This is a genomic window from Mycobacterium sp. E1386, from assembly GCF_001672745.1.
Lineage (GTDB): Bacteria > Actinomycetota > Actinomycetes > Mycobacteriales > Mycobacteriaceae > Mycobacterium.
The window spans coordinates 1-49,048 of sequence record NZ_LZKH01000171.1 but is presented as its reverse complement, the minus strand read 5'-3'; the positions used below and the strand labels follow the sequence as shown (position 1 = coordinate 49,048).

The following is a 49,048-nucleotide window of genomic DNA, read 5'->3' as shown; positions in this document are numbered from 1 at the left end:
CCGCCCACAACACCTACGCCGACGACGGCGCCATGATCGACAAGGGCGTCGCCTTCGCCTCCAGCCACCTCGACGCGAGTGGGCCGGCGAACGCGCCAGCGGTCAGGCCCTTCGGGGGCTGAGCGACCGCTCGGCTAGCGGCTCGTGTAGCCAGAGAATGACTTTCGTCTCTGGTGCACGGCGGCCGGTCGGGTGTCAGCTTGGTGGATGGTGCTCGATAACCGCTCGGTAGGGCGCGCGCTGGGTCGCGGCCTGGTAGGCGTAATGCTGGTGGCGCTGGTCTGGCTGGTGTTGGTGCCCAGAGTCTTCCGGCGACACCGCGACCTCATGCTCAAGGTCGGCCCGTTCCGGGGATTTCTGAGGAGGTACAACGACGCGACCCGCAAGATCTCCGGAACGAAGCGGTCGTCATGGGCACTGCTGACCCACGTTGGGCGCCGCAGCGGGCGCGTCTATCAGACGTCGCTCGGCGCGATCCCGTATCGCGACGGCTTTCTTTTGCCGTTGGGGTACGGCCCGCACACCGACTGGTACCGCAACCTGATGGCCGCGGGAGCATGCACGCTGGCCTACAAGGGCCAGGCCTATTGGCTCGAGCGCCCCGAGCTCGTCTCCTGCCCGGATGTGATGCGCGCCTGGCCGGCGAGGTCCCGAATCCTGCTGCAACTGGCCGGGATCCACGACTTCGTGTGGCTGCACCTAAGCCGCGAGCAGCGAGCGGAGTCCGCTCCCCTGGCTTCTCAGGTGGACCACGCGGCCAACTGAGGGCGGACCCCTAGGTCGGTTTGGCGTTCAGGTACGCGACGATCCCCTGCGTGACGGCGGCGGCGTATCTCGCCCGGCCGTCGGGGCTTTGCATCCGTGCGGCGTCGTCGGCGTTCTTCATGTTGCCGAGTTCGACGAGAATCGCCGGGTACTGGGCGAGGTTGAGCCCCGCAAGGTCGTCCCGGCCGTACAGTCCGCCCGAGCCGATGTAGTTGGCCGGCTGAAAACCGGCCTGCACCAAGGCGTCCCGCATCGTGTTGGCCAGCTGGACGGCGGGACCGGCCTGCACCTCGTTCAAGGGCGGGCTCGAGTAGTTCACGTGGAAGCCGCTGCCGGACGCGGGTCCGCCGTCCGCGTGGATGCTCACGATCGCGTCGGGGCGCATCGCGTTGGCCGCCGCCGCGCGCTGGTCCACGCAGGGGCCGACCGAACTGTCGTCGCCGCGCGACAGTTGGGTGCGCACGCCCATCCCGTTGAGCGACTCGTTGATCAGCGCCACCACCGCCCAGGTGAACGCATGCTCGGGATAGCCGTCGTTGGTGGCGGCACCGGACGTCTGGCAGGCCTTGGTGCCGCCGCGGCCGTTCGGCACCTGCTGGTTGATCGACGCGTCGTTCACGGCGTTGTGGCCCGGGTCGAGGAAGACGGCCGATCCGGAGACACCGGCGGCGGCGCGCGGGGCGGTGACCAGCCCGGCGCCGAGCAGCACCGGTGCGAATCTCAGCACGTCGCGCCGCGAAACGGATCCCGGACTCACCGCGCGATGGTAACAATCACACGTCGGTCAACGCCCGGGCCGCGGCGCGGAACATGGTCTGCTTGATCGCGCCGAGCGTGCCGGGGTCCTTGCCGCCCAGCGGGCGCAGCAGGTCGGTCGCCGCCGCGGTCACCTCGCCCTCGGCGGCGGTCGCATCGACGATGCCGAATTCGGCGGCCTCTTCCCCACCGAACCGCCGCCCGGTCGTCATCGAGGCCACCGCGGCGCGCGGCGTGAGCTTGGCCTGGATCAGCGCGGCCATGCCGTCGGTGAATGGAATCCGGATGTCGACCTCGGGGAAGCAGAAGAACCCTCGGTCGGCGCGCATCACCCGCACGTCGTGGGCCATGGCGAGCATGGCGCCGGCGCCGAAGGCGTGTCCGGTCACCGCGGCGGCGGTCGGCATCGGGAAGGTGAGGACGCGGGCCAGCAGGGCCTGCACCCGCCCGACGTACGCCTGGGTCTGCTCGGCGTGGGCGCCCAGCCAGTCCAGATCCAGCCCGTTGGTGTAGAACTTGCCCCCGGCGGCGGTCACCAGTCCCTGGGCGCCGGCCTGCTGGATTTCGTCGAGCTGCTCGTTGATCGCGTCGAGAAACTCTGGGGAGAACCGATTCTCGTCCTCGCCGAGATGGAGCACCGCGATCTTGTCGTCCCAGCTGAATGTCGGTGTCATGTCGTGTCCCTTTCCCTGGATTTGCGCCGGGGCTCCCCGACGTCGAGCACGGCGCGGACCGCGGCGCGCAGCCGCTCCCGGGCCTCGGCATCTTGGATCCTGTTGCGACGCAAGAGGATCGCGGTCGGCAGATCGACGATGCAGGTGGTGATGAGGTCGACGGCCGCCGCGTCCTTGCGGTCCCACAGACGGCGGGCCAGCCGGATCATCGACTCCACCAGCAGCCGGTCCAGGTCGCGCAGCTGCGTCGCGAGGTCGGGCGGCGTCTGCGGGCCCAGCAGCTCGTCGCGGCGCACGGTGAGCAGCAGCTGTGACGACTCCGGGTAGCTTTCGGCGAAGACGGCGGGCGCCTCGGCCGCCGCCACCACGGCGGCAACACCATCCCCCTCGGGGGCGGCGTCGATCAATTCGCCTTGCGCGCTGAGGAATCGGTGTCCGGCCCGCAGCCAGGCGCGTCCGACGAGTCCCGCCCGCGAACCGAACGTGTGGTACAGGGCGCCGTTGGAGACGCCGATCGCGTCGCTGACCGCTCGTATCGTGACCGACGCCGGGCCGGACCGCACCGCCAACCGCTCGACGGCGTCCAGGATCTGGTCCTGGTCGTGAACCCTGGGGCGCGGCATTCCCACATAGTAACAGAGCAGTCGCTCTGTTACTGACCGCGGCCAGTTCACGCGATCGCAGCAACCTCTTAACGCGAACCCGTTTGACGGCGAGGCCCGGTCGGGAACCCCCTGCTCATGGGTAAGGTCACTCAGGTCAACGAAGAGATGCTGTTGGCGGACATCGAGCGGCAACTGATCGACGAGTTCCCGCAGATCCCGTCGGAGGTCGTCGACGCCGTCATCCGCGAAGAGCGTGCCCGGTTCACGCACAGCCGCGTCCGCGAATTCGTTCCGTTGTTCGTGGAGAAGCACACCCGTGAGCAACTGCGCGCACGGTCCAACTAAGGAAGCCTCTATCGGCAGGATGTCGGCTTTCCGCCCCAAACGAGCGGGCCTGCGCCTACGCTCAGCAAATGATCAGGCAGGTGCTCGTCATCGGCGCGGTGGTCGCGGCATTTGCCGCGACGCCGGTGCCCGCACGCGCCGACACCCTGAACTTTCAATCCCCGTCCGGGAACATCTACTGCGTCCTCGACAGCCCCGGTGTCGCGTGCGACATCAGCGACTTCGACTACCAGCCACCGCCACCCCCGGAGTGCGGCAAACACCTCGCCTGGGGCAATCGCTTCGTCCTCACCCAGGGTCAACCGGCCGCGATCCATTGTCACGGCGACACCCTGCGCGTCGCCGGCGAGCCGACGCTCGACTACGGCCAGTCCAGGTCAGCCGGGACGCTCACCTGCGACAGCGAGCCGTCGGGCATGAGATGCACCGACACCAGCACCGGGCATTACTTCCGGGTGTCGCGGGATTCCTACGAGCTGGGCTGAGAGCCGTTCTGCTCGAACCCCTTACGTGACCGTACAAAATAGTATGGTACGGTCGTCGCCATGTCCGCGGTCGACGTTTCCCCGACGTACGGCATCACCGACGACTTCGTCGCCCGGCTCGCCGAGCGCGCCGACGAGGCCGAGCGGCTGCGCCGGCTGCCCGCGGCGACGGTCAGCGAGTTCCGGGACACCGAGCTGTTTCGGCTGTTGCTGCCGGCGCGGTTCGGCGGTTTGCAGGCGTCGTTTCCCGAACTGCTGGAACCGATTCGGCGGATGGCGCACGGGTGCGCGTCCAGCGCGTGGACGCTCGGCTTCTACGCCCTGCACAACTGGATGCTGTCGCTGTTCGACATGCGGGTGCAGGAAGAGGTGTTCGCCTCGGGTCCGGTGCTCGCGCCGGCTCCCCTGGCCCCGACCGGCCGCGGCGTCCCGGCCGAGGGTGGGGTGCGCCTGACGGGCCGCTGGTCGTGGGCCACCGGCGCGATGGACGCGGACTGGGTGATGGTCGGGGCGCTGATCGAGCGGCCGGACCGCATCGATCCGGCGCTGGTGGTGGTGCCCGCCGACCAGGTCGAGGTTGTCGACACCTGGCACACCGCCGGCATGCGGGGCACCGGTTCCCACGACGTCATCCTCACCGACGTCCTCGTCCCGGAGCACCGCATGGTCGCCGTGGCCGACATCTACGGCGGAACGGCGCCCGGGGCGACGGCGCACGGAGTGCCGACGTATCGGTGGCCGATGGTCCCCGCGCTCGCGCTGGTGGCGTCGATGCCGGTGCTCGGCGCGGCCGAACGGGTGACCGAACTGTTCGCCGAACGGCTGGGCGGGCGCGTCCTGGCGTACAGCGGTGCGGCGCAAAGGGATCAACCCGCCGCCCAAATCCGGCTGGCGAGCGCGCGGGTGCGGTTGTGGGCGTTAAGGGCGCTGGTCGACGAGACCGCCGACGGCATCGACCGGATGGTGGCCGCCGGTGAGCGGGTGCACCGAGCGGTGCGGGCCGAGGCGCGGCTGGCGGCCGCCCACACGGTGCACGAGAGCCGGGCGATTATCGCCGATCTGCTGGACGCCTCCGGGGCCAGCGCGCAGTTCCTGTCCAATCCGCTGCAGCGTTTCAAGCGCGACGTGGACATCGCCGCCGGGCACGTCGTGTTCGACTACGACGTGAGCCGGGAGTTGGCCGGGGCGTTGGCGATTGGGGCAAAGATCTCTCCGATCGCGATGGTCTAGTCCTTGAGCATCAGCTCGAGGAACCGTTCCCGCTGGGCGATCCGCTGCGCCTGCTGGGCCGAGCCGGCCAGGTGCAGCAGCCCGATGCCGGCGGCGAACGTCAGCTCGGCGCGCAGCTTGGCGTCCTCGGGGCCGAAGCCGTAGTCGCTGTACGCCTTGGTGACGGAGCGCAGCAGGCGCCGGTCGGCCGCGCGGATGTTGGCGGCGGCGGACGGGTCGGTGCGGGCCCATTCGCGCATCGCGCGTTCCAGCGTCCAATGCCCCGGGCTGGTCAGGGCGGTCATCATGGCGGACAGGCGTTCTCGCGGGGGCAGGGCGTCGAGTTCGGCCAGCGACTGCCGGTCCTTTTCCAGGAAGGTGTTCCACGAGCCGACCAGGGCGGCCCGATAGCTGTCCATGTCCTTGAAGTGCCAGTAGAAGCTGCCGCGGGTGACGCCCGCCTGCTGGCAGAGGCGCTCGATCTTCAGTGCGCGCACCCCCTGCTCGGCGAGCAGCGTGTAGCCGGCCTGCAGCCAGTCCTCGACTGTCAGGCGAGGGGGCGAGGGCTTGCGTGCGGCCACATCGTGCAAGGTTACGGGTGGACGCGGCCCAGGTGGGCGAGGTGCGCCCGTACGCGCGGCGCCGACCGCTCCTCGTCCTTGGTGAATTCCTCCCGAACACGCGGCTAACCGGGAGGTCCGGCTACGACGCGGGTGTAATGTCCGGGTTTGCTAGCCGACAAATTCCTGTTAACTCTTGGCCCGGTGCTGGCCGGCCGAAGGACCAGGGGGTGCCGTGACCGAGGTGTCCGACCTGTCGGCGACGACCGCCAACGACGATGTCATGGTGTCGTTGCAGGACGAGTCCCTGCTGTTGGGCGGTGACCCCGCCGCGGTCGAGTCCTATCTGGCCCGGCTGCGCGCGACCGCCGGCCACGCCATGCGGGTCGCCGGCATCGACAGCGCCTCGCTCGCGAACGCGGCGATCGCCGGGCTGGCTTCGTTCCTGGCCGACTCGGGCAAGTACGTGCAGTTGCATCGCGACACCGTGGACGCGTTGAGGGAAGGCAACCTCGTTCCCCTCAGCGACGGCGTCTTCCGGCTGACGACGGGCGTCGATGCCGGCGAGCTTCTGGCGCAGCTGCAATGGCGACCGGAGCTGCTCGGCCCCGAGGTGATGCTGTCGGCGCAGATGATCGCGGTGCAGATGGCGTTGAAGTCCGCGGTCGCCGAGGTGGAGGACGCCGTCCGTCGGGTGGAGGACAAGGTCGAATCGGTGCTCGAAGTCGCCCGGGCGCAGCGCGCCGGCGACGTGCTGGGCACCAGCCTGACGATCTCGCGGATGGTCGACTCGTTGGACAAGTACGGGTCGCTGCCCGACGCGTACTGGGAGTCGGTGGCCGCGCTGGGGCCGGCGCTCAACGTCACCGTCGAGCAGCTGCGCAACCACGTCAGCCGCATCCTGGCGTCGTTCGATCACACCATGGGTGTGCAGCAGCGCGCCGGGAAGCTGCGAAATGCCATCAGCGAGAACCGGCTTGGCGACACCCTGAGCCTGCTGGTGATCGCGGAGGAGGCGCTGCACAAGTGGCAGCGGCTGAACCTCGCGCGCATCGAGGCGAAGGAGCCCGAGCAGCTGCTGCGGGCGATCGACGAGGCGCGCGAGCTCGTCGACCATCATCTGCGTGAAGACCTCGACGTCTACCGGAGCGCGAAGGAAGTCCTCGACCGGTTCGGGAAGTCTAAGGCGGTTGACGGCTTCCGGTTCTGGGCGGTACGAGAGCTGGCCAAGCAGCGCGGCGCCCTGCGCGACGAGCTCGACCAGTTTGCGAAGGCCCGCCAGCACCAGGTCGAGACCTGGGAGGACTTCCACATCCCGAGCGTGCTCGACGCCGCCCTGGCCACCCTGGAAGCCGTCGGAAGCGTTACGGGCCGTGTTTTCGTGACCGTCGGCCGCGGCGTCGTCTACTTGGGCGGGCAGGTCGTTGGGCCGTTCCGGGGACGTAGTGACGACGGCTCTCCGGCCAGCAGCTCTGGACTTGAGGAACACCAGCCGGCGTGCTGATTCAGCGGTGGCGCCGCGGACTGGTTGCGGCGCAACGGAGGTCGGCGTGATCGATTTGGGACTGTCGGGCAAGCGTGCGGTGGTGTCGGGCGCGGGCTACATCCCCGAGCGCGCGGGCCACGGCTGGTTCACGTCATTGGCGCTGGCCGAAGCGGGCGCCTCGGTGGCCTGCATCGACATCGACGAGCAGCGCGCGGAGCAAGTTGCCGGCGAGATCGTCAGCCGGGGCGGCATTGCCATCCCGATCGTCGCCGACATGACCGACCCCGTGCAGGTCGGCCGGGCGATCGACGACGCCGTCGCGGCGCTGGGCGGTATCGACGTGTGCGTCGACATCATCGGTGGCGCCACCTGGTCCAAGGTCGAGGACTTCACCACCCAATTGTGGGACACGGCAATCCATTACAACCTGACCCAGGTGTTCTATCTTTTTCAGGCCGCGGCCAGGTACATGATCGGCCAGGGCAGCGGTGGATCGCTGGTGGCGATCGCGTCGGTCGACGGCATTGCCTCGGCGACCTACCATGCCGCTTATGGCGCCGCCAAGGCCGGCGTCATCTCTCTGGTCAAGACCTTCGCAGACGAACTGGGGCGCTACGGCATTCGTGCCAACGCGGTCGCGCCGGGCAATGTGGGCTCGGGCAACGAGGACCAGCCGCCGAATGAGTACAACGCCAACGGCATCAATCCGCTGGCGGCGCCCCGCGCGCATGACATCGCCAACGCGGCGTTATTCCTGTCCTCCGAGCTGGCCGCCCGCATCACCGGCCAGACCCTCGTCGTCGACGGCGGTGCCACCATTCGGCAGCTGTGGGGGCTGGGCGAGTCGATGATCCCTTCGGACCCGGACGATGCGCTGCCGGACTTCATGCGGTCCGGGCCGTCGGGCGCCTAGCGCTGGTGGATGAGCGGCAGGCCGGGCACCGAGCTTCTGCCCTTGAGGACGTATGGCGTCGTGATCGAGCCGATGTAGATGTCGCGCATATCCTGCCCGCCCCAGGCGATGCTGGTCGGGCCGTTTAGGAGCGCGCCGTCCGGGTCTTCGATCACGGTTGTCGCCCGGCCGTCCGGGCTGATCGCGACGATCTTGTTGGCCAAAACAAGTGTGACCCAGAGGTTTCCCTCGGCGTCGAACGCGCATCCGTCGGCCATTCCCCACCGGCGGCCCACCTCCGGGTCGGCCATTAGGCGGGCGGCGTCGGGGCCGTACTCGTCGGGCCGCCGGTCGCCCAGCGATGGGCCGAATCGTTCTTGGGGGCCGAGTGTTTCGCCCTCGATGGGAAAGCGCACCACGTCGGCGGCTAGCGTGCGGACCACGTACAGGTGGTCCTCGTCGCGATCCAGCGCCATGCAGTTGGGGAAGTTCACCGCATCGGCGACCACTCGCGCCGATTGGCGGTCCGGTGCGACTCGAAAGATGAACCCATCAGCGGTGCCCATCGCGATGGTGTCCATCAGATCTTCTGCCATCGTGCTTACCGAACACCACAGCGCGCCAACGGAATCCACCAGAACGAAGTTCAACCATCGCAGCGGGCGTCCCTCGAGTTGGTCGCTCAGCACCGCCTTGATCGCGCCGGTCACCGGGTCGAGATCCTGCAGGACGCCCAAGCCCCAATTGGCGATCAGGAAGTGGCTGTCGCGGTCGAGCGCGATCCCGTTCGGCTCGCCGCCCGCCAGACCGATGTGCCGAACGGTCTGCTCATCGACGAGCTCTGCGACAGCTGAGGCCTTGTCGGAGGCGAACACCCGACCATCGCCGGCCACGATGACGTGTTCCGGGCGTCCCACGCCACGCCCCACTGCGTTGGTAACCTCGATGGTGGTCTCACCCGTTTCGCTCATCGACGCCCTTTATAGACTTGTCACAATCCCTGCTAACCCAACTCTTGGCCCGAGTCGCTTACGTTCTGCGTGCCTGAGTGGTAGTTCTCGGGAGCGCATGTGTGACCAGGCTCAGTCGTCCGCATCACCGCGGGCTGGCTTATTAGAAATCGCACATTACTTGGCAAGGCAATGGAGTACCAGACACAGCCTCAAGATTTCGCCATCGCGTGTGGCTGGGTTGCGGCTGCCTGACGAGCTCGTTGGCGTTTCGTTGGCGGAGCGGATCCCGCGCTTGCACCATCGAGGCGCGCGCTGCTTGCAGCGTGAGCATTCGTGGCCTGCCTAAGTTCATCGAGACCACTCAAGCCATCCTCGAGACCCTTGACCGGGTCACGGCGGTCAAGGGTCGGATCGGAAGCATAGACGCGTACCAGCCAAGCCCCACTGCCGCATTGACCCTAGGACCTCACCGCCTGCGTCCGTAAGCTTGGGATATGGCGCACTCAGACCCGGTCAAAGACTACTTGCATGCAATCGACCGGCTGAGCGAGCTGAGTTCGGCGGTGGCTGGGCAGCGATCGCAGGAGGAGGTACTCGACGCGATCGTCGGCCTTCGCCTCGCCGTCATCCGCGCCTATGGCGGAAGGCGTCCACGCCATCGGCACGGAGAAGGGGCCCGCGGCCTCATTCTCAAATACCTCCTAGACCATCTCGGCGAGTTTGTCTACGGCGACGAGCTTGCAGCGATCTCCGGCATCGGAGAGTGGGCGCGCCGTGTTCGCGAGCTACGTGTCGAGGAAGGCTACGACATCGAAGAGGAAGCTGGCCGGTACCGGCTTCGTTCCCGCGATCCCGACCTCAAGAGTCGCGAAAGGTGGCGAACGGTGACGGCCCTCCGGGACGCTCCCGGTGAGGCAATCGATCGCGTTCGGTTACTTTTCGGAGAACTACCGGCGCAGGTCGTCAACGTTGAAGAACTTGATCGCGTCGCTCACTCGAAAGACGGCGTTCGTCTTGCCAGAGAGCTGCGAGAGAACGAGCTGCTTCCCGTCGAATGTTCGGCCGACGCGCCGGATTTGCAGGCGGGTCAGTATCGATTAGCGTCCATATACGAGCGCGACCACCTGGACAGTTCGCAAAGCCTCTTCCCGGAGGACACACGGCGTCAGGTCTTTTCGCGCGACCGATATACATGCTGGGCCTGCCATAAAGACCGCTACACTGCAGAGCACGTCGCTGAAAGTCCGTTCTTCCTAGTCGTTCGGCACCTCGACGTGCCCCCCGAACGGCTGTCGGAAATCTCCATCGACCGTCTCTCGGATTTGACGCGGCTTGCGACGTTCTGCAACCGTTGTGCTGCGAGAGTGGGGAACGCATGATTCTGGGGCACGATCGCATCCCAAGCTATTTCTTGGAACCGCTGGCGCGTCTAGAGATCCGTCCAGCGAGCAGCGTCCTCCCGCATGAGCTCCACGGCTTTTTCAAAGTAACCGGGCGTCGTACCGTCATCGCCGACCAATAGCACTCTATCTAAGAGCAAATTGCCCCTCTCGCACGAGGTCTCCGAAACCAGTGAGCAACCATGGCAAGCCGCTAGGTTCATGCTGCCAAGACCCTGCCCACGGCTCTCCCTGCATAAGGGGTCCGATGAGCACCACGCGGAATGTTCCAAAGCCGCAGATAGTGTTCGGGCAAGTCGGGGTGCCTCGCCTTGGCGGACAAGGCCTCCCAGCGTCCCTTCCGAATCGCCGGCGGCTGTATAGATGAGGACACCGCTTTGCGACGAAGGTCCAGTCGAGGCATAAACCCGCTCGCGCAGGGACGCGGCGGAGTACCCGCAAGAAAACGCCAGTTGCCTCATCAGAATGTGGGCAAGGGTGTGCAAGAGCACTAAACGCGGGGTTGCCTCTGGAAATCGCGATCCGATCAGCGAATCGCGACGCCGTCGTTCGATTTCGCGCACTCGCACGATGACCGACTCGCGGGCCTCCCACTCGACGAGGCGCGGTTCTTTCAGTGTCAGGAGAATTCCTTCGCCGAAGGATTCGACCGCGGGAAGCCACCTACTACGGCCTCGCGGGCCGAGGTCGACGTCGACGAGGTCAGCCGCAAGGTCGTAGCGTCGAAATCCATGTAGTACCCGCACTTCTCGAAGGCGATGCGCCAATACAACGTCCCCGATGAGATCCGCTAGCGCCAGCGTGGAACGGTTGGCTGTGCCAGCCAAGAATGGCGCGACTGACACATTGAAAGTCGGCGTGCCTGTCGGCTCGCCTGGGTTGTCGATCGCCTGCTGAAATGCCGTCCACTCGTCTGCGAGAAGCCCCTCACGCGCGGCCATTACCTCGTCGTCCTGGCCGGTGCTCGATACAGCAACCCTGAGGACCAGCTCCGGGGCGACGCCGAGATCTTCGGCGATAAGTCCGATGAGGACTTCCGCGCGCGGCCCAGTTGGCGCCGACCGCACATCCTCGAAATTCCGGTGCTGACGGATCTCCGCCTCTACGTCGCGAACCGGCACAGTTGGTTCTGGGATGTCCAACGCCGTTGTCGTCTCGCTAATGGTCACATTGGTTGCACCACGCTGCAGTACCTCGACGCGTTCGTCGCACCCGGCGGCGTTGTAAGCCTGCCAAGGCTGGGTCCCGCTGCAGCGAAAACCGATCCTTTGCAAGGATTGCCGCGAGGTGAGGTCACCTAGATCCCGGCTGGCCGAGCACGTTGCGCATCGAACTATGAGGCTGGCCAAACCCTCCGTGCCGCCGCCTCGAGTCTGAAATAGCAGATCCTCCTCGCGGCAGCGCTCTTGGTCTTCTCCCTCTGGCTCTGAATGTGCCCATCGGACCCAGGGAACGTCCATGGCGTGACCGTATTGGGTGCCGATCGCGATGAATCGCATCGGGACCATTGGCCCCCCGCAATGCCGGCAACGCGGTGGCTCACCCGTCTCGTCACGCGGGGTCATGCGGTGCATGCGACGGCAGTTTTGGCAAAAAAGCCAGGATGGAAAGCGCTTATAAGGTAGACCCGGAGTCCGCGTTGATGGCCACGACGGCACGCTGGGCGGCGTTCTCAGCTCGGACACGCCCAGACTGCGTTCCAGACGCGGCGACCTAATTATGGTCGTACGTTCGATGGACCACTGACTGATGTCTGCCGCCATCAACGACTCACCCTCGACGTCAAGGATCGCGCCTACCCCGAATGGGCTGATCGTCTGGCTCAGCCGGGTTTTTCTCACAACGATTCCCCGATCGCAATAACGCGGACCGACCTATCAACGGATCGCATCGAGTGCATCGTCTGCCAGCCGTCCTTTCGCTCGCCGAAGTCTCGCAGTAGTGCGGGGTAGTCGCTGTCGCTGCTTTGGTAACGCAACGGCGTTCCCGTTGCATCCGCCTCACGCGCGCGTCGTTCCCATTCAGCGACGAGCCGTCGCAGTTCGACCTCAGCCTGGGCCCGAGATTCCGGTTCTGCTTTCTCGACTGCGCTCAGAAGGATCTCCACGGCTCGTCGAACGCTTCGGTCCTCGGCCCTGAATCTCCCAGCGTCGCCATTGGCCCGAAGCCCCGCGCCGTGTCGGACCAGCATTACCAATGCGGCATGCAGCGATCGATCACGCGAGGCAGCGGACCATGGTGTAACGCTTGTCGGTTCAACGTATCTGTAGATCGATTCGTGATAGGCCCTGAATGACTCGTAATGAGAGCGGTCGCGCGGCTTACTGGCGCGAAGCAATGTGACAACGAGGCCTGGCACAGTCGAGCGGCCGACGCGACTGGTCGCTTGGATGTACTCCGAGGTGGTCTTGGGTTGGCCGTTCATCAGCATTAGGCCTAGCCGGCTGATATCAATGCCCACCGACAAGAGGTTCGTTGTCGCGACGAGGTCTACTGCATCTCCTTCGTCGACGCGGCGTCCCAGGCGGTTCATATACTTCGCCAACAGGCCGGGGCTGACGTTGCTGGTTAGTTCGATAACGCCATCGCGCTGAATTCGTCTGCCGTTGACGCCCTTAACTGCTGCACGCGCGGTTAGCATACTTTCGACGTCGTCCCGCGCAATGGTCACCGTCCGCCCGAGTTCACGCAAAGAGTTGTGATATGCCACGACCGTCCAGTACGCGTCGAGTTGTATCCGTTCGGATCCCACTGCCAGCGGTGCCTCGAGGAGTGCCGTGCTCGCAAGAACTGTGGCAAACGATTGAGTGTGTGCTTGCGGCATGAGGCCCAAAAACATACGGCCGGGAGAATTTTCGTCCACCCGGGCGAAGTAGCTACTGTCGGCTTCGAGCCCGCTCGGTGGGAACAGCGCGACCTGTGAACCATACAACCGCTGCACCTGCTCAGGTGCGGAACGGATAGTGGCGGTCGATGCAATCACCTTGGGGCGCTTGCCGTCCCAGCCCATTAGCCCCAGCACCGCTGCCTCGTACAGCGCGACCGTCGTTCCCAGCGGTCCCGATAGGAGGTGCAACTCGTCCTGGATGACGAGACCAGGCGGGTCGTATGGCATATTTCCACGACCAAGAATGGCGCCAGCCTCACTCTGCCACGGCATTCTGGCGAGCTTATCGACCGTCGCGACAATCAACGTCGGGGGATCGGCGAACATCTGCTCGTCAATTACCTTTACCGGAAGCTCCTCGTGGAATGGGCAATCTGGATGTGGACAGTTGAGAGCGAAGCCGTAGTTGGTGGAACTGACGCCGTAGGCCGACCTGTCGGTTGTCCGCTTTTTCGGCAATAAGTCAGTGCCGCACCAAGGACAATTCGTAATCTGAAATGGGCTCTCGGGCTCCGACGCGTTAAAGAGCGCTCGCGTAGCTGCGTGGGCAGACCGGTAGTCATTCGGCGTAGTGTCGGCACCAACCCAAAGGCCGATCGAGAAGGTAGCAGTTCCGCTCAAGCGGTCATCGATTTCTCGGAGATGTTGCAGCGCACAGATTAACGTAGCCGCGCGCTGGAACTGCTGTGCGGTGAGCATGCGAAGGGTGTACCGAGTCAGGACCGCAGTGCCGCCACCGCGTCCGCCTCGGGTTAGACGGCGATGGATCATCTCGAAGGCCGCGACAGCCAGATACGCCTCAGTCTTGCCCCCACCGGTCGGAAACCAGATGAGGTCCACGGTCGAGCGGTCGGGATGGGATGAACTGGCGGTCGAGGCGATCGTGAGAAGTTGAAATGCTAGCTGGAATGGGTACCACGCTGGTTCCGGCAGATCCGCCAGCCGCGGTTCAAGTGGCGTACCACGCCGTCCGGCCGCCTGTTTGACATGGTTCGACTGGAGAATCTGTTCGCGCATAGACCAATTCGCCAGTCGGAAAGCAGTTCTAACGTCGGGGGCTGACCCTAGTGTGGCGATGCCCTGCCGCATTCGGTTGAGTGCAACGTCCATCCGACCCGTGAGCCGGGTTGCCGCGGGTGTGAAATGTGCCTCTAGCGTCGCGGCCTCTTTCTTGCATTCACTAATCCAATCCGAATACCCGTCCACAAATGAGGTCAGCTCAGCGACCAATTCGTCAGGGTGGATGGCATCATCTGATAGGAACTCAAGCCTGAGAACTCTGCGGTCTCGGTCACCCGGAGACACGCCGGGCACAGTAACCTTCGGGAGCATCTCGGTCGCAACCCAGGACTTCGCGCTTGCCGAATCATCCCAGGTGACCGAACATCCGTGACCTACCCCGTAGACATTCTTATTGCGGTATAGCAACCTGAGCTCTTGGTCCTCCTGGTCGTCGCTGAGCAACGACACAGACGGGTACGGGCGAATCTGGCCGCCTACGACCGCGCAGCGCAGGTTGACCTGGAAGAGGCATTCCTCCGTCGGTGGAGGGGATTCTGCATCGTCGTGGACCGCCATATTCTCGACGGCTACCGTCACGAGCCAGGCATCGCCTAACCGTCGCCAGACGGCCACTATTCGGGCTGCTCCGCCGAGAACTGTGACCGGTTGTGTGCCAAAGCTGATCTGCACATCCTTTTCGGTCATCTGCTGACGTTCCCAGCCGGAACGGTCGGGGACCCGCCTGTAGCGCGCAGCGGAGACGGAGCATGAGATTTCCGGTGCGTCGTGCAGGAACGAAATAGCTGCTGACGCCGGATACCACGCGTTGGCAAGCTCGATCGGCTCGTCGAGTCCATCGTCGTGGCCCTCCTCGCCGAGAACGTCGCCGTCCAAGCGCTGTGCTGCCCCACCGCGGGGATAGAGCGTGCCGACTAGGTAGACGCGGTCCGGGCGGTCGCGGATGATTTCGTCGTCGGTCCCCGCGGGACCGAGATATTGGCCACGAAGGAAAGTCGCAACATCGTCGCGAAGCTGGGCGAACGTCCGTGTTTCAGTCAACGCCAAGTCCAATCTGAGTGCCGGTCAATTGTTGCCAGGCGCGAGGGCTAACCGCGAGCCACAGCGAGATTCGAGGCCTCGTCATGGCGACGTAAAGCCGCGACATTTCGGTCGGGCTGGCAACGTCGTCAACGTCGACGACCAGGACATGCGGTGCTTCTAGTCCTTTGATCTGCTGCGCGGTCGTCAGTTGCGCTACCCCAGCACTACTCATGCCACGGACAGGGTCCGCCATCCTGAGCTGGCGCCGCGCAAAGGCTTTCGTCTTCGTTGCCGAGCTGGCGTGTAGATCGTGCCGCAGCGTGACCACGACGATGTCGGACAAGTCGACATCCTGTTCTCGAAATTGCTTCAGGCGCACATCGAGGAGCGCCGCCGCCTCATCATCGGAGACGGGCTTGACGTATTCGACCGCCGGGCCATGGCCGGCCTTCGCAACTCCGAGGTCTGCCCGCGTCAGAAGCTGTGTCTGCTGGACAATCGCGGAAGTGTTGCGGCAGTTATATGGAAGCGCGTATTTCACGCTCTGACTGCTCAATTCGTCATAAACGGCTCTATCGAATAAGCCGTCGACGTTGGCCTGGTTGTTCGGGTCGCAGAATATCCGCCAACGACCGTCGGCAAGCCCGCCGACTACGAGTTGATCAAGCTTCAGGCAGTCCTCGACCGACATGAGATCCTGGGCTTCGTCAACGACGATCAGATCGAAGGGAGGCAAGCCCGAGGTCTCTGCCCACGGCAGGCATACGACCTCAGTCTCGGAAAGCGTCCTGCGCATGACATCGATTACCCCGGTCGACGGGCAGGTCAGCAATACCTTTGCACCGTCGGCGGAGGCTCTGCGCGCAGTCTCCACTGCAAGGAGTGTTTTTCCTGAGCCAGCGCCGCCCGTGCAAAAAATACGGGGATTCGTTTCGCAGCCCTGCAACATGTTGTACTGCTCGTTGGCCAGAGCTACGTAATCGGCTTCGAAAGTGCTCGCTAGGAGCGAGAGCCGCGGAACCCGATCGAAGTCGGGTCGGACCACTTTCAGGATCTCTCGGTACTCGTTGTCAGGCGTGCGTTGCCGGTTGCGGGATCGCCAATAACGTGCAGCGGCGCAGAGCGATGTCTGCAGGCCGCCAACTGTCATGGCCGACGGCCCGACGTACTCGACCGGGTCCCATTCGATATCGGGATCCAGCAATTGATCTGGGGTCATCACAACTGCCCCAAAAGCACTCGCAAGGCCCCGGATACGTTGTTCCAACGAGTCCTTCAACGCGTACATCGCGGTCCTGGCTTGCTCGAAAGGGCCTTCTCGTTTTTCGTGGGCATCGCCGTATCGATCGGTGAAAACCCAAAGCCCGTCACGGCGGCGAATTCGGCCGCCTTTGACTTCGACTACGAGGACCACGCCCTTCATCACGAGCAGGAAGTCAATCTCAGCCATCCGCTTGTACTCGTGGCGTGGCAGGTGCACCGAGTAGAAGCACGTTGCTGGCTCCCCAAGATCCACCTGATCGAGAAGCCTGGCTATGCGTGCCTCCGCGGCAGACTGAATCGTTCCGAGCCTCTCTACCGGTGGGACGATCTTCACGCCCGACCCTCTCCCTGAAACTCCCAGATGTAGTCAAACTGCGTGTATGCGAGCTGCTCTCCAAATGCCTCGAAAGTGTCCTCCATGTTGACGATTAGACACTCGGCTTTTCCTCCGTTCAGAGGACCCCGGAGGCCGCGACCAACCATCTGAATGTACGCATTCGGGCTGAAGGTCGGTCGTGCGATGTAAAGGGCCCTAACCCCGGGCGCATCGAAGCCCTGAGTTAACACATTGCAATTCGTTAGAACACGAATCTCGTTGGTGCGAAAGGCATCTATGATGCGTCGTCGCTCGCGCATGGGTGTTGAGCCGCTGACGCTGCCCGAGGTGATTCCACGGACGCGAAGAAGCGCGGAAAGTGTCTGAGCGGCGAGTACCGACGATGTAAAGACGAGTATGGGCCAGTCGTCGGGTCGGGCCGCAATGTCCTTCAGCAGAGTCAAGGTCCGGTCGCGGTCACGGCCTATCCGGTCAAGAACCGACTGGGGGATGTCGCCGAAGGTTTCGAACTTCTCGCGCTCCGCGACGTCGAGCACATACGAGGATCCCCGAAGGATCGTGTGCTCGACTCGTGCAAGCACATGCAAGCGCTGCAGCGCTGCGTAGGGATCGTCGCCAAGCACATTTAGCAGGCGCTTGCCGAAGCGGGTTGCAAGCCGTTGCGACTCATCTGCCGACCTTTTGAACGGCGTCGCGGTAAGGCCGAGTAACGGCCTCGCCGTGTGCCTTTGATCAATGCCGAGCCAACGAAGCGTCGCGGTAATCCCCACTGCAGTAGCACCGTGCGCCTCGTCAACAACGATCGCGGCGGCGTTCCTGAGCCAGTCGTAGTCGTCTCGCTCGCGAATCTTGTCGAGCTTGGCGTCCGTCGCCACAACAACGTGGGCGTCCGAATCGCTCGCTGCAACCTCGTTGGTACCCCATAGCCTGGAAATGCGGATCGGCCGGTCGCCGAATTGCCGCCAAACCGTCGACCAGGTCTGTACTGCCTGTTCGCATAGTTCCTCAGTTTGTGCAATCCACAAAACCGGCCCGTTCAACTCACGGTCGAGGAAAGAACGGCTGATCGCCTCGACAGTGACTCGTGTCTTACCTGCTCCCGTGGGGAGAAAGAGGAGCGCTCGACTTGGCTCGTCTGTGCCGCGAAGCAAATCTCGGATCTTTGCAGCCAGCTCCTCTTGGTATGGGTGCAGGGGATCAAGGTTTGGCGGTCCCAGAATTGTGAGGTCCGACTCCAGCTGCTGTCCGCGTTCTCCTGCATACTCGGCCGAAAACCCAAGTGCGCGTACGAATGCGACTGCGGGGGCTGCGCCAGCCCACATGTCCGGGACCGGGTAACCGGCCGCCTTGAACTCATGGCGCAGCTCACCTAGGACGTTATAGCCGTGGACATGAATCAGCAGCTCTGCAATCTGCCGATCGCCACCATCGCCTGAGACGGAGCGAACGATATCTAGAAGACCAGAAGGAAGTTTTGCCTCAAGCGTCGCCGCAGGCAATAGCTCGAGCAATCGGCTCGAGGTATCCCGCTGGGCGCGGGAGGCAGCCATCGCTGCCTGTACTCGTTCACTGTCAGCCTCATTGAGAATCCGAGTGATTGTGTCCAAATTGAGGTTAAGCGCGAACGCATCAGAAATCCGCTCGAGGAGGGCCTCTTCGTCAAGAGTGTTCTCAAAGTAGATCGTCCTCGCATGGATGGCGAATTCTTGTGATCGGCTCTCTGTACCCGTTGGGAGCGAAACGACTAGTTGCAAGCCAGAACATCCGACGAGATCCCAGTTTTCGAGCTGGCCGTCCGTATAATCGCGAAGCCGTCGAAACCGGTCCAGGACCACAACAGGCTCGCTGGGTGTGTCAGGCACAACCTCGACCCTCAGTGTCTCTGAGGCCCGCTTGCACCCCCACGCATCAACAAGTGCTTCGGCGGCGTCCGTATCCATGATCGCAACAAAAGGCAGGCGCTCTTGCATCAACGCCCGTACCTCGTCTTCCGTGTGCGCGATCACTAGCGCCTCGGCAGGTACGAGGTCATAACTTGCTCCCGCGACCGCAGGGAGGCGCACGGGAACCTCGCTCGGCGGCAGTCGGCGCATCGCGATGGCGATGAGTTCGCCGAGCTGCGAAGGGCTTCCCCCGGTCGGCGTCCTTGATAGAAACTCCCACCACGTGTCGGGGGGGATGTCGTCAGTACTGTCAATGGTCCGCAGCTTGCTGGCAACACTCCACGTTGCAACGGGGAGCATCGGTGCCAGGCTGGTCAGGACGGGCTGTAGTGCCTGACCTGGCTCCCGCGGTCCCCAACTTGTTTCGATCAAGCCATAGCGCTGCGCCGCCCACAAATGCGGGGCCAAAACCTCTTCTGGCGGGAGTTTCGTTGTGCTGGTGTGAATCAACGTCCAATTGGGCTCGGCGTCGATCTCCAGCAGTTCACGCGTCCAAAGGGTGCGAGCCCGTTCATCCTCGGTGTCTTGGAATCTGCGTAGGACATGGAGGGGGCCGGGCCCCGCGGTCTCAACGAAGTCCAGCGTCTCGGGAGCGGGTCTCCCACGATGCGGCAGCGCCGCAAGAGCATCGGCTCGTGTCAGACGCCGGTACTCAAGGAAAGTCATATCCTGCAAGACGGCTGATGTGATCAAGGGCTTGGCTCCGACGCCGATCGCCGCGAGCAGACCAAGATGAAGCTCGTGGTATCGATCATCCACTACAAGGTTTGACGCCAGCGGCTGGACGACACCGGATACCACCACACCGCCGATGTGTTGCCACGATCCGTCTTGGCACCTCACCTTCAGAACAGCGCCCGACTTAATGTGTTCCAGCAGAATGTGTTCCGCGTCGTTCACGCTTACCTCGAGTACAAGGTCCCAGAAATCATCCCACTGTTGCGCCGCCCACCTGTTCGCCGCTGTCATTGCGAGGCGGCGGAGCTCGTGTGTGGGATCAACGTCCTCGAAGCCGATGGAGCGTAGGCGAGCTTCCACATCCTGGCGGGCCAGAAATGTCGGCCGCACTAGACGAATCCCCGCAGCGGCGCTCAACGGATTCCCGCGCAGAAAAAGCTCTGAGGTCTGAGTCAGCCGTGCCAGGGCCCCGTCAGCATCCGGAATCACCGCCGCGCGGGCCATTTCTTTTCGCGCCTGCTCATCTGTTACGGAAAAGTACACGGATAGAGCCGAGTCGCATTGCTCGTCAGTCGCATCCGGCGTCAGCTGCTCCAACCATTGGGAAGCGCTGAGTTCCGTGCTGACCGGCTGCGTCGAGTCGCCGCGTATAAGCCGACGCAGCCGCGCCCGGCGCGTCGGAGTTTTGTAGCACGTCCAGTGCGGGGATCTGACTGGTCGAGCTGGAGCTTTGCTCCACTGAATGAACGAACTCGTTTCGATCTTCAGGTCGGCGTTCGCGTACTCGAGGTCCTTTGGCACGCGGAGTGTCCCGTTCCCATCAGGCACACAAGCAGTCACACCCGCAAGTGCAGGAACTCGCTCGGTTAGTTTCAGATCCCCGAAGTTGTCCGACTCCCTACCGCGTGCAGGCATATAGTCCAGATGGCGGGCGGGGTCTTCATCAGTAGCGAGGTGAGGCAGTGCGCCTACAACCAGTTCAGCGAGAACCTCGAGGAGCTCTTCGTTGAACTGGCCGGGCAGCAGGTTCGTGCGATCGTCACTGATGTGCCACGGTGCGTTGAGGATGCCGCGGGCGGAGGTGAAATCCATAAGAGGGAAGTAGGCCCAGAATCGTCCCAAAGTTTGCGCTTCGTCGAGCGGCGCCGCATAAGTGACAGTCACCTCAGGCCGCTGAATCGCTTCGCTAACCTCTGCAAGTGCCTTGTCTGAGGGACGGTGGGTTTGATGCCACACCATCCAGTCGGACGAAGTCCCGTCATCTCCGATCAGCTGATAGCGGTTCTCGCCGCGGCCCTCGCAGCTAAACCGGCGCTCGGCAACGCCCGCCACAACGATATTCAGCGTCTTCACGAATGGTGCAAACAATAGAAACTCGTTTGGAAACTCGACAAGGTCTTGCGCTAGCCTGTCGACATCGCGTGTGAGCTGCAGCTTGACGATCGTCTGCGCCCACTGCCCTAGTTGCTCGAGAACCGGATCGTCATCAAACTCCGCCTGCGCATCAACGAGGATTGGCAGCCGAAGAACCGGGTATTTGGACGCCTTCGGGGCGACTGACATCAATGCCTGTCGACTCCGGTCTGCATCGAACGAGAACGAGATCGACCGACTTAGCACGAGTGGTGCATCTGTGACACCAAGAACCGACTTAAATCCCAACCCGAAGCGGCCCATGTCTTCGCCGCGCTTGTCACTCAGGTACGCGTGGCAGACGGCCTCGAGCCCCTTCTTTGTGAAGGGCGCACCCTCGTTCGCACAGTAAAGGTTGCTGTCCTTGAAAACTAACTCCACGCGACCGGGGGTATCCGACCGGCGCAGAGCATCCGCCGCGTTCTGCACGAGCTCCAAAATCTGGCGCCGGGCGTAGCCGCCTGTGCGGAAGCTGTCCTCCTGCCTGCCATGCTCACCGACGAGGAGAGGATTCGCCTCGTACGCATCCATTGCCCGTTTTCGGTGGGCAGATATCCACTCCTGGAGGCGCGGGTCGGGGCTCCCCCAGTCCCAATCACTCGACACACGGTTGATTATTGCCAGCTGCACTGACGAGTATGCGGGTTCTCGAAAAGATTGGTTTCGACGGCCAACCTCGACAAGATTGCTGCGTGTCTTGGTCACCTGTGTCCTACTGCCAACGTACGATTGGCGCGATCGCGGGCGGAGGTGAGGTGACGATGATCCGGACGCTTGACCTGTTCGCTGGCGCAGGAGGACTGAGTCTCGGGTTCGAGCAGTCAGGTTTAGGGTTCGTTCCTGTCTTGGCTGTCGAGCACGATCCCGCCGCCGCACGTACCTTCAAGCGCAACTTCGGTTGCCCTGTTCACGACGGCGATATCGAAGATGTGGACACTTTCGAGTCCGCTGACTTGATCCTCGGAGGTCCTCCCTGCCAGGGCTTTTCGCCACTGGGCCGAGACCGCGACAATGTTTCTCGAGCGGCACTGAACGAGCTATGGCAGCATTATCTCCGCGCCGTCCGGCAAGTACAGCCGCGCGCCTTCGTGATCGAAAATGTTCCCGAGTTCCAGCGCAGTGCACAGTTCGTCCGCCTTCTCCGCCTACTTGGTACGGACCCTAAGCTGGCGCAATACGCCTACGCGTTCGGCGTACTCAACGCAGCGGATTACGGGGTACCTCAAACCCGCCGGCGTGGCATCCTGATCGCGGTTAAGGGCCGCGGCAAAATTCCATGGCCTCCTCCACCAACGCATGGGCCAGACTCAGCGAAAGGGCTGCCATACGTCACTGTGCGTGACGCCATCTCAGATCTGAGTGCATATCCGAGTAGCCTCGATGTCTCGCATGGCCTGGATGGCAGACAGAACCTTCATTTCGGCAGGAACCCGAGACCGATGAGCCTGGAGCGTTACCGGGCGATTCCGGAGGGGGGCAACCGTTTTGACCTTGCTCGTAACAGGCCTGATCTGCTCCCACGCTGTTGGGCGGAAAAGCCGAGCGGTACCGCGGACGTCATGGGGCGCCTGTGGTGGGACCGTCCATCCTTAACCATTAGGACCGAGTTCTATAAGCCAGAGAAAGGTCGCTATTTGCACCCGGTCTATGACCGTCCCATCACCCATCGCGAGGCCAGCCGCCTCCAGTCGTTCCCCGACTCGTTCGAGTTCGAAGGCACAAAGATCGAGATCGCTCGGCAGATCGGCAACGCTGTCCCTCCGCTACTCGCTGCCGCGATCGCTCGGCATGTCCACAGTCTCTTGCAATAATTTGATACGTGGCGAGCGCTAGCAGGTCATACCGCCCACCGGCATCTTCGACGCGCGTGGCTTCGCAAATGAAGGCTCAGCGGCGGCGGGACACCGTTCCCGAGGTTCTGGTGCGACGTGCGCTGTTTGCCCGTGGAGCCCGCTACCGTGTCAATTACCCAGTACCAGGCAGTAGAAGACGGACGATCGACATTGCATTCACCCGGTCAAAAGTGGCCATCTTTGTCGACGGATGCTTTTGGCATGGTTGCCCCGATCATGGGACGAGTCCTCGCGCTAACGGCGACTGGTGGGCGGCGAAGATTGCTGGCAATCGCGACAGGGATCTCGCGACCGCCAAGCACCTGACGGGGCAGGGGTGGCTAGTTCTGAGGTTCTGGGAGCACGATGAGCCGACAAGCGTCGCGAACATTATTGTTGGCCAAGTCGCTAAGCGTCGCTCCGAGGCTGAGCCGGCAACGCCGACAACCACGCGTCCGAGAGCAACTCCAATAGCTGCCCGTCCGGATCGCGGACCATCGCCATCGCCTCCGTCATTGTCTCCTCGACTACCGCTCCCCCGAACTCCTCGACCTTCGCCAACGCACCGGAGAGATCCGACACCGAAAACGAGATATGCGTCAGCCCAACCTGATCCATAACCCGCTCCGACCCGGCGTGAACCTGACGCTTCGAGTAGTCCATAAGTTCGAGCACAAAGCCGTCGCGCACCAGATAGGTCGCATGCACCCCGAGCGGCTTGGGCAGCTGCACGAGCTTGGCGGTGGGGCCGTCGGGCGGATCGAGCTCCCACCAGAACTGAAACCCGAGCACGTTCTCATAGAAGCGCCGCGACCGCTGGCGATCGGAGACGCACATTCCGACATGGTTGAAGGTCGTCCGGTGACTACTCATCGCGGCCTTTCTCGACGCAACCCACGGGCGTAATAATGCAAAGATAGTGTAAAAAGCACCTCGGTCGCGGTGGAGGACCAACCAGATGGCAACACGTCCCGACGCCAAAGACGCGATAGTCGACTTCGACCACCACTCCGACGCGTTCAACCTCAACGAGCTGGCCATCAACGCCGAGCTGAGACAGAAATGCCCGGTCGCCTGGAACGAGAACTACGGCGGCTTCTGGTTCCTCAGCAGCTACGACGCCGTCAGCCGCACGGCCAGAGACGGCGACACCTTCGCCCACAAGTACGAGCCCCACGCCGCAGACGGCGTCGACTACCAGGGCGAGATGGGCGTCCCGCGCCCCGAAGGCCAACCGGCCCTGGGCATCGGCGAGGTCGACGGCCCCTACCACCAGGCCCTACGCCACGCCCTGGCGCCGTTCTTCTCCCCCGGCGCCGTCCAGAAACTCAAGCCGTTCATGGAACAAAAGGCTCATGAGTTCCTCGACCAAAAGATCGAGGACGGACAAATGGACCTCGTCCTCGACTACGCCAGCCCGGTCCCGGCCATCCTCACCATGAAGCTGATGGGCCTGCCCCTCGACAACTGGCACCTCTACGCCAACCTCTTCCACTCCGTCATGGCCGTCCCGCAGGACAGCCCGGAGTACCTCGACGCCATCGGCAAAGTCCCGAAAATGATGGAAGAGGTCCTCGAGTACGCCGCCGGCAGACGAGCCAAACCGGAAGACGACCTGACCAGCTTCCTCATCCAGTTCGAATTCGACGGCCACCGCCTCACCGACGAACAGCTGCTCAACATCCTTTGGAACCTCATCGGCGGCGGCGTCGACACCACCACCTCCCAAACCGCGCTGACGCTGCACCACCTGGGCACCCACCCGGCCCTCAGACAACAACTCATCGACCATCCCGAGCTCTACCGCACCGCAACCGATGAATTCCTGCGCTACTTCTCGGTCAACCAAACCCTCAGCCGCACAGTCACTCACGACGTCGAACTCAACGGGCAACACTTGCGAAAGAACGATAAGGTCGTCATCAGCTGGCTCTCGGCCAACCATGACGAAAAGGAATTCCCAAATCCAGACCAGATCATCCTGGACCGCGCGCCCAACCGCCACGTCGCCTTCGGCCTCGGGCCGCACCGCTGCATCGGCTCCCACCTCGCGCGCCTCATGTCCGAAACCATGGTCAGGGCCGTCCTCGACCGCATCCCCGACTATCAGGTCGACGTCGAAAACGTCCGCCAATACCTCGGCAACCCGAGCATGACCGGGCTGGGCAGGCTGCCGGTCACCTTCACCCCCGGAACCAAGCGAACCTAGATGCCCGCCAACCCGATCACGCAACTACTCGGGCCGTTCACCCGCACCGGCGGCTTCTACGCCCGCTCCTGGGGCACCTACCTGGATCGTCAGCCCGACGAGCTACCGGTGGCCCGGCCCACCATCGCTCTCGCGGCGCAGGCATTCCGCGACGAAATCCTGCTGAGCGGCTTCAGCCTGCTGCGCCGAGCCCCCGACGCTGAAACGCTGGACCGAATCGACACAGAAGTCGTTGCGGCACAAGAGTTCTACAAAGACAAGGGCTGGCTTGACAATCCCGAAGGGTTCTTCGCCGCGCCGCCTCCGCCCAACGACGTGACGGTCAAGCGCGTGAGCAGCATGGGACGCAACTACGAGCGGCTGTCCTTCGACAGCGACTACGAGCCCCATGACGGCGAACCCGGCCGGGAACGGTGGCTCGGCTACACACGCAACAGCCGCGAATACGCCCTGATGTTCCGGCACCGCCGGCCGCGACCCTGGCTGATCTGTATCCACGGCGCCGAGATGGGACGGGCCGCGCTCGACCCCATGCTGTTTCATGCCTGGCACCTCTACCGCGATCTCGACCTCAACATCGTGCTACCGGTACTTCCTATGCACGGCCCCCGGGCAAGCGGCCGAAAGTTCCCCAGCGAGGACGTGCTCGACGACGTTCACGGCGCCGCCCAGGCGGTCTGGGACATCCGGCGCCTCATCACCTGGATCCGCGCGCAACAGCCCGGCGCCGCGATCGGGGTCAACGGCATCTCGCTCGGCGGTCTGATCTCGTCGCTGGTCGCCAGCCTCGACGACGGCCTCACCTGCGCGATCCTGGGCGTGCCCGCCGTCGACCTGGTGGACCTGGTCGGCCGCCACGCCGGCCTCAGCGGCCACGCCGCCCTGCGCCGCACGATGGACTCGGCCAAGCCCCTCGGCCGGATGGTCTCGCCGCTGGCCCTGACCCCGCGCGTGCCCAAAGAGGGCCGCTTCATCTACGCCGGCCTCGCCGACCGGCTGGTGCACCCGCGCGACCAGGTCACCCGACTCTGGGAGCACTGGGGCAAACCCGAAATCCAGTGGTACCCAGGCGGTCACACCGGCTTCTTCCGCTCGCGGCCGGTGCAGCGCTTCATCGACGACGCGATCGTGCAATCGGGCCTGGCCGACAAGCGATGACCGGCGCCTACCTGCGGTGGATAGCGGCGAGCGTCGCCAGGCCACTGGTCCATGCCTACCGGCGCACCGGCGCCGACATGCCCTTCGGCGATCCGGTTCCGTCGCACGGAACCGAAATGGAGGGCTGGTTCTGGCGCCTCACCGATGCCGCCTCGGGTCGAGTCGTCGTCGCGCTGTGCAGCGTGAACCGGAATCCAGACGGGGACTGGGCCACGGTGGCGGTCGCGCTGCACCCCGGCGGCGTCGTGCGCTCCGCGGCCATGGACGGTGCCCACGCCGAATCGTCCACGTTCTCAGTGCACGCCGGGACCGCGCCCGACTGCCGTCTGGCGGCGAGCCTCGACCGGCTGCAGATCGACCTCGACGGCATCCATCTCGACCTGCATTTCGCCGATCCGTTCAACTGGCCCAAGGCCTTTGGTGGCGGCGGCGTCTTCTCGTCGGTCCCGTTTCTCAACCAGTACTGGCATCCCTACCGGCTCGGCGGAACAGCCACCGGCACGGTCGAATTCGACGGCGACATGTGGTCGTTCAGTGATGCCCGGCTGTACACGGAACGCAACTGGGGCGCGGGCTTCCCCGAGCGCTGGTGGTGGAGTCAGGCACACGATTTCGGCGACGCCGACGTTTCGGTGGCGTTCTCGGGTGGCCTTCTTGCGCTCGGCCCGATCCGCAGGGACGTCACCGGGGTCGTCGTGCGACTCGGCGACCGCGTCATCCGGGTCACCCCGCCGGCGCCCGTGCGATCGCACGTCGGCGACGGGCGCTGGACCGTGTCGGCGCGTACTCCCCGCTACCGCATCGAGCTGGACGGCGACGGCACCCGCGCGGATCCGCACGTCTTACCGGTGCCGCTGCCCGCGCAGCGGCGCAACATCGACACCGACTTCGAGTATCTAGCCGGTCGATTGCATTGCAGTGTAAGGGAATACGGTCGAGTGGTGTTCGACGGCACCTGCGAGCTGGCCGGCCTGGAGATCGGCACCAGGCCGGCATAGATCGATCGCCCCGCTGCACCTGTGACTGGTGGCACCGAATCCCCTGCGCGCCTCAATTTGTCGCTGTGAGGCGGGCAAATTGTCTACCGGTTCGGACCAGTGATTCGTGTTGCAGATGTGATTACAGCTGCGGACTTAGCCCGTCACTTCCTATGGAACCGGAATCGGCGGGATCGGGTTGCCCGGCCGGATCGACGAACAATTCTGTGGCGGAAGCACTTCGGCGAAGCGCTGCTTGATCCAGGCGATCGAGCTCGGCAACCAGGGCACGAGACTCAAGATGTGGCTGAGCGTCTCGTATTCCTCGTACTGGACCGCCGTGCCCGCCGCGCAGTATTTCCGGGCGAGCGTGCGCACGTCGCCGGCGATCATCACGCCGTCGCCGGCCCCGATGCCCGGCTTGTTACCCGCCGTGCCCTCGCGCTCACCGCCGGCACCCTGGCCGATGAATAGCGGGATCCTCGGCGTGCCAGCGGTTCCCATGATCAGCTTGTTGACCGTCTCGACATAGAGCGGGATGCTCTCCGGAGTCGGATACTGGGGTTTGGCCAAGTGCTTCCACTTCAAACGCGCGTACCGCAAGCCGAGTACATCGACGATCGACGCATTCTGGATCTCGTTGCAGATCCTTATGCCGCGGTTGCTGAGGAACGGCGTGAAATCGATTGCGAATGCGCGCGCGATGCCGACGAGCGCCATCGGCATGACACCGGCCCACATCTGGCTGCCCTCGACGTAGCGCAGGTTGTGCGCCGGGTGGACGAGCACGCCGCCAATCGCCGCGCCGATCAGGCGCTTGTGGACGTCGGGTGCGTACGTCTTGGCGTATTCGGCGGCCCACTCGGTGGCGATCGCACCTCCGGAGTATCCGAGCATCGCAACCTTTGCGTCGCCGTCGATGGTCGACGAGTTCAACGCGGCCTGGATCGAGTCGAGCGTGTTCATTCCATATTCGGGACCCGCGGCGAAGTCCGCCTGCTGGCCCTCGGTGTCGGGGACGATGACGGCGTAGCCCTCGGCGAGGAACGGGCCGAAGACCCCCAGCTCGACGTTGGGGACGACTCCGGCCAGGGTGGGTTTTCCGCCCGAGATCGCATACGACGGCTCGTCGCTCTGGTTGAGCGAGTCGTAGGCGGACTGATAGGAGATCACCTTCGTCTTGTCCCTCAGCCCCCGTCGCCAAATGACCGAGGTGACGTTGACCGTCGGGGTTTGGGTCTGACTTGTCGACCGGTAGAGCAGCTGCGTGGTCGTGAGAAACGTTGGTAAACCCACGATGTGGTACGGAACGCTGCGTGTCTTCAGCACTGTTCCCCGCGTGATGTCCCCCAGCGGTTTCTTGCCGGTGTACGAGTAGAACCGATCATCCTTCGGATGCGGCGGCGCATTGGCCCCGCCGATCGGTGGTTGTGACGCGGTCATGCATCGGAACTTCCTCTTCGAGCAGGTACCCGAGTCTTCACCCCGAGCCGCGATACCGGCAGAGGACAAGGTCCCCTAGTCGTTGGCAAACGACGTCACGACAAAAAGCCGGGACCGCCCGTGGTGATCAGGACGCGGTCGCGTATTGCAGCACGGGTTCCGACGAATCGACGTGGCTGCCGCTGATGATCCTCAGCCGGTTCGGACGCACCTCGTAGACCACGCCGTCGACCGGATTGGTGACGTCGAACCCATCCCCCACCCGCTCGGCGTTCGACAGTTCGATGTGCGCGCCGTCGCGGATGCGCTCACCACGGTAGTAGTAACTGCCGCTGAGGTTTTGGCACACGACGACCAGCGACTTGGCGGTGCGCAGCACGGCGGCGGGTGGGTTCCCCGGGTCGCAGCGGGCCGTCTCGCCGACGAACCCCAACCCATCGGCGCCCTTTACCGGGGCTGAGAGCGTCGGCGTCTTCGGCGGCGGGGCACTCGACGGAGCGGGCGATGGCGCCTGAGCGGTCCGCGGCGGCGGCGAACCACCGCTCATCAACGCCGATACCAGCGCCACGATCAGCCCGGCGACCACCAAGACCACCGCAGCCCCGATCCCTACCAGCGGCGCCCGGCCACCCAATAAAGGCCGACGCTGTACCGGCGGCGAAGGCTCAACGGGCGGATACGGGCTGAAGCCGGTGTCGTCCGGGTTCGGATAGACCGCCTCAAACGGCCGGGTGCCAAGGGGCCCAGCGCCAACGCCGGCAGCGACTGGCTCGTACGCCGCGTTCACCGCCTCGCTGGCCGCCCGGGCCAGTTCACCGGCGGAAGCGAACCGCGCCTCACGCTGTTTCGCCATGCCGCGGGCGATCACGTCGTCGAAGGCCCGGCCGACGCCGCGGCGCATGATGCTGGGTCGCGGCGCCGGTGACAACATGTGCGCGCTCTCCAACTCGGCCGGGTCCGTGGCCTCGAACGGCGGATGCCCGGTGAGGCACTCGTAGAGCAGGCAGGCCAGCGAGTACACGTCGGTCTGCGGTCCCACCCGGCCGGTGGTGAACCGCTCGGGCGCCATGTACACGCGCGAAGGGTCAACATGCCCGATGCCGAAGTCGACGAGGCTCGCGAAGTGATCGGGGGTCAGCAGCACGTGTTCCGGCCGGACACCCAGGTGCACCAGTCCGGCGGCGTGCGCGGCGTCCAGCGCCCGCGCCACCTGCGCGACGATCGACGCGGCCCGTGGCGGTTCCAGCGGGCCCCGCTCGCGCAGCAGGTCCTTCAGGCTGCCGCCCTCGACCAGGTGCATGTCGACGAAGGAAACCCCGTTGATCGAGCCGAAGTCATGCACCTTGATGACGTGGGGCTCCTGCAACCGCGACGCGATCCCGCACTCCCGCCGAAAGCGTTGCTGGAAGCCGGGTTCCGCGGCCATCTCGGCAGGCAGCAGCTTGACCGCGACCGTCCGGTCCCTAACCGTGTCGTGCGCCCGATAGACCTCGCCCGTCGCCCCCGCGCCGATCAGCGATCGCAGCTCGTAGGGACCGAGCCGGGTGCCGAGCCGCGAGGTCAATGGGCAGTCCTTCCGCGAGGTCGTAAGAGTCCAGCCGTTCGGGTTCCCGCATTGGGCGCCGACCTAACGTGCGGCGGCTCACGCGTGCGGCGGCACCGGACACCAGAATAGGCCGCAGTTGAAGTTGGGCGGGCCCGCCGGCGCCCGCGGAGTGGCGTTGATCGGGCCACTCGGCCACCCGTAGACGGCGCCGGTGTCGGCGTCGACGACGCCGCGGTAGTCGTAGTAATAGAGGTGGCACACGCCCATGTTCCAGCTGATGAAGTTGTCCGGGACACGCTCGCCCGGGCACCACTTGCCGCAGGTGTGCCCGGCCGGGCAGTTCCCGCCGACGTGGCCGTACGGGTCGGCCTGCGCGACGCCCGCGGCCAGCCCCGCGCCGATGCCGGCGGTCAGCAGCGCGCCGGCGATCCACTTCTTGTTCATGCCGCAAGCACACAACGGGCGGGCGGCTACCGATCCCATGTCGACGTCAGCCGCCGTGGTGGCTGACGCGGGGGCGCCGGCTGCGGAGGCTGCGCTCAACGGTCGAACTACTACCCATGGGGCAGCGACTCGGCCAATCGTTCGCCTTCGGGTGTCAATTGGAGCCAGATCGCCAGATCCCACAGCTCGGGTTCGTCGTAGTGGCCGACGAAAAGATCGCGGAGACGATCCATGGCGGCATCGATCGAGAGGTCCCAGGACACCACTCGTTCATCGGAAGCGCCGAGTATGTCGCCGATCTTCATGAGACCGTCGTCGAGCAGGGATCGAATCGTGCGCAGCACCACTTCCTGCTCCGCAGCCACAGTGTCGGCGAGTTGTTCGCGTCTCATGACCGATGTGACGTGCGCCATGGGTAGGCAGTTTCCGACGGCATCGAACAACAACCGCCTACGCAAACGATCCTGTGCGCTGCGCTCGGCCTCGTCGTGACCGCGATCATCGGGTTGTGTCATGTTGTCTCCATTGTCGCAGCTGGTAGTCGCTGGCTTCGGCCGTCATTCGCGTGGGCCTTCGAATTCTTCGGGGATCTCGCCTAGCAACGGCCACTTGTGGTCCAAGGTGTGAGGGATATGGATGGGGTGAGGTCCTGTAGCGGGCGAATTAGGCGGCAGCCCGCCGAAACCGGGCATTGCTCCGGCGCCCTCCGGGGCGCCGGGGGCGGGTTTAACAGGCGGCGCCGCTTCGGCGGGCGCACGGACCGGTGTCTGCGGGGTGACAGCAGGTTCCTCGACCGCTGACGGGCCTGCCGGCCGCGGAGCAGCAGCTGCCGGAATTTCCGGTACGCCCCCTCGCGGGTTGATGTGGACTTTGGTGTAGCCGCCTTGATCGCGTATGTCGATGTCTAAAGCAGGTTTTCCGTTGGACTCCGCATTCCAACGTTGCCCTATCGTCGTGCCGTCGGGTAGCCGGTAGCGGGTTCCTTTGCTGGCGTCACCGTAGCCATTCGGAATCTCCACGCCGTGCTGTTTGGCCCACTTCCACAGATTCTGAAGGTCCTCTGCTGAGCGCACTTCTCTGACGAACGGTTGGTTCCCGACCGGGAGTCTGTCGAGTACCCCACGGATATCGTCACCGCTGGGGCTGCCGGCAGGCTCGGGATTCGGTTCGCCGTTGCCACCGTCTTGTTTCCACACGCGATCGACGGCGTAGATATGGCCATTGCGGGCTGGCGGAGGGGCGATTGGGGCGCGAGGTTGTGGGAACGTGTCGCGGATTCCGGCCACGGCGGCGGTAATTTTGCTGGCAACTTGCTGATCCACGCCAACCAATTGCGTGGCGCTTTGACGGATTTCGCCGGCGAAGGCTTGTGCTGCGGCGTGCCGAGCGGCCCGCTCCGCGGCTGACCCGCCACCCATGCGGTCGGTGACCGAAAGGTCCTCGCCCACTTCGAATCCCGCTGAACGAGCGTCATCTACCGCGTAGCGAACTCGGGATCGGGCCGCATACAGATCCGACGCCCCGCTGCGAGCGACCTGAGTTGCCGCCTGTAGCTGGTCGACTGCTGCGCTCGTGGCTTGTAGGTCGGCATGCGTCGCGCTACGTAAGGTGTCGGCGGCTTCGCCGCGCCAATCGACCGAGGCGCCGTCTCGCCAGACCTGGTGGACCACCCCATAGCTATGCTCGCTAACGGCCTCCCAGTGAGCGGCCGCCTCGATGAGATGGTCGGTGGGCCAGGCTAACAGCGCCGACAGATTAAGCGCCCCTCCAACGGCCATGGCTACACGCTGGTCACCAAGGGAGCTACCGCAGCAAAGTCGGTGGCAGATTCAGCTTCGTTGGCGACGTAGCGCGTATCGGCTTGACCGACGCCGATAGCGCGTGCACGCACCTGCGCGGCCAGCCCCGCGGTGAACGCCCCGACTTCAACGTGTGCACAGTCGACGGCAGCCGCGCTCGGCTGGCACGACAAACCCAGCCCCGTCGGCGCGGTCGTGGCGTCTAGGCCGCCCACCAATACACCCCAGCGGGCCGCCATAGCCCTGACCGCACCGCTGTCCACATGCATCGTTTGCCGCACAAATGCGAGCGTAGGTTGCACCTCACGCGCCTGCCAGTCACTCAGATGCCCTTGGCACCCGGCGAAAACCAACCCACCCACACGTCGCGGGTGGCCCGGTGTGGGATGAAGAGTCAGAACGTTCCACAACTCTTTTCGCAACGCATGTTTTCAAATCAGCCGCCGTGGCCTTTGTGCTTAGGGCCCCCGTGACCCGGCGGACCCGGTGGCGGTGGCGCCGGCTCCGGGGTGCTGCTGGGTGTGGTGGTGGCGGTGGTCGTCGGGGGTGGCGTCGGCGTGGTGGTGGTCGTGGTCGGCGTCGGCGGTGGCGATGAGAACGGCGGATCGATGGCCAACAGCAGGAGCGCCAACAGGAACGCGGCAGCGATGGCCGCGATCCACCATTTGCGCCGGGGAGTGTCCGGCTCCAGTGGCGCGGCCGCGGGTGTGTAGGTCAGCACGGCGGGCGGAGGCGCCTCCATCACCCGCGTGCCGTTGGGCATCGCTGACGGGGCCGCGCCGGCCAGCGCGGCTCGCATCGCGCCGGCTTGGTCGAACCGCCATGCCGGGTCGCGCGCCATCGCACGTTCGATCGCCGCCGCGAGGACCGGTGGCACGTCGGGGCGCAGCGCGGCCAGCGGCGGCGGCGAGGTGTTCAGGATCGCGTGTGCCAGAGCGCCCAGGTCCTCCTGCGGGAACGGCCGCCGCCCGGTCAGCGCCTCGTAGCCCACCACGCCGACGGCGTACAGGTCATCGGCCACCGTGCCCGGCTTGGACGTCAGCCGCTCCGGACTCAGATACGCCATGCTGCCGACGACTTCGCCGGCCCTGGTGTAGGCGGCGCCGGACGTCTTGGCAATGCCGAAATCGGCGAGCTTGGGCTCGCCGGCCGCGGTGAACAGGATATTGCCCGGCTTGACGTCGCGGTGCAGGATGCCGGCGCTATGCGCCTCGGCAAGGGCGTCGAGAACACCGTCGAGAACGACGTGCACGAACGCCGGTGGCAGCGGCCCGCGCGCGATGTGGTCGGCCAGCGACACCCCCGGCAGTCGCTCCATGACGATGAACGGCAACCCCTGGTGCTCGCCGACATCGTGGACCACCACCACGTGCCGACCGGTCAGCCGCGCGGCCGCGCGCGCCTCCATGTCGAACCGCAACCGGCTGTCCGGCCGGTCGGCCACCCCGGGATAGAGCAGCTTGACGGCGACGGGCCGGTTCAGCTTCCGGTCCCATGCCTCACGCACTTCGGCCATCGCACCGCGGCCCAGGACGCCGCGCAGTTCGTACCGACCGTCGCCAAGGAGCCCACCCGGCACCAGAGGCACTCCATTACTGCCCTGGCCGCGGTGAGACTGGGTTCCTTGGAGGTCCGTGTCGATCTCCTGTCGGAAAGCTGACTCCCTGCTGGTTCCGAATAACCACCCAGTCCGAAATCGAAACCCCCTACTCGACAGGCGTTAAACAGCGGCTGTCTGCGGCGGCTTTTGGACCGCCCCCGCATATTCGCCGACGAAGCCGTTCCCCAACCACCACCTGGGCTCGGTGTGCTCGAAGATTTCCTCGCCGAGTGCGCGATCGCGCACCGACCTCTTGACCGGGAACGGATTCATCCCCGTCTTGTATTCGACCCCGACCATGGCGGGGGCGGCCGGTCGGCCCCGCCTGGGTAACAGCTCGAAACCGGCGTCCTGCAGCATGCTGTTCAGCTCGGCGGGGCGAGGGAATCGGCGAAAGTCGTGGTTCGGCTTGTGCAGGCCGAACACGAACAGCGGCCCGATCGTGACGAAACACAGCCAGGTGCACAGGTTGCGATCGGGTGCGACATAGAACATCCGACCGCCCGGCTTCAGCGCGCGGAACACGCTGTCCATCAGGCCGCGGTGCTCGGTGCAGTGGTCGAGGACCCCGTGCAGGTAGACCAGGTCGAATCGATTGGCCCCCAACACCTCCGGGTTACGCGCGTCTCCGACGACGAAGGTCGCCTTATCAGCGAGGCGCTTGCGGGCCGCGTCGATCGACTTGTAGTCGACGTCGATGCCGACGATGTCCCAGTCGCCCAACTCCGGATATCGTTCGAGCAATCCCGCGATCGCCCCGCCGCCGCCGCAGCCGACCACGGCCATCGTCGGGCGCTGGCCGTCCGTGGTGGGAAGGTAGTCGTTCAGGAAGTCCCATGCCGCGTAGTCGATTTCGCCGACAAGGTCGGCGGTGAAGCGCCACTGTTCGCTGACCTCTGCGTTGGAGAAGTAGCGGACGCCGCGCTCGATCGTGCCGTTGCTGATCCGCATCAGCACGCGATCGATGATCGAATAGTGGTATTCCGGTTCGCCCGCCGCGTCGTTGGCTCGTTCCCGATCGAGGAACTCGAAGTAGCTCCGCTCTTCTGGTTCGATGGGCGGTTCCCACTTTTCGGCCTTGCCGAGCACCCGCTCCCGAATCCACGAATCGATCACGCGGCTGTAGACACCGGTGTCGAACAACATCAGCTGGTGGCCCCCACCGGGCATCACGAAAAAGTCTTTGGTGCCGCCGATCCGCTCGAAGCAGGCCCGGCAGTGCTCGACGCCGACGATCTCGTCGTGCTCGCCGCAGGCGATCAACACGGGTTTCGTGTTGGCGGCGGCCGGTTTTGACGGCACATAGTTGAACACCGAGTGATAGCTCTTGAACCCATACGACCAGACGTACAGCGGGTCCTTCTTCTTGACGCCCAGCAGTCCGGGGTCTTCTTGGTAAGCGGCCTTGAAGTCGATGAACCGCCGCAGCGGGACGCGCAGCCGATCGCCGACCTTCTCCGCCGCGTATTGCGCGACCCGCGACCGGATGAGCCTGATCGGCAGGCTCATCGGTGTCTCGTGGTTCAACAGAATGTTCATGCACACTCCGGCCGCCACGGCCGGGCACGCGTCGAGCGCGTGGAATGCGACCTCCCCGCCCTGGCTGGCGCCGTGCACGACGACGGGCAAAGACGTGCGTCGTGCCGCGTAATCGGTGACCGCCCTGGTGTCTTCGAGGAAGTCTTCGAAACTGAACACACCTGGCTCACCTTCGGTGCGGCCGTGCCCGGTCAGATCCAACGAATAGACCGCCGCGCGGTAGTGGCGGCGCATGTGCTCGGCGAACGCGTCGTAGCTCTCGCTGTTGCCGGCGGTGCCGTGCACCAACACCAAAACGTAGTCGGCATTCTCGTTGTCGTAGCGGCGCACGAAGATTCGTTTGCCGCCGGATCCGGTCACGCCGTCTTCGACCATCGGCGGCACTGCCTGAATGGTAGTCATCAGCTTTTCGAATCCAATCTCTCGGTGAAGCGGGCGGCGATCATCTCGGCGAAGGCGTCGAAGTCGGCGCGGAATCCCGACGTGTCGGCGATGAACGGGCGCTGCATCGCCATGCCCAGCAGCACGATTTCGCACAGGCGCACCGCCTCGTCGATCAAGTGCTGCGGCGCCGCGTCGCCGGCGATGGTGCGCAGCAGCTCGGCCAGCTGCCGCCGCTGGGTATCGCGATAGTCGACGTAGGCGGTCCGCAGGAACTCGTTGTGGTTGGCCGCCGCGGCGAACTCGACCATGAACGTGACCGCGTCGATGTCGTCGATGAACAGCGTGTACAGCAAACCGGCCGCCTCGGACAGGCGATCACGCACCGACGCCGCCTGCGACAGCCGCGCCGCCGCCGTGGCGAACATGTTCCTGGCCATGTCGTCGATGGCCGCCTGAAACAGCTTTTCCTTGGTCTCGAAGTGGTAATGCAGCAGCGTCTGCGAGACGCCGGCCTTCGTCGAGATCAGCTTCATCGAGGACTTCTCGTAGCCGTACGCGCAGAAGCACCGCATCGTCGTGCGCAGGATGCGCTGCCGGGTGTCACCGGCAGTGTCTCCAGTCTTCGGAATCGTTTCGGTCAACTTCGACTCGTCTCGTCGCTTCCGAATAAGGTACTGCCTGATCGATCAGTCAGGCAAGGGCGGCGCGATAGGCTTTCAGGGTGAAGATCACCTTGACCTTCGACAACGGCCCGACCCCCGGTGTCACAGATCAGGTTCTCGATGTCCTCGCTCAGCGTCAGATGTCCGCCATCTTCTTCGTCGTCGGTGAGAGGGTCTGCTCGCCGGAAGGACGCCGGCTGATCGAGCGCGCCGTCGCCGAGGGCCACCGGATCGGCAATCACTCCTTCACCCACGGCCGACCCCTTGGCGAGCTCTCCGCGACGGAGACCGTTCACGAAATCAGCAGCACACAAAGGGTTTTGGACGATTTCGACGACGTCGATCGCTACTTCAGGCCGTGGGGAACCGAGGGCGCGCTCGAACGGCGCTGCCTGAACCAGGCGGCGGTCGACCACCTCATCGCGGAGAAGTACACCTGCGTCCTGTGGAACAGCGTCCCGCGCGACTGGGCGGACCCCCACGGATGGGTCGACCGGGCGCTCGCCGATACCCGCAACCAGGAGCACACCGTGGTCGTCCTGCACGACCTACCCACCGGCGCGATGGAGCGACTACCGAGATTCCTCGATGAGCTCACCGACTCCGGCGTAGAGGTCACCACCGACCTGCCCGACGACTGTGTGCCGATCGTCCGCGGTCGGCTGCGAACACCGATCGATCACCTCACTCCGGCGATAAGGTAGCGACATGACGGCGCGGTTCTCCGAGATCGTCGGTGAGCACAACTTGCTGACCGGCGACGCTATCCCCGAGGACTACTGGCACGACGAAGTCTTGACGAAGCCGCCGCAACGACCGGCGTACGTCGCCAAACCGGCCACCGCTGAAGAGGTTTCGCAGCTGTTGAAGGCGGCCTCGGACAATGGTGTTCCGGTGACGGCCCGCGGGTCCGGGACCGGCCTGTCGGGTGCGGCGATCCCCCGCGCCGACGGGCTGCTGATCTCCTTCGAGCGGATGAACGCCGTGCTCGAGGTCGACACCACCAACCAGGTCGCCGTCGTCCAGCCCGCGGTGACGCTCACCGAACTGGACGCCGCCACCGCCGAAACCGGCCTGCGCTACATGGTTCACCCGGGCGAGCTGTCGTCCAGCGTCGGCGGCAACGTCGGCACCAACGCCGGCGGCATGAACGCGGTCAAGTACGGAATCGCCCGCCACAACGTGCTCGGGCTGCAGGCGGCGCTGCCGACCGGCGAGCTCATCCGCACCGGCGGCAAAATCGCCAAGGTCTCCACCGGCTACGACCTGACCCAGCTCATCGTCGGCTCCGAAGGCACCCTGGCCCTGGCCACCGAGGTGACCGTCAAGCTGCACCCGCGGCTCGACCACGCCGCCACGGTCCTGGCCCCGTTCGCCGACTTCGACCAGATCATGGCCGCGGTGCCCAGGGTGGTGGGCAGCGGCCTCGCGCCCTACATCCTGGAGTACATCGACAACGTGACGATGGCCGCGCTCGTCCACACCCAGAACCTGGAGCTGGGTGTCCCCGACAGCGTCCGCGACAGCTGCGATGCCTATCTCGTTGTGGCGCTTGAGAACCGGACCGCCGACCGGCTGGAGGAGGACATCGAGCGGGCCGGCGAGCTGGTGGTCGAGCTGGGTGCCGTGGATGCCTATGTGCTCGAAGGGGTCTCGGCACGCAAGCTGATCGAGGCGCGCGAGAAGGCGTTCTGGACGGCGAAGGCGATCGGCGCAGACGACATCATCGACACCGTGGTCCCCCGCTCCGCGATGCCCAAGTTCCTCTCCGCCGCGCGCGGCATGGCGACGGCCGCCGGCGGCGCGGTGGCGGGCTGTGGACACGCCGGCGACGGCAACGTGCACCTGGCCATCTTCTGCAAGGACCCAGGCACGCGCAAGAAGCTGATGACCGACATCTTCGCGCTGGCAATGGAATTGGGCGGTGCCATCTCCGGCGAGCACGGCCTGGGCCGCGCCAAGACGCCGTACTTCCTGGAACTGGAAGACCCGGTCAAGGTCGACCTGATGCGCCGCATCAAGCAAAGCTTCGACCCCGCGGGCATCCTCAACCCCGATGTGCTGTTCGCCACCTAAGCCCTCAGCCGACAACCGGAAAGCGGCGTTGAGCGGCAATAGCTTTCAACCCCCTCTCGCGCACGTGCGGCTTCGTGCCGGCGATTTTTGGGGATGAGCCGATGTGCCCGCCTCTGAGCGACAACGGCGGACTCGGCGCCCCACCGCCGCAAGTTGTCGCTGTGAGGCGGGCACTTTGGGTGCCGCTTTTTCCAGAGGCGCGTGTGGCTCCTGTGACTTCTGTCGCCGAAGGGCTCACATCCCGAAGTGCACGCGACGCACCGCCGCAACGGCTTCCGGCGGCCCGCTCACTTCCACGTCCGCCGCCCCTTGCCTGCCAAAGAGATACAACAACAACTCACCCGGTTGGCCGCGAAGCAAAACCGCCGGCGCACCACGCCGCACCGTCACCCGCGAACCGGCCCACTCCACGTCGAGCCCGCAACCAGAAAGCCGCCGACTCAGAAAACGCCCGCCCCGGCAGACGTTCCGCCACAACGCCGCGTCCATGTCGGACGCCAACGAGCGCGGCCCCAGCCCCTGCGCCCTGCGCACGTCCTCGTGGTGCACGAAGAACTCGTTGAGATTTGCCAGCGCGCGCACCCATCCGATGCGGAAGAACCCGACGGGCGGGCCGGACCGGATTCGCGCGACGAGCCACCCGAAATCGCGACGGGCCAACGCAACCCTGCGCCGCTCGGCGAACCGCTGGAACGGACCGGGCAGCACGAGACATGGTCCCGCAACGACATCCCGTTCCCGCAACACCAAATGGGCGGCGAGATCGCGACAAGTCCAGCCCTCGATCAGCGTCGGAGCGGACGGGCCGAGCTCGACGAAAAGGTCACACAGCGCGGACCGCTCCCGCGCGTCCAGCGTCGGCCCAGACACCACCGCAGGCTACTGCAATCGCGCTGCGCGCCAGACCAATAAACGTGAACCGGAGCACACAACCAACGGTTGTGCCCTCACAACGGCGCGACCTCTACTCCCCTAGGCGTAACCCGGGCACTATGAAGCCATGAGACGTGGGCGCAACGGAGCGCCCGCGCTCACCTCTGACTGACAACATCATCGCGTCGATGCCGCGGCCAGCAGCCCTGCAGCCCCAAGCACCGCGAAGGAGCACACCTCATGACCACAGCACGTCCCGCCAAGACCCGCAGCGAGGGCCAGTGGGCGCTGGGTGATCGCGAACCGCTCAACGACACCGAGAAGATCAAGAACGACGACGCGCCGCTGAACGTGCGCGACCGCATCGTCAACGTCTACGCCCACCAGGGCTTCGACAGCATCGACCACTCCGATCTGCGGGGGCGCTTCCGCTGGATGGGCCTGTACACCCAACGCGAACAGGGCTACGACGGCAGCTGGACCGGTGACGACAACACCGACAAGATCGAAGCCAAGTACTTCATGATGCGCGTCCGCACCGATGGCAAACCGCTGACGGCGCACTCGATGCGCATTCTGGGGCAGATCTCGACCGAATTCGCCCGCGACACCGCCGACATCAGCGACCGGGAGAACCTGCAGCTGCACTGGATCCGCATCGAGGACGTCCCCGAGATCTGGCGGCGCCTGGACTCGGTCGGCCTGCAGACCACCGAGGCGTGCGGCGACTGCCCGCGCGGCATCCACGGTTCGCCACTGGCCGGCGACTCGCTCGACGAGGTGCTCGACCCCTCCCCCGCGATCGACGAGATCGTCCGGCGCTCCATGGGCAACCCGGAGTACGCGAATCTGCCGCGCAAGTACAAGACCGCGGTCTCGGGCCTGCAGGACGTCTCCCACGAGACCCACGACGTCGCGTTCGTCGGCGTCAACCATCCCGAACACGGGCCCGGCCTGGATCTGTGGGTGGGCGGCGGCCTGTCGACCAATCCGATGCTGGCCCAGCGGGTCCGGGTGTGGATCCCGCTCGACGAGGTGCCCGACGTCTGGGAGGCCGTCACCCGGGTGTTCCGCGACTACGGCTACCGGCGGATGCGCGCCAAGGCCAGGCTGAAGTTTCTGATCAAGGACTGGGGCGTCGAAAAGTTCCGCGAGGTCCTCGAAACCGAATACCTCAACCGCCGGCTGATCGACGGCCCGGCCCCCGCGCCGGTCAAGCAGACCATCGACCACGTCGGCGTGCAGAAGATCAAGAACGGGCTCAACGCGATCGGCGTCGCCCCGATCGCCGGACGCGTGTCGGGCGCCACCCTGTCGGCGGTCGCCGACCTGATGGAGAAGGTCGGCTCCGACCGGGCCCGGCTGACCCCGTTCCAGAAGCTGGTCATCCTCGACGTGCCCGACGAGAAAGTGGACGAGACCGTCGCCGCCTTGGATGCCCTCGGCCTACCGTCGCGGCCGTCGGCGTGGCGCAAGAACACGATGGCCTGCACCGGCATCGAGTTCTGCAAGCTGTCTTTCGCCGAAACCCGGGTGCGCACGCAGACTTTGGTGCCCGAGCTGGAACAACGCCTGGCCGACGTCAACTCCGAGCTCGACGTGCCGATCAGCGTCCACCTCAACGGCTGCCCGAACTCGTGCGCACGAATTCAGGTCGCCGACATCGGCTTCAAGGGCCAGTGGATCGACGACGGCGAGGGCAATTCCGTCGAGGGCTTCCAGGTCCACCTGGGCGGCGGCCTGGGCGAGGCGAGCGGGTTCGGCCGAAAGCTGCGCCAGCACAAGGTGACCAGCGACGAGCTCGGCGACTACATCGACCGGGTGACCCGCAAATTCCTCGAAAACCGCGACGGCGGAGAAACTTTCGCGTCCTGGGCGCTGCGCGCCGACGAGGCCGACCTGCGATAGGAGTTGAGGACCCCGCCATGGTGGCGATGAACTTCACCAAGGAGCAGCTGCGCAAGCTGGCCGAGCGCGGCGCTGCCGACATGGAGGGCGCCGGCGCGGTCGACATCCTGCGGTGGACCGACGAGCACTTCGGCGGCGACGACTCGGCCGACTGCAAGTACGTGGTGGCCGCCAATATGCAAGACGCCGTGATGGTTTCGCTCGCCTCGGACGTGCGGCCGGGCGTGCCGGTGCTGTTTCTGGACACCGGTTACCACTTCGCCGAAACCATCGGCACCCGCGACGCGGTCGAGTCAGTCTACGACATCCACCTGCTCAACGTCGAACCCGAACACTCCGTTTCCGAGCAGGACGAGCTGCTGGGCAAGGACCTGTTCGCCCGCGATCCCAACGAGTGCTGCCGCCTGCGCAAGGTCATCCCCCTGCGCCGCGCGCTGCGCGGCTACGCGGCGTGGGTCAGCGGATTGCGCCGGGTGGAGGCCGCCACCCGCGCCAACGCCCCGCTGATCAGCTTCGACGAGTCGTTCGAGGTGATCAAGGTCAACCCCATCGCGGCCTGGACCGACGACGACGTCCAGGACTACATCGAGCGCAACAACGTCCTGGTCAATCCGCTCGTCGAGGAGGGCTACCCGTCCATCGGCTGCGCCCCCTGCACCAGCAAGCCGGCCGACGGTGACGATCCTCGCAGCGGGCGCTGGCGGGGACGAAACAAGATCGAATGCGGGTTGCACGCATCATGAGCACACTCGTACTCACCGCCCACGGCAGCCGGGACCCACGGTCGGGCGCCAACGCACAGACCGTTGCCGACCGGCTGGCCGGCATGCGCCCCGACCTCGACGTGCGGCTGGCTTTCCTGGAGCTCAACGAACCGAACTTCGCCGACGTGCTGGCCGAGTTGCCGGACAGTCGCCGCGCGGTGGTCGCCCCGTTCCTGTTGGCCAGCGCCTACCACGCGCGCCTGGACATCCCCAAGCAGATCGCAAAAGCCGGAGCGCATGGGATCCGCCAGGCCGACGTGCTCGGCGAGGACGAGCGGCTGGTGACGGTGCTGCGCGAACGCCTGGCCGAGGTCGGGGTTTCCCCACATGACGACGATCTCGGGGTGATGGTGGTCGCGATCGGCTCGTCCAACGCCGCGGCGAACGCGCGCACGTCAAAGGTGGCGTCCCGGTTGGCCATCGGCACCGGCTGGGCCGGGGCGACGACCGCGTTCGCCACCCGGCCCGAGGCGTCGGTGGAGCGCGCGGCCGACCACTTGCGCCGCCGCGGCGCGCGGCGACTCGTCATCGCGCCCTGGTTCCTCGCGCCGGGGCTGCTCACCGACGGCGTCTCGGCGTATGCGCGGGACAACGGCATTCCGATGGCCGCGCCGCTGGGTGCGCACCGGCTGGTGGCCCAGACCGTGCTCGACCGCTACGACGAGGCCCTGGCAGCCGACGCGGCGGCCTAGCGACTGTTGATGTGGCTCAACAGGTCTCGAACCGCCCCGGCCGGCGGCGTGCGCCCGCCCACCCAGATCGCGCGAAACTTGCGTCGTAAGTCCAATTTCGCGATGGTGACCGCGCTCAGCCGCCCCACGGCGAGGTCGTCGGCCACCGCCAGCCGGCTCATGGCCGCCGGTCCCGCGCCGGCGAGCACGGCCGCGCGCATCGCCGCCGCCGACGTCAACTCCAATACGGGCGGTGCTTGCTCCATGTCCTCCCCCAGCACCTGACGCAGCGCCACCGTCAGCGAATCGCGGATGCCCGAATGGGGTTCGCGGGCAACCAATGGCGTCTCCGCGAGTTCACGAGCGGTCACTCCCCGCGCCCGTCGCGTCCACTTGTGGCCCGGCGGCACCACGATCACAAGTTCATCCTGCCCCACCACGCACGTGCCCAAACCCTTTGGCGTTCCCGGGTTCTCGACAAAACCGAGATCCGCGCTGCCGTCGCGGACCGCGGCGATAGCGTGCTCGCTGTTGGTGGCGGTCAAACTCACCTGCGGGGCAACGACGCCGCGCCGCGTCGCCTCGGTCTGCAGGGACAGCAACCAGTGCGGCATCAGCTGCTCGGAGATCGTCTGGCTGGCCGCGACCCGGATCCGCTCGCGGCCTTCCTTGCGCAGCGATCCCATGCCCGTGTCAAGCTCGGTGGCGACCTCGAGCAACCGCCGCGCCCAATCCGCGACGATCAGGCCCGCCGGCGTCAGCTGCGAACCGCGCGTCGTCCGCACCGCCAGCGTCACCCCGATCTGGGCCTCCATCGACGCGAGCCGTCGCGAGATGGCCTGCTGGGTCAGCCCGAGTTCGCGCGCCGCGCGGCCCAGGCTGCCGGTCTCCGCGATCGCCAAGAACACCTCGAACGAGGCGAGCTCGGGCATTCGCGGGCTGAGCGGCATGGCTGATCACATCACAATCAATTCGTGTGACACAACGATAGCTTGTGACTCCACAACGCCGGGACCTCTACTCGCGGCCGGTTGCGGCAAGAACCATGGGGTGCATGGCCTACGTGATCGCCGAGCCCTGCATCGACATCAAAGACAAGGCATGCATCGAGGAATGTCCCGTCGACTGCATCTACGAGGGCGCGCGGATGCTCTACATCCACCCCGACGAATGCGTCGACTGCGGCGCCTGCGAGCCGGTGTGCCCGGTCGAGTCCATCTACTACGAGGACGACCTGCCCGGCGAATACGGCGAATACACGCAGATCAACGCCGACTTCTTCACCGAGCTGGGCTCGCCCGGCGGCGCGTCGAAGGTCGGGCTGACCGACAACGACCCCGCCGCGGTCAAGAACCTCGAGAGCCGGGCCGACGCGACCTAGCGCATTTCGTAAGGTGAGGGGATGCGGACAGCTCGAATCATCCACGTCATCCGGCAGATAGGGTCGCTCGTGGTCACCGCCGTGACCGCGGTGTCCACGCTCAACGCGTACCGCCCGCTGGCGCGCAGCGGCTACCTATCGCTCTTCTCGTGGATGTTCGGGCTGGTCGTCACCGAATTGCCGGTGCAGACCCTGGTCAGCCAGCTCGGCGGTCTGGCGCTGACGGCTCGCCGCCTGACTCCGCCGGTGCGAATCGCCGCGTGGGCGGTGGCGACGGTGTCGGCGATGGGCTTGCTGAACTTCAGCCGTGCCGGGCATAAGGCCAACGTCCCACTGACGCAAGCGCTGGACGAGGGCCTGGGCGCGGGTCGTCGGACCGAGTCCGGGGACCTGTGGCGCCGGCCGGCCGGCGGCGGGACGGCCAAAACGCCGGGGCTGGTGCGGATGATGCGGATCTACCGCGACTACGCCCACGATTCCAACATCAGCTACGGCGAATTCGGCAGCGCCAACCACCTGGACATCTGGCGTCGTCCGGATCTCGACCCGATTGGCAAGGCGCCGGTGCTCTTCCAGATTCCGGGTGGCGCCTGGACGACGGGAAACAAACGCGGACAAGCTCATCCACTGATGAGCCACCTCGCCGAGTTGGGCTGGGTTTGTGTGGCGATCAACTACCGGCACAGTCCGCGCAACACCTGGCCGGACCACATCGTCGACGTCAAGCGCGCCCTGGCCTGGGTCAAGGCGCACATCTCCGAGTACGGCGGCGACCCCGAATTCATCGCCATCACGGGCGGTTCGGCGGGCGGCCACCTGTCGTCACTGGCCGCTCTCACGCCCAATGACCCTCAGTTCCAGCCCGGGTTCGAAGACGCCGACACGCGAGTGCAGGCGGCCGTGCCGTTCTACGGCGTCTACGACTTCACCCGGTTCAACGACGCGATGCACCCGATGATGCCCGCCTTGCTCGTCAAATCGGTTGTCAAGCAACGCCCTTCGACGAACATGCAGCCTTTCATCACCGCTTCCCCGGTCAACCACGTTTCGGCCGACGCTCCCCCGTTCTTCGTCTTGCACGGCCGCAACGACTCGCTGGTGCCCGTCGAGCAGGCGCGTGGATTCGTCGAGCAACTGCGGCAGGCGAGCAACCAGCCCGTCGTGTACGCCGAATTGCCGTTCACCCAGCACGCTTTCGACATCTTCGGTTCGGCGCGCGCGGCGCACACCGCGGTCGCCGTGGAACAGTTCCTGGCCGAGATCTACGCGACGCGGCGCCAGGCCAACGTCGCCTAACCGCCCAGCATTTGGGCCACCACGCCAGCGATGATGGCCTCCGGGTCCTGCTTGATGCCGACGCTGAGCAGCTCGCCACCGATCGCGAGCGACGCGACGCCGTGCACCAGCGACCACAGCGGCGCCGCGAGTTCACGCGGGTCTTGACCGCCGACGATGCCCGCCCGTTGACACGTCACGATCGCGTCGAGCAGATCGCCGAACGCCTCCTCGCCGGCGACGGCCAGGCCGGGATGGTCGGCCTTGGATAGCTCGGCGCCGAACATCACGCGGTAGTGGTCCGGGTGGGCGACCGCCCACCGCACATAGGCGCGGCCGAGTTCGATTACCCGGTCCTTCGGGTCCGGCGTCGCGCCGGCGGCCGCGGCCAGTTCGGCGTGCAGGTCACGAAAACCTTGTTCGGCCACGGTCGCGAGCAGCGCAGCCTTGTCGGCGAAGTGCCGGTAGGGCGCGGCGGCGCTGACGCCGGCGCGCCGCGCCGCCTCGGTCAGCGTGAAACCCTTCGGCCCCTTCTCGGCCACCAGCGACAGGGCGGCGCTGGTCAGCGCGCGTTTGAGGTCGCCGTGGTGGTAGCTGTCCCGACGCGCCGCAACTTTCTGCCGTGCCATGTTGACGAGGTTAACATTGGAGACTATGTTAAAGCCATTCACATCTTTGGAAGGGGACGAAATGGACCAGCAACTCATGACCCCCCGTGCCGGCGACCGCGACCGGGAGAGGGCGGCGGAACGCCTCGGCCAAGCATTCGCGCAGGGCTACCTGCAGCTGGATGAGTACGAGCAACGAGTGCAGGCGGTGTTCGGCACGCACACCACCGAGGAACTCACCCAGCTCCTCGCCGACCTGCCGCTCGAGCGGATCCGGCGCGCGGACCCGCGCCGCCGCGCCGCCCGCATCGAGGCCGCCCGCCGCGGCGTGCGCCTTCACCTCGCGGCCTACCTGGCGATGACCGTCATCGTGCTCACCGTGTGGGCGGCCGTCGCCGCGGCCACCGGCGCCACCTACTTCTGGCCGATATGGCCCATCCTTGGCGCCGGGATCGGCCTCGTCAGCCACGCCCTGGGCATCCACCCCGCTCAGAAATATGGAAACCCTTGTGCCGCAGGCTATGTCTTGGGACGCACCCCGGCCGCGCGATACACGAAGACCGGCTGGACCGGATAACGCAGCGTCGTCGTGGGCAGCGTCTCCAGCACCTCGTCGGGGATGGCCTTCTTGTAGTTGAGGCTCATCGACCCGCTGAAGGCGGGGTCGACGCCGTGCAGGTCGATTTCCAGCTTCAGGCCTTTGCCGGTGATGGTGGCCCGGGCCGGCCCCTTGCGGCTGTCCCACGAGCAATCGATCGATCGCAGGTTGGCGTCCCCGCGCGCGGGAAGCGTGGCGACCACTCGGGCGGACGTGAACGCGAACGCACCCCTGTAGCGGGATACGCCGGAAGCCGAATAGACCCCAGGCACGTGGCCGCTGAAGTGCCGGCTCACCCCCACATTGCCGGCGCTGAAGATGACGCCCTCGGCTTCGAGCTCGTCGCGCAGCGCCGCGGGCAGTTTGCCGATTTCGGACAAATTTCGGAGGAAGCCGAACACGCACCAGACCGTAGCGCGAGGTGCGGCCGGTCCGCACTCGTTTGCCAGAGAGGTTTACTGCACCGTGACGTCGGCCGTGTAGGTGCACGCCGGCTTGGAGTCCTTATCGACAAAGCTGGTGTAGGACGTGCCGATGGTCGTGGTCCCCGGCTTCAACGCGGTGAACTCCCACACCTCGGTGCCGGGCGCCCCCAACGCGTCAGAACTCGGCGGCACGAACTCGTGACTGGTTTGCTTCAGCACCCCCGGATCGCCCACCTTCATCTCCGGTGTCCACCGGTACGGGGTGGTGTAATTGGAGCCCAACTTCACGATCAGCGTGTTGCCGACGGCCAAGGTCATGCTCTGCTTGATGGCGTCCTGGGTAAGCACGTCGGTCATCGGTACCTGGAGTGTCTTGGTCGACGGCGGGTTCCTGGAGGCGAAGTGGCAGCCCACCACCGTTGACGAAACGAGCACGGCGACTGCTACCAGCAGCCTCATCCTCACAAGATTCATCGCCTCCATTATGGCGGGAAGCCCGCTGCCGAGATCGGTCCGGATGGGTGGAAGCTGGATGCCCAGGTCCGGGTGCGGGTTTTAGCGCTCCCCTTTGCGCGGGCGGTGCGGCAGGTAAGCGCGGATGGCGTCACGGTACGGCAGTTGACCCGCGGCGACCTGTTCCTGGAGGTACTGCTCGAACGTCATCACGCCGTCGGCGTGCTCCGAGGTTAGCAGGGCGCCGGCGCGTAACTCGCCAAACACCTTGCCGGGCAAGCGGATCGGGACGATGCGTCGGCGTTTACCCACGATGGCCAAGTAGCTGCGGGCAAGGTCTTCGAGTGCGCGCGGCTGCGGCCCCCCCAAATCCGGCGCACGTCCGATCGGCTCGCCGAGCGCCAACCGGGCCAACCGCGCGCCCACGTCGCGCACGTCGACCGGCTGGAACTTCAGGCCCGCCGGCAGCGCCATGACCGGCGGTTTGGCGAGCATGCGCAGTATGACGGCGATCAGATCGTGAAACTGGGTCGCCCGCTGCACCGTCCACGGCAGGCCCGACTCGGCGATCGTGCGTTCGTTGGCGAGCATCATGCGGTACAGGCCGAATGGGACGCGGTCGATTCCGACGATGGAGACGTAAACCAGATGCGGTGAGCCCGCCCGTTTCGCCGCGGCGACCAGGTGCCCGCTGGGATAGACGCAGTGCACGATCGTGTCGACGCCGTCGAGCGCCGCATCGAGCCCATCGCCGGTCTGCACGTCGCCGACGACATGCTCGACATCGGTGCGCTGGTGCCGCCGCCGTCCGCGGCTCAGCACGCGGACGTTCTTGCCGGCGGCGGTCAGCCGGTCGACGACGGCGCGGCCTACGGTGCCGGTGCCGCCTGTGATCAGTACTCGGTTGGCCATGCGAAGTCGCTCACGCCACCAACACTGCCACGCACCGGGGGCCCGTGCTGCGGGTCGGGTCACCGGATGCTGGTACTCCTGCGACTGCTCCTGAGCTCGGAACCATTACCGGACTCTCGATTTTGATATCGCGGGCGCTATCGAGTTCGAGAGTCGCATAACGCCCCGCACTCGGGGCCGAAGTGACAGATGTGACGGCGCTCGCCACCCGAGCCCCGATCGGCGCGAGGCGGGCATGTCCGGCAGGATGGGCTGGTGTTTGGCCTCGTCCTGATCGTTGCGCTCGTCTCCACCGTCATCGTCGGGACGGTCCTCGGCCGGCGCTACCGCGTTGGTCCCCCGGTGCTGCTCATCGTGCTCGGCACGCTGCTGGGTCTGATCCCCAGCTTGGCTCACGTGCATGTGAACGGGGAGGTCGTGCTGTTGCTGTTCCTGCCGGCGATCCTCTACTGGGAAGGCCTGAACACCAGCTTCCGGGAGATCCGAGCGAACGCGCGCATCATCGTGTTCCTGAGCGTCGCCCTGGTGATCGCGACGTGGACTGTGACGGCGAACAGGACCAGGGCCGTGCCGTCGTTGATGAGACTCTCGGCCTTCAGCACCGTGACCGATCGGCGTGGCAACTTCTTGGCCAAACCGGCCACGGCGGCGGCGTCGGTGGGGGACAGCACGGCGCCCAACACGGCCGCCGCGTGGGAGTCCATGCCCAGCGCCCGTGCCGTCCACGACACGGCCACCGCCGTCGCGATCACCAGGGCGACGCTCAGGAACACGATGATGCGCGCGTTCGCTCGGATCTCCCGGAAGCTGGTGTTCA

The 49,048-nt window shown here is 65.4% G+C and carries 43 protein-coding genes and 4 pseudogenes; 22 read left to right on the top strand and 25 right to left on the bottom strand.

Annotation, left to right across the window (positions count from 1 at the left end; translation table 11 throughout):
- Positions 1-122 (top strand): annotated as a pseudogene (locus A5709_RS17190) (cutinase family protein); the annotation flags it as partial.
- An 85-nt stretch (positions 123-207) separates the two neighbouring features.
- Positions 208-765, top strand: coding sequence for a nitroreductase family deazaflavin-dependent oxidoreductase (locus tag A5709_RS17185; protein WP_156768086.1), 558 nt, complete (start codon positions 208-210; stop codon positions 763-765).
- 10 nt (positions 766-775) lie between these two features.
- On the opposite strand, the gene A5709_RS17180 is transcribed toward A5709_RS17185, so the two are convergent.
- The 3 genes from A5709_RS17180 to A5709_RS17170 are packed head-to-tail and all read right to left on the bottom strand — an operon-like array spanning position 776 to position 2,818.
- The gene (locus A5709_RS17180) at positions 776-1,522 is read right to left on the bottom strand and encodes an Rv3717 family N-acetylmuramoyl-L-alanine amidase (RefSeq protein ID WP_068121017.1); all 747 of its coding nucleotides are present in this window, start codon (positions 1,520-1,522) and stop codon (positions 776-778) included.
- Positions 1,523-1,538: 16 nt separating this feature from the next.
- Positions 1,539-2,195 (bottom strand): enoyl-CoA hydratase-related protein, encoded by a 657-nt coding sequence (locus tag A5709_RS17175; protein ID WP_068121013.1) that lies wholly within the window; start codon positions 2,193-2,195, stop codon positions 1,539-1,541.
- A complete protein-coding gene (locus A5709_RS17170; RefSeq protein ID WP_068121010.1) occupies positions 2,192-2,818 on the bottom strand; it encodes a TetR/AcrR family transcriptional regulator in 627 nt (208 codons plus the stop codon). Before A5709_RS17170 ends, A5709_RS17175 begins: the two co-directional genes overlap by 4 nt.
- Before the next feature lie 117 nt (positions 2,819-2,935).
- Between A5709_RS17170 and A5709_RS17165 the strand changes: the two genes are divergently transcribed.
- The 3 genes from A5709_RS17165 (at position 2,936) to A5709_RS17155 (ending at position 4,860) form a co-directional block, all read left to right on the top strand.
- Positions 2,936-3,145 carry a three-helix bundle dimerization domain-containing protein gene (locus tag A5709_RS17165; RefSeq protein ID WP_067946319.1) on the top strand — a complete coding sequence of 70 codons (210 nt, stop codon included), beginning with the start codon at positions 2,936-2,938 and terminating at the stop codon, positions 3,143-3,145.
- 68 nt (positions 3,146-3,213) lie between these two features.
- A complete protein-coding gene (locus A5709_RS17160) occupies positions 3,214-3,630 on the top strand; it encodes a DUF6636 domain-containing protein (protein WP_068121006.1) in 417 nt (138 codons plus the stop codon).
- 60 nt (positions 3,631-3,690) lie between these two features.
- The gene (locus tag A5709_RS17155) at positions 3,691-4,860 is read left to right on the top strand and encodes an acyl-CoA dehydrogenase (RefSeq protein ID WP_068121004.1); all 1,170 of its coding nucleotides are present in this window, start codon (positions 3,691-3,693) and stop codon (positions 4,858-4,860) included.
- On the opposite strand, the gene A5709_RS17150 is transcribed toward A5709_RS17155, so the two are convergent.
- Positions 4,857-5,420: a TetR/AcrR family transcriptional regulator gene (locus A5709_RS17150; RefSeq protein ID WP_068121000.1), complete on the bottom strand. Its 564-nt coding sequence runs from the start codon at positions 5,418-5,420 to the stop codon at positions 4,857-4,859. The two genes, A5709_RS17155 and A5709_RS17150, sit on opposite strands and share 4 nt — an antisense overlap.
- A gap of 214 nt (positions 5,421-5,634) precedes the next feature.
- On the opposite strand from A5709_RS17150, the gene A5709_RS17145 reads away from it, so the two are divergent.
- Together A5709_RS17145 and A5709_RS17140 are read left to right on the top strand one after the other, a co-directional pair.
- On the top strand, positions 5,635-6,903 hold the full coding sequence (locus A5709_RS17145) for a hypothetical protein (RefSeq protein WP_231986994.1): 1,269 nt from the start codon (positions 5,635-5,637) through the stop codon (positions 6,901-6,903).
- Between the two features lie 46 nt (positions 6,904-6,949).
- Positions 6,950-7,798 carry an SDR family NAD(P)-dependent oxidoreductase gene (locus tag A5709_RS17140; RefSeq protein WP_068120997.1) on the top strand — a complete coding sequence of 283 codons (849 nt, stop codon included), beginning with the start codon at positions 6,950-6,952 and terminating at the stop codon, positions 7,796-7,798.
- Here A5709_RS17140 and A5709_RS17135 read toward each other — a convergent pair.
- Complete coding sequence (locus tag A5709_RS17135; RefSeq protein WP_068120995.1) at positions 7,795-8,748, bottom strand: SMP-30/gluconolactonase/LRE family protein; 954 nt, start codon at positions 8,746-8,748, stop codon at positions 7,795-7,797. The two genes, A5709_RS17140 and A5709_RS17135, sit on opposite strands and share 4 nt — an antisense overlap.
- Before the next feature lie 476 nt (positions 8,749-9,224).
- Between A5709_RS17135 and A5709_RS17130 the strand changes: the two genes are divergently transcribed.
- Complete coding sequence (locus tag A5709_RS17130) at positions 9,225-10,109, top strand: hypothetical protein (RefSeq protein ID WP_068120992.1); 885 nt, start codon at positions 9,225-9,227, stop codon at positions 10,107-10,109.
- Between the two features lie 50 nt (positions 10,110-10,159).
- Here A5709_RS17130 and drmB read toward each other — a convergent pair whose 3' ends face one another.
- The 4 genes from drmB to A5709_RS17110 are packed head-to-tail and all read right to left on the bottom strand — an operon-like array spanning position 10,160 to position 21,225.
- Entirely contained in the window at positions 10,160-11,971 is a 1,812-nt protein-coding gene (gene drmB / locus A5709_RS28880) for a DUF1998 domain-containing protein (protein ID WP_082974084.1), read from the bottom strand.
- The gene (locus A5709_RS17120; protein ID WP_156768085.1) at positions 11,968-15,078 is read right to left on the bottom strand and encodes a helicase-related protein; all 3,111 of its coding nucleotides are present in this window, start codon (positions 15,076-15,078) and stop codon (positions 11,968-11,970) included. The genes drmB and A5709_RS17120 overlap by 4 nt, the downstream gene beginning before the upstream one ends.
- Positions 15,071-16,657, bottom strand: a complete 1,587-nt coding sequence (locus tag A5709_RS17115; protein ID WP_068120989.1) for a nuclease-related domain-containing DEAD/DEAH box helicase — start codon at positions 16,655-16,657, stop codon at positions 15,071-15,073. Before A5709_RS17115 ends, A5709_RS17120 begins: the two co-directional genes overlap by 8 nt.
- Entirely contained in the window at positions 16,654-21,225 is a 4,572-nt protein-coding gene (locus tag A5709_RS17110; protein WP_068120987.1) for a DEAD/DEAH box helicase, read from the bottom strand. The genes A5709_RS17115 and A5709_RS17110 overlap by 4 nt, the downstream gene beginning before the upstream one ends.
- 107 nt (positions 21,226-21,332) lie before the next feature.
- On the opposite strand from A5709_RS17110, the gene A5709_RS17105 reads away from it, so the two are divergent.
- Entirely contained in the window at positions 21,333-22,505 is a 1,173-nt protein-coding gene (locus A5709_RS17105; RefSeq protein ID WP_369827360.1) for a DNA cytosine methyltransferase, read from the top strand.
- Between the two features lie 68 nt (positions 22,506-22,573).
- A pseudogene (locus A5709_RS27610) lies at positions 22,574-22,882 on the top strand (very short patch repair endonuclease); the annotation flags it as partial.
- A 52-nt stretch (positions 22,883-22,934) separates the two neighbouring features.
- Here A5709_RS27610 and A5709_RS17100 read toward each other — a convergent pair.
- The gene (locus A5709_RS17100; RefSeq protein ID WP_068120983.1) at positions 22,935-23,399 is read right to left on the bottom strand and encodes a VOC family protein; all 465 of its coding nucleotides are present in this window, start codon (positions 23,397-23,399) and stop codon (positions 22,935-22,937) included.
- 85 nt (positions 23,400-23,484) lie between these two features.
- On the opposite strand from A5709_RS17100, the gene A5709_RS17095 reads away from it, so the two are divergent.
- Genes A5709_RS17095 through A5709_RS17085 form a run of 3 tightly spaced genes read left to right on the top strand, consistent with a single transcriptional unit; the run spans position 23,485 to position 26,891 of the window.
- The gene (locus tag A5709_RS17095; protein ID WP_068120980.1) at positions 23,485-24,735 is read left to right on the top strand and encodes a cytochrome P450; all 1,251 of its coding nucleotides are present in this window, start codon (positions 23,485-23,487) and stop codon (positions 24,733-24,735) included.
- Entirely contained in the window at positions 24,736-25,893 is a 1,158-nt protein-coding gene (locus tag A5709_RS17090) for a S9 family peptidase (protein ID WP_068120977.1), read from the top strand.
- On the top strand, positions 25,890-26,891 hold the full coding sequence (locus A5709_RS17085) for a tocopherol cyclase family protein (protein WP_068120974.1): 1,002 nt from the start codon (positions 25,890-25,892) through the stop codon (positions 26,889-26,891). The genes A5709_RS17090 and A5709_RS17085 overlap by 4 nt, the downstream gene beginning before the upstream one ends.
- A gap of 150 nt (positions 26,892-27,041) precedes the next feature.
- On the opposite strand, the gene A5709_RS17080 is transcribed toward A5709_RS17085, so the two are convergent.
- The 8 genes from A5709_RS17080 to A5709_RS17040 form a co-directional block, all read right to left on the bottom strand.
- Entirely contained in the window at positions 27,042-28,313 is a 1,272-nt protein-coding gene (locus A5709_RS17080; protein ID WP_068120970.1) for a lipase family protein, read from the bottom strand.
- Positions 28,314-28,440: 127 nt separating this feature from the next.
- Entirely contained in the window at positions 28,441-29,877 is a 1,437-nt protein-coding gene (locus tag A5709_RS17075) for a serine/threonine-protein kinase (RefSeq protein ID WP_068120968.1), read from the bottom strand.
- 78 nt (positions 29,878-29,955) lie between these two features.
- A complete protein-coding gene (locus A5709_RS17070; protein WP_068007701.1) occupies positions 29,956-30,303 on the bottom strand; it encodes a hypothetical protein in 348 nt (115 codons plus the stop codon).
- Between the two features lie 110 nt (positions 30,304-30,413).
- A complete protein-coding gene (locus A5709_RS17065) occupies positions 30,414-30,818 on the bottom strand; it encodes a hypothetical protein (protein ID WP_156673082.1) in 405 nt (134 codons plus the stop codon).
- Positions 30,819-30,860: 42 nt separating this feature from the next.
- Entirely contained in the window at positions 30,861-32,081 is a 1,221-nt protein-coding gene (locus A5709_RS28875; protein ID WP_231971951.1) for a hypothetical protein, read from the bottom strand.
- 457 nt (positions 32,082-32,538) lie between these two features.
- Positions 32,539-33,681 carry a serine/threonine-protein kinase gene (locus A5709_RS17050; RefSeq protein WP_068120966.1) on the bottom strand — a complete coding sequence of 381 codons (1,143 nt, stop codon included), beginning with the start codon at positions 33,679-33,681 and terminating at the stop codon, positions 32,539-32,541.
- A 141-nt stretch (positions 33,682-33,822) separates the two neighbouring features.
- Complete coding sequence (locus A5709_RS17045) at positions 33,823-35,643, bottom strand: alpha/beta fold hydrolase (RefSeq protein WP_068120959.1); 1,821 nt, start codon at positions 35,641-35,643, stop codon at positions 33,823-33,825.
- Positions 35,643-36,266, bottom strand: a complete 624-nt coding sequence (locus A5709_RS17040; RefSeq protein WP_068120956.1) for a TetR/AcrR family transcriptional regulator — start codon at positions 36,264-36,266, stop codon at positions 35,643-35,645. The genes A5709_RS17045 and A5709_RS17040 overlap by 1 nt, the downstream gene beginning before the upstream one ends.
- Before the next feature lie 80 nt (positions 36,267-36,346).
- Here A5709_RS17040 and A5709_RS17035 point away from each other — a divergent pair, with 80 nt between their 5' ends.
- Positions 36,347-36,991 carry a polysaccharide deacetylase family protein gene (locus tag A5709_RS17035; RefSeq protein ID WP_068120952.1) on the top strand — a complete coding sequence of 215 codons (645 nt, stop codon included), beginning with the start codon at positions 36,347-36,349 and terminating at the stop codon, positions 36,989-36,991.
- A gap of 4 nt (positions 36,992-36,995) precedes the next feature.
- Entirely contained in the window at positions 36,996-38,363 is a 1,368-nt protein-coding gene (locus A5709_RS17030) for an FAD-binding oxidoreductase (protein WP_068120949.1), read from the top strand.
- Between the two features lie 234 nt (positions 38,364-38,597).
- Here A5709_RS17030 and A5709_RS17025 read toward each other — a convergent pair whose 3' ends face one another.
- Positions 38,598-39,233 (bottom strand): TIGR03085 family metal-binding protein, encoded by a 636-nt coding sequence (locus A5709_RS17025; protein ID WP_068121024.1) that lies wholly within the window; start codon positions 39,231-39,233, stop codon positions 38,598-38,600.
- Between the two features lie 243 nt (positions 39,234-39,476).
- Between A5709_RS17025 and A5709_RS17020 the strand changes: the two genes are divergently transcribed.
- Genes A5709_RS17020 through A5709_RS17010 form a run of 3 tightly spaced genes read left to right on the top strand, consistent with a single transcriptional unit; the run spans position 39,477 to position 42,600 of the window.
- The gene (locus A5709_RS17020; protein WP_068120945.1) at positions 39,477-41,144 is read left to right on the top strand and encodes a nitrite/sulfite reductase; all 1,668 of its coding nucleotides are present in this window, start codon (positions 39,477-39,479) and stop codon (positions 41,142-41,144) included.
- A 17-nt stretch (positions 41,145-41,161) separates the two neighbouring features.
- The gene (locus A5709_RS17015; protein WP_068120942.1) at positions 41,162-41,887 is read left to right on the top strand and encodes a phosphoadenylyl-sulfate reductase; all 726 of its coding nucleotides are present in this window, start codon (positions 41,162-41,164) and stop codon (positions 41,885-41,887) included.
- A complete protein-coding gene (locus tag A5709_RS17010) occupies positions 41,884-42,600 on the top strand; it encodes a sirohydrochlorin chelatase (protein ID WP_068120940.1) in 717 nt (238 codons plus the stop codon). Before A5709_RS17015 ends, A5709_RS17010 begins: the two co-directional genes overlap by 4 nt.
- Here A5709_RS17010 and A5709_RS17005 read toward each other — a convergent pair.
- A complete protein-coding gene (locus tag A5709_RS17005) occupies positions 42,597-43,529 on the bottom strand; it encodes a LysR family transcriptional regulator (protein ID WP_067950092.1) in 933 nt (310 codons plus the stop codon). The two genes, A5709_RS17010 and A5709_RS17005, sit on opposite strands and share 4 nt — an antisense overlap.
- 104 nt (positions 43,530-43,633) lie before the next feature.
- Here A5709_RS17005 and fdxA point away from each other — a divergent pair, with 104 nt between their 5' ends.
- The gene (fdxA, locus tag A5709_RS17000; protein WP_068120937.1) at positions 43,634-43,960 is read left to right on the top strand and encodes a ferredoxin; all 327 of its coding nucleotides are present in this window, start codon (positions 43,634-43,636) and stop codon (positions 43,958-43,960) included.
- 21 nt (positions 43,961-43,981) lie between these two features.
- Entirely contained in the window at positions 43,982-45,256 is a 1,275-nt protein-coding gene (locus A5709_RS16995) for an alpha/beta hydrolase (RefSeq protein WP_068120935.1), read from the top strand.
- Here A5709_RS16995 and A5709_RS16990 read toward each other — a convergent pair.
- Positions 45,253-45,864 carry a TetR/AcrR family transcriptional regulator gene (locus A5709_RS16990; protein WP_068120933.1) on the bottom strand — a complete coding sequence of 204 codons (612 nt, stop codon included), beginning with the start codon at positions 45,862-45,864 and terminating at the stop codon, positions 45,253-45,255. The genes A5709_RS16995 and A5709_RS16990 overlap by 4 nt on opposite strands.
- A gap of 61 nt (positions 45,865-45,925) precedes the next feature.
- Between A5709_RS16990 and A5709_RS16985 the strand changes: the two genes are divergently transcribed.
- Positions 45,926-46,420 (top strand): DUF1707 domain-containing protein, encoded by a 495-nt coding sequence (locus A5709_RS16985; RefSeq protein ID WP_068120932.1) that lies wholly within the window; start codon positions 45,926-45,928, stop codon positions 46,418-46,420.
- Here A5709_RS16985 and A5709_RS16980 read toward each other — a convergent pair.
- From A5709_RS16980 to A5709_RS16970, 3 genes are all read right to left on the bottom strand, one after another.
- Positions 46,363-46,842 carry a hypothetical protein gene (locus A5709_RS16980; protein WP_068120929.1) on the bottom strand — a complete coding sequence of 160 codons (480 nt, stop codon included), beginning with the start codon at positions 46,840-46,842 and terminating at the stop codon, positions 46,363-46,365. The two genes, A5709_RS16985 and A5709_RS16980, sit on opposite strands and share 58 nt — an antisense overlap.
- Positions 46,843-46,896: 54 nt before the next feature.
- Positions 46,897-47,331, bottom strand: a complete 435-nt coding sequence (locus A5709_RS16975; RefSeq protein WP_067950108.1) for a protease inhibitor I42 family protein — start codon at positions 47,329-47,331, stop codon at positions 46,897-46,899.
- A gap of 90 nt (positions 47,332-47,421) precedes the next feature.
- Positions 47,422-48,231, bottom strand: coding sequence for an SDR family oxidoreductase (locus A5709_RS16970; protein WP_068120927.1), 810 nt, complete (start codon positions 48,229-48,231; stop codon positions 47,422-47,424).
- A 255-nt stretch (positions 48,232-48,486) separates the two neighbouring features.
- Between A5709_RS16970 and A5709_RS27600 the strand changes: the two are divergent.
- Positions 48,487-48,729, top strand: a pseudogene (locus A5709_RS27600) (cation:proton antiporter); the annotation flags it as partial.
- Between the two features lie 29 nt (positions 48,730-48,758).
- Here A5709_RS27600 and A5709_RS27595 read toward each other — a convergent pair.
- Positions 48,759-49,048, bottom strand: a pseudogene (locus A5709_RS27595) (cation:proton antiporter); the annotation flags it as partial.

Coding starts and splice junctions, on each gene's coding strand:
- A5709_RS17185 (WP_156768086.1), top strand. CDS start 208: ATGGTGCTCGATAACCGCTCGGTAGGGCGCGCGCTGGGTCGCGGCCTG.
- A5709_RS17175 (WP_068121013.1), bottom strand. CDS start 2,195: ATGACACCGACATTCAGCTGGGACGACAAGATCGCGGTGCTCCATCTC.
- A5709_RS17170 (WP_068121010.1), bottom strand. CDS start 2,818: ATGCCGCGCCCCAGGGTTCACGACCAGGACCAGATCCTGGACGCCGTC.
- A5709_RS17165 (WP_067946319.1), top strand. CDS start 2,936: ATGGGTAAGGTCACTCAGGTCAACGAAGAGATGCTGTTGGCGGACATC.
- A5709_RS17160 (WP_068121006.1), top strand. CDS start 3,214: ATGATCAGGCAGGTGCTCGTCATCGGCGCGGTGGTCGCGGCATTTGCC.
- A5709_RS17155 (WP_068121004.1), top strand. CDS start 3,691: ATGTCCGCGGTCGACGTTTCCCCGACGTACGGCATCACCGACGACTTC.
- A5709_RS17135 (WP_068120995.1), bottom strand. CDS start 8,748: ATGAGCGAAACGGGTGAGACCACCATCGAGGTTACCAACGCAGTGGGG.
- A5709_RS17130 (WP_068120992.1), top strand. CDS start 9,225: ATGGCGCACTCAGACCCGGTCAAAGACTACTTGCATGCAATCGACCGG.
- A5709_RS17110 (WP_068120987.1), bottom strand. CDS start 21,225: ATGGATGCGTACGAGGCGAATCCTCTCCTCGTCGGTGAGCATGGCAGG.
- A5709_RS17105 (WP_369827360.1), top strand. CDS start 21,333: ATGCGGGTTCTCGAAAAGATTGGTTTCGACGGCCAACCTCGACAAGAT.
- A5709_RS17100 (WP_068120983.1), bottom strand. CDS start 23,399: ATGAGTAGTCACCGGACGACCTTCAACCATGTCGGAATGTGCGTCTCC.
- A5709_RS17095 (WP_068120980.1), top strand. CDS start 23,485: ATGGCAACACGTCCCGACGCCAAAGACGCGATAGTCGACTTCGACCAC.
- A5709_RS17090 (WP_068120977.1), top strand. CDS start 24,736: ATGCCCGCCAACCCGATCACGCAACTACTCGGGCCGTTCACCCGCACC.
- A5709_RS17085 (WP_068120974.1), top strand. CDS start 25,890: ATGACCGGCGCCTACCTGCGGTGGATAGCGGCGAGCGTCGCCAGGCCA.
- A5709_RS17080 (WP_068120970.1), bottom strand. CDS start 28,313: ATGACCGCGTCACAACCACCGATCGGCGGGGCCAATGCGCCGCCGCAT.
- A5709_RS17070 (WP_068007701.1), bottom strand. CDS start 30,303: ATGAACAAGAAGTGGATCGCCGGCGCGCTGCTGACCGCCGGCATCGGC.
- A5709_RS17065 (WP_156673082.1), bottom strand. CDS start 30,818: ATGACACAACCCGATGATCGCGGTCACGACGAGGCCGAGCGCAGCGCA.
- A5709_RS28875 (WP_231971951.1), bottom strand. CDS start 32,081: ATGGCCGTTGGAGGGGCGCTTAATCTGTCGGCGCTGTTAGCCTGGCCC.
- A5709_RS17045 (WP_068120959.1), bottom strand. CDS start 35,643: ATGACTACCATTCAGGCAGTGCCGCCGATGGTCGAAGACGGCGTGACC.
- A5709_RS17030 (WP_068120949.1), top strand. CDS start 36,996: ATGACGGCGCGGTTCTCCGAGATCGTCGGTGAGCACAACTTGCTGACC.
- A5709_RS17020 (WP_068120945.1), top strand. CDS start 39,477: ATGACCACAGCACGTCCCGCCAAGACCCGCAGCGAGGGCCAGTGGGCG.
- A5709_RS17015 (WP_068120942.1), top strand. CDS start 41,162: ATGGTGGCGATGAACTTCACCAAGGAGCAGCTGCGCAAGCTGGCCGAG.
- A5709_RS17010 (WP_068120940.1), top strand. CDS start 41,884: ATGAGCACACTCGTACTCACCGCCCACGGCAGCCGGGACCCACGGTCG.
- A5709_RS17005 (WP_067950092.1), bottom strand. CDS start 43,529: ATGCCGCTCAGCCCGCGAATGCCCGAGCTCGCCTCGTTCGAGGTGTTC.
- fdxA (WP_068120937.1), top strand. CDS start 43,634: ATGGCCTACGTGATCGCCGAGCCCTGCATCGACATCAAAGACAAGGCA.
- A5709_RS16995 (WP_068120935.1), top strand. CDS start 43,982: ATGCGGACAGCTCGAATCATCCACGTCATCCGGCAGATAGGGTCGCTC.
- A5709_RS16990 (WP_068120933.1), bottom strand. CDS start 45,864: ATGGCACGGCAGAAAGTTGCGGCGCGTCGGGACAGCTACCACCACGGC.
- A5709_RS16985 (WP_068120932.1), top strand. CDS start 45,926: ATGGACCAGCAACTCATGACCCCCCGTGCCGGCGACCGCGACCGGGAG.
- A5709_RS16970 (WP_068120927.1), bottom strand. CDS start 48,231: ATGGCCAACCGAGTACTGATCACAGGCGGCACCGGCACCGTAGGCCGC.